55 protein-coding genes (1 of these 55 only partly in view) are annotated in these 57045 nt (G+C 66.0%); 29 read left to right on the top strand and 26 right to left on the bottom strand.

Annotated elements, in window-relative coordinates:
- From VF631_RS01300 to fabD, 5 genes are all read right to left on the bottom strand, one after another.
- The coding region annotated (locus tag VF631_RS01300; RefSeq protein ID WP_431848454.1) for an endolytic transglycosylase MltG crosses the window boundary (this coding region is incomplete at its 3' end): on the bottom strand, window positions 1–527 show 527 of its 751 nt. The annotated region extends 224 nt beyond the left edge of the window.
- Window positions 528–532: 5 nt separating this feature from the next.
- Complete coding sequence (gene fabF, locus VF631_RS01295) at window positions 533–1789, bottom strand: beta-ketoacyl-ACP synthase II (RefSeq protein ID WP_431848456.1); 1257 nt, start codon at window positions 1787–1789, stop codon at window positions 533–535.
- A gap of 100 nt (window positions 1790–1889) precedes the next feature.
- A complete protein-coding gene (locus VF631_RS01290) occupies window positions 1890–2126 on the bottom strand; it encodes an acyl carrier protein (RefSeq protein WP_431848453.1) in 237 nt (78 codons plus the stop codon).
- A 93-nt stretch (window positions 2127–2219) separates the two neighbouring features.
- On the bottom strand, window positions 2220–2957 hold the full coding sequence (gene fabG / locus VF631_RS01285) for a 3-oxoacyl-[acyl-carrier-protein] reductase (protein ID WP_431848452.1): 738 nt from the start codon (window positions 2955–2957) through the stop codon (window positions 2220–2222).
- 2 nt (window positions 2958–2959) lie between these two features.
- The gene (gene fabD, locus VF631_RS01280) at window positions 2960–3895 is read right to left on the bottom strand and encodes an ACP S-malonyltransferase (RefSeq protein WP_431848451.1); all 936 of its coding nucleotides are present in this window, start codon (window positions 3893–3895) and stop codon (window positions 2960–2962) included.
- 213 nt (window positions 3896–4108) lie between these two features.
- Between fabD and rpsF the strand changes: the two genes are divergently transcribed.
- Genes rpsF through rplI form a run of 3 tightly spaced genes read left to right on the top strand, consistent with a single transcriptional unit; the run spans window position 4109 to window position 5399 of the window.
- Window positions 4109–4546, top strand: a complete 438-nt coding sequence (gene rpsF / locus VF631_RS01275) for a 30S ribosomal protein S6 (RefSeq protein WP_431848450.1) — start codon at window positions 4109–4111, stop codon at window positions 4544–4546.
- Between the two features lie 12 nt (window positions 4547–4558).
- Window positions 4559–4783: a 30S ribosomal protein S18 gene (rpsR, locus tag VF631_RS01270; protein WP_295371920.1), complete on the top strand. Its 225-nt coding sequence runs from the start codon at window positions 4559–4561 to the stop codon at window positions 4781–4783.
- A 10-nt stretch (window positions 4784–4793) separates the two neighbouring features.
- The gene (rplI, locus tag VF631_RS01265) at window positions 4794–5399 is read left to right on the top strand and encodes a 50S ribosomal protein L9 (protein WP_431848449.1); all 606 of its coding nucleotides are present in this window, start codon (window positions 4794–4796) and stop codon (window positions 5397–5399) included.
- Between the two features lie 38 nt (window positions 5400–5437).
- Here rplI and VF631_RS01260 read toward each other — a convergent pair whose 3' ends face one another.
- Window positions 5438–7762 (bottom strand): EAL domain-containing protein, encoded by a 2325-nt coding sequence (locus tag VF631_RS01260; protein WP_431848448.1) that lies wholly within the window; start codon window positions 7760–7762, stop codon window positions 5438–5440.
- Between the two features lie 53 nt (window positions 7763–7815).
- Entirely contained in the window at window positions 7816–9102 is a 1287-nt protein-coding gene (locus VF631_RS01255; RefSeq protein ID WP_431848447.1) for a FecR domain-containing protein, read from the bottom strand.
- Between the two features lie 209 nt (window positions 9103–9311).
- On the opposite strand from VF631_RS01255, the gene VF631_RS01250 reads away from it, so the two are divergent.
- Window positions 9312–10946: a ShlB/FhaC/HecB family hemolysin secretion/activation protein gene (locus tag VF631_RS01250; protein WP_431848446.1), complete on the top strand. Its 1635-nt coding sequence runs from the start codon at window positions 9312–9314 to the stop codon at window positions 10944–10946.
- Between the two features lie 46 nt (window positions 10947–10992).
- The gene (locus tag VF631_RS01245) at window positions 10993–11961 is read left to right on the top strand and encodes an NAD(P)H-dependent flavin oxidoreductase (RefSeq protein ID WP_431848445.1); all 969 of its coding nucleotides are present in this window, start codon (window positions 10993–10995) and stop codon (window positions 11959–11961) included.
- Here VF631_RS01245 and VF631_RS01240 read toward each other — a convergent pair.
- From VF631_RS01240 to VF631_RS01220, 5 genes are all read right to left on the bottom strand, one after another.
- Window positions 11939–12385: an acyl-CoA thioesterase gene (locus VF631_RS01240; RefSeq protein ID WP_431848444.1), complete on the bottom strand. Its 447-nt coding sequence runs from the start codon at window positions 12383–12385 to the stop codon at window positions 11939–11941. The genes VF631_RS01245 and VF631_RS01240 overlap by 23 nt on opposite strands.
- Entirely contained in the window at window positions 12382–13527 is a 1146-nt protein-coding gene (locus tag VF631_RS01235) for an iron-containing alcohol dehydrogenase (RefSeq protein WP_431848443.1), read from the bottom strand. The genes VF631_RS01240 and VF631_RS01235 overlap by 4 nt, the downstream gene beginning before the upstream one ends.
- A gap of 128 nt (window positions 13528–13655) precedes the next feature.
- A complete protein-coding gene (locus VF631_RS01230) occupies window positions 13656–14912 on the bottom strand; it encodes a hypothetical protein (RefSeq protein ID WP_431848442.1) in 1257 nt (418 codons plus the stop codon).
- 60 nt (window positions 14913–14972) lie between these two features.
- Window positions 14973–15428, bottom strand: a complete 456-nt coding sequence (locus tag VF631_RS01225) for a DUF1465 family protein (RefSeq protein ID WP_431848441.1) — start codon at window positions 15426–15428, stop codon at window positions 14973–14975.
- Window positions 15429–15513: 85 nt separating this feature from the next.
- Window positions 15514–15717 (bottom strand): YdcH family protein, encoded by a 204-nt coding sequence (locus VF631_RS01220; RefSeq protein WP_431848440.1) that lies wholly within the window; start codon window positions 15715–15717, stop codon window positions 15514–15516.
- Window positions 15718–15849: 132 nt separating this feature from the next.
- Here VF631_RS01220 and VF631_RS01215 point away from each other — a divergent pair, with 132 nt between their 5' ends.
- Window positions 15850–16011 (top strand): DUF465 domain-containing protein, encoded by a 162-nt coding sequence (locus VF631_RS01215; protein WP_431848439.1) that lies wholly within the window; start codon window positions 15850–15852, stop codon window positions 16009–16011.
- Between the two features lie 136 nt (window positions 16012–16147).
- Here VF631_RS01215 and VF631_RS01210 read toward each other — a convergent pair whose 3' ends face one another.
- Window positions 16148–18838, bottom strand: a complete 2691-nt coding sequence (locus tag VF631_RS01210; protein ID WP_431848438.1) for a ribonuclease E/G — start codon at window positions 18836–18838, stop codon at window positions 16148–16150.
- 469 nt (window positions 18839–19307) lie between these two features.
- Here VF631_RS01210 and VF631_RS01205 point away from each other — a divergent pair, with 469 nt between their 5' ends.
- From VF631_RS01205 to VF631_RS01185, 5 genes are all read left to right on the top strand, one after another.
- Window positions 19308–20180 carry an N-acetylmuramoyl-L-alanine amidase family protein gene (locus VF631_RS01205; RefSeq protein WP_431848437.1) on the top strand — a complete coding sequence of 291 codons (873 nt, stop codon included), beginning with the start codon at window positions 19308–19310 and terminating at the stop codon, window positions 20178–20180.
- 60 nt (window positions 20181–20240) lie between these two features.
- Window positions 20241–20600, top strand: a complete 360-nt coding sequence (locus VF631_RS01200) for a hypothetical protein (protein ID WP_431848436.1) — start codon at window positions 20241–20243, stop codon at window positions 20598–20600.
- A gap of 120 nt (window positions 20601–20720) precedes the next feature.
- Entirely contained in the window at window positions 20721–23306 is a 2586-nt protein-coding gene (locus VF631_RS01195; RefSeq protein ID WP_431848435.1) for a penicillin-binding protein 1A, read from the top strand.
- A gap of 127 nt (window positions 23307–23433) precedes the next feature.
- Window positions 23434–24561, top strand: a complete 1128-nt coding sequence (prfB, locus tag VF631_RS01190) for a peptide chain release factor 2 (RefSeq protein ID WP_431848434.1) — start codon at window positions 23434–23436, stop codon at window positions 24559–24561.
- Window positions 24562–24664: 103 nt separating this feature from the next.
- On the top strand, window positions 24665–25246 hold the full coding sequence (locus tag VF631_RS01185; protein ID WP_431848433.1) for a class I SAM-dependent methyltransferase: 582 nt from the start codon (window positions 24665–24667) through the stop codon (window positions 25244–25246).
- 4 nt (window positions 25247–25250) lie between these two features.
- On the opposite strand, the gene VF631_RS01180 is transcribed toward VF631_RS01185, so the two are convergent.
- Window positions 25251–25649 carry a JAB domain-containing protein gene (locus VF631_RS01180; RefSeq protein ID WP_431848432.1) on the bottom strand — a complete coding sequence of 133 codons (399 nt, stop codon included), beginning with the start codon at window positions 25647–25649 and terminating at the stop codon, window positions 25251–25253.
- 130 nt (window positions 25650–25779) lie between these two features.
- Between VF631_RS01180 and VF631_RS01175 the strand changes: the two genes are divergently transcribed.
- From VF631_RS01175 to VF631_RS01145, 7 genes are all read left to right on the top strand, one after another.
- Entirely contained in the window at window positions 25780–26574 is a 795-nt protein-coding gene (locus VF631_RS01175; protein WP_431848431.1) for a thymidylate synthase, read from the top strand.
- 14 nt (window positions 26575–26588) lie between these two features.
- The gene (locus VF631_RS01170; protein ID WP_431848430.1) at window positions 26589–27056 is read left to right on the top strand and encodes a dihydrofolate reductase; all 468 of its coding nucleotides are present in this window, start codon (window positions 26589–26591) and stop codon (window positions 27054–27056) included.
- Window positions 27057–27218: 162 nt separating this feature from the next.
- Window positions 27219–28142 (top strand): bifunctional riboflavin kinase/FAD synthetase, encoded by a 924-nt coding sequence (locus VF631_RS01165; RefSeq protein ID WP_431848429.1) that lies wholly within the window; start codon window positions 27219–27221, stop codon window positions 28140–28142.
- The gene (locus VF631_RS01160) at window positions 28139–29110 is read left to right on the top strand and encodes a glycerophosphodiester phosphodiesterase family protein (RefSeq protein ID WP_431848428.1); all 972 of its coding nucleotides are present in this window, start codon (window positions 28139–28141) and stop codon (window positions 29108–29110) included. Before VF631_RS01165 ends, VF631_RS01160 begins: the two co-directional genes overlap by 4 nt.
- A 35-nt stretch (window positions 29111–29145) precedes the next feature.
- Window positions 29146–32079, top strand: coding sequence for an isoleucine--tRNA ligase (ileS, locus tag VF631_RS01155; protein WP_431848427.1), 2934 nt, complete (start codon window positions 29146–29148; stop codon window positions 32077–32079).
- A complete protein-coding gene (lspA, locus tag VF631_RS01150; protein ID WP_431848426.1) occupies window positions 32072–32674 on the top strand; it encodes a signal peptidase II in 603 nt (200 codons plus the stop codon). Before ileS ends, lspA begins: the two co-directional genes overlap by 8 nt.
- Window position 32675: 1 nt before the next feature.
- Entirely contained in the window at window positions 32676–33083 is a 408-nt protein-coding gene (locus VF631_RS01145; RefSeq protein ID WP_431848425.1) for a DUF3035 domain-containing protein, read from the top strand.
- Between the two features lie 29 nt (window positions 33084–33112).
- On the opposite strand, the gene VF631_RS01140 is transcribed toward VF631_RS01145, so the two are convergent.
- Together VF631_RS01140 and VF631_RS01135 are read right to left on the bottom strand one after the other, a co-directional pair.
- Window positions 33113–33553, bottom strand: a complete 441-nt coding sequence (locus VF631_RS01140; protein WP_431848424.1) for a cupin domain-containing protein — start codon at window positions 33551–33553, stop codon at window positions 33113–33115.
- Window positions 33554–33608: 55 nt separating this feature from the next.
- Window positions 33609–34928: a NupC/NupG family nucleoside CNT transporter gene (locus VF631_RS01135; protein WP_431848423.1), complete on the bottom strand. Its 1320-nt coding sequence runs from the start codon at window positions 34926–34928 to the stop codon at window positions 33609–33611.
- A 99-nt stretch (window positions 34929–35027) separates the two neighbouring features.
- Between VF631_RS01135 and VF631_RS01130 the strand changes: the two genes are divergently transcribed.
- On the top strand, window positions 35028–35675 hold the full coding sequence (locus VF631_RS01130; protein WP_431848422.1) for a queuosine precursor transporter: 648 nt from the start codon (window positions 35028–35030) through the stop codon (window positions 35673–35675).
- 9 nt (window positions 35676–35684) lie between these two features.
- Here the strand turns inward: VF631_RS01130 and ubiG are convergent, their stop codons facing one another.
- The gene (gene ubiG, locus VF631_RS01125) at window positions 35685–36425 is read right to left on the bottom strand and encodes a bifunctional 2-polyprenyl-6-hydroxyphenol methylase/3-demethylubiquinol 3-O-methyltransferase UbiG (RefSeq protein WP_431848421.1); all 741 of its coding nucleotides are present in this window, start codon (window positions 36423–36425) and stop codon (window positions 35685–35687) included.
- 46 nt (window positions 36426–36471) lie between these two features.
- Here ubiG and lysA point away from each other — a divergent pair, with 46 nt between their 5' ends.
- From lysA to VF631_RS01095, 6 genes are all read left to right on the top strand, one after another.
- Window positions 36472–37737 (top strand): diaminopimelate decarboxylase, encoded by a 1266-nt coding sequence (gene lysA / locus VF631_RS01120; protein WP_431848420.1) that lies wholly within the window; start codon window positions 36472–36474, stop codon window positions 37735–37737.
- A gap of 40 nt (window positions 37738–37777) precedes the next feature.
- Window positions 37778–39019, top strand: coding sequence for an aspartate kinase (locus VF631_RS01115; protein WP_431848419.1), 1242 nt, complete (start codon window positions 37778–37780; stop codon window positions 39017–39019).
- Entirely contained in the window at window positions 39016–40047 is a 1032-nt protein-coding gene (locus VF631_RS01110) for an NAD(P)H-dependent flavin oxidoreductase (protein WP_431848418.1), read from the top strand. Before VF631_RS01115 ends, VF631_RS01110 begins: the two co-directional genes overlap by 4 nt.
- Before the next feature lie 62 nt (window positions 40048–40109).
- Window positions 40110–42380, top strand: a complete 2271-nt coding sequence (gene ptsP / locus VF631_RS01105) for a phosphoenolpyruvate--protein phosphotransferase (RefSeq protein WP_431848417.1) — start codon at window positions 40110–40112, stop codon at window positions 42378–42380.
- A 124-nt stretch (window positions 42381–42504) separates the two neighbouring features.
- The gene (locus VF631_RS01100; protein WP_431848416.1) at window positions 42505–43344 is read left to right on the top strand and encodes a helix-turn-helix domain-containing protein; all 840 of its coding nucleotides are present in this window, start codon (window positions 42505–42507) and stop codon (window positions 43342–43344) included.
- A gap of 69 nt (window positions 43345–43413) precedes the next feature.
- Entirely contained in the window at window positions 43414–44274 is an 861-nt protein-coding gene (locus VF631_RS01095) for a tetratricopeptide repeat protein (RefSeq protein ID WP_431848415.1), read from the top strand.
- A 24-nt stretch (window positions 44275–44298) separates the two neighbouring features.
- Here VF631_RS01095 and VF631_RS01090 read toward each other — a convergent pair whose 3' ends face one another.
- On the bottom strand, window positions 44299–45387 hold the full coding sequence (locus tag VF631_RS01090) for a radical SAM protein (RefSeq protein ID WP_431848414.1): 1089 nt from the start codon (window positions 45385–45387) through the stop codon (window positions 44299–44301).
- A gap of 134 nt (window positions 45388–45521) precedes the next feature.
- Between VF631_RS01090 and tilS the strand changes: the two genes are divergently transcribed.
- Complete coding sequence (gene tilS, locus VF631_RS01085; protein WP_431848413.1) at window positions 45522–46502, top strand: tRNA lysidine(34) synthetase TilS; 981 nt, start codon at window positions 45522–45524, stop codon at window positions 46500–46502.
- Between the two features lie 5 nt (window positions 46503–46507).
- Here tilS and VF631_RS01080 read toward each other — a convergent pair whose 3' ends face one another.
- From VF631_RS01080 to VF631_RS01060, 5 genes are all read right to left on the bottom strand, one after another.
- The gene (locus tag VF631_RS01080; RefSeq protein ID WP_431848412.1) at window positions 46508–47101 is read right to left on the bottom strand and encodes a hypothetical protein; all 594 of its coding nucleotides are present in this window, start codon (window positions 47099–47101) and stop codon (window positions 46508–46510) included.
- Between the two features lie 69 nt (window positions 47102–47170).
- Window positions 47171–48346, bottom strand: coding sequence for a murein hydrolase activator EnvC family protein (locus VF631_RS01075; RefSeq protein WP_431848411.1), 1176 nt, complete (start codon window positions 48344–48346; stop codon window positions 47171–47173).
- A 3-nt stretch (window positions 48347–48349) separates the two neighbouring features.
- A complete protein-coding gene (locus VF631_RS01070; RefSeq protein WP_431848410.1) occupies window positions 48350–48772 on the bottom strand; it encodes a 23S rRNA (pseudouridine(1915)-N(3))-methyltransferase RlmH in 423 nt (140 codons plus the stop codon).
- Window positions 48773–48776: 4 nt separating this feature from the next.
- Window positions 48777–49112, bottom strand: coding sequence for a ribosome silencing factor (gene rsfS, locus VF631_RS01065; RefSeq protein WP_431848455.1), 336 nt, complete (start codon window positions 49110–49112; stop codon window positions 48777–48779).
- A 40-nt stretch (window positions 49113–49152) separates the two neighbouring features.
- Complete coding sequence (locus VF631_RS01060; protein ID WP_431848409.1) at window positions 49153–49833, bottom strand: nicotinate-nucleotide adenylyltransferase; 681 nt, start codon at window positions 49831–49833, stop codon at window positions 49153–49155.
- A 101-nt stretch (window positions 49834–49934) separates the two neighbouring features.
- Here VF631_RS01060 and VF631_RS01055 point away from each other — a divergent pair, with 101 nt between their 5' ends.
- Window positions 49935–50996 carry a DUF3667 domain-containing protein gene (locus tag VF631_RS01055; protein ID WP_431848408.1) on the top strand — a complete coding sequence of 354 codons (1062 nt, stop codon included), beginning with the start codon at window positions 49935–49937 and terminating at the stop codon, window positions 50994–50996.
- A 49-nt stretch (window positions 50997–51045) separates the two neighbouring features.
- Here the strand turns inward: VF631_RS01055 and VF631_RS01050 are convergent, their stop codons facing one another.
- Both VF631_RS01050 and ftsH read right to left on the bottom strand, forming a co-directional pair.
- Window positions 51046–51429, bottom strand: coding sequence for a hypothetical protein (locus VF631_RS01050; RefSeq protein ID WP_431848407.1), 384 nt, complete (start codon window positions 51427–51429; stop codon window positions 51046–51048).
- Window positions 51430–52011: 582 nt separating this feature from the next.
- Window positions 52012–53985, bottom strand: a complete 1974-nt coding sequence (gene ftsH, locus VF631_RS01045; protein ID WP_431848406.1) for an ATP-dependent zinc metalloprotease FtsH — start codon at window positions 53983–53985, stop codon at window positions 52012–52014.
- Between the two features lie 353 nt (window positions 53986–54338).
- Here ftsH and VF631_RS01040 point away from each other — a divergent pair, with 353 nt between their 5' ends.
- Window positions 54339–55739, top strand: coding sequence for a serine hydrolase domain-containing protein (locus VF631_RS01040; RefSeq protein WP_431848405.1), 1401 nt, complete (start codon window positions 54339–54341; stop codon window positions 55737–55739).
- A 207-nt stretch (window positions 55740–55946) separates the two neighbouring features.
- On the opposite strand, the gene VF631_RS01035 is transcribed toward VF631_RS01040, so the two are convergent.
- The gene (locus VF631_RS01035; RefSeq protein ID WP_431848404.1) at window positions 55947–56423 is read right to left on the bottom strand and encodes a hypothetical protein; all 477 of its coding nucleotides are present in this window, start codon (window positions 56421–56423) and stop codon (window positions 55947–55949) included.
- A 135-nt stretch (window positions 56424–56558) separates the two neighbouring features.
- Here VF631_RS01035 and VF631_RS01030 point away from each other — a divergent pair.
- Window positions 56559–57045, top strand: a 487-nt coding sequence (locus VF631_RS01030; protein ID WP_431848403.1) for a CHRD domain-containing protein, incomplete at its 3' end; no start/stop codon positions are given.

Raw genomic sequence — 57045 nt, 5'->3', positions numbered from 1 at the left:
TCCAGCTCCTTGGTCATCGCATCCTGCATTCGCTTCAGCACCGCCGCCCGGCTCTCGCCGCGCTGGTAGCTGTAGCTGTCCGGGAGCACCGAGCCTTCCTCCGGAACCGGCGCGGAGCCGGTGAGGAACGGCGCCCGCATCAGCCGATCGTGCACCATCACCGACGGCAGGCCTTCCGGCACGATCACGAAGCGCTGCAGCACTCTGCCGCTTTGCAGCAGTTGAAGGAGTTCGGACGGGCTCGCTCCGGCGGGAACTTCATACTCTCCGGCCCGGATCGGCTTGTCGCCGCCGAACAGCCGAGCCTGCAGCAGGAAGCGGTCCGCCGAAGCAAGCACGCCCGCTTCCTCCATGCTCCGTGCCGCAGCGGCCATGCTGGATCCTTGCGCAATCACCACCGGCGTTGCCGCCTTGGCTGGCCCCGCTCCGGTCCAGCCGAGGATCACCCAAGCGCCAAGCGCAATCCCGATCAGCAGGCCGACCAGCAGGCCCGCCCCGAGCAGGCGCTTGGATCCAGTCAGCGCCACGCGGATCAGACCGCCCGCATCACCAGGCTGGCGTTGGTGCCGCCGAAGCCGAAGCTGTTGTTGAGCACCGCTCTGACCTTCCGCTCCTTGGCGACATGCGGAACCAGGTCCACACCGGCGCAGCCGTCGCTCGGATTGTCGAGGTTGAGCGTAGGCGGCACGATCCCGTCGCGCATCGCGAGCAGGCAGAAGATCGCCTCCACCGCCCCGGCCCCGCCGAGCAGGTGGCCGATCGCCGATTTGGTCGAGCTCATCGACAAAGTCCCGACCGCATTCCCGAACAGCTTGCGGACCGCGCCGAGCTCCAGCTCATCGCCGAGCGGCGTCGAGGTGCCGTGGGCGTTGATGTAGTCGATGTCGGTCAGATCGAGCCCGGATCGCTTCATGGCAACTTCCATCGCCCGGTAACCGCCCGCGCCCTCCGGATGCGGCGCGGTGACGTGATAGGCATCGCCCGACATGCCGTAGCCGATCAGCTCGCCATAGATCTTGGCGCCGCGCTTCTTGGCCCGCTCATATTCCTCCAGCACCACGACCCCAGCCCCCTCACCCATGACGAAGCCGTCGCGATCCTTGTCATAGGGGCGGCTTGCCTTTTCCGGCTCGTCGTTGCGGGTCGAGAGCGCCCGCGCCTGCGCAAAGCCGGCGATGCCGAGCGGGCACAAAGCGCTTTCGGCGCCGCCGGCCAGCATGACGTCCGCATCCTCCCACTGGATCATCCGCGCGGCATCGCCGATCGAATGCGCCCCTGTCGAGCAGGCGGTCACCACTGCGTGATTCGGTCCCATCAGCCCATATTTGATCGAGACCTGTCCGGAGACGAGGTTGATCAATCGCCCGTGCACGAAATGAGGGCTTACGCGACGCGGCCCCTTCTCGTGCAGGACCAGCGACTCCTTCTCGATTCCAGGCAGGCCGCCAATGCCCGACCCGATCGACACTCCGGCCCGGTACCGATCCTCCTCGCTCATGTCGGCGAGGCCGGCGTCCTCGATCGCCTGCCCGGCCGCATCGATCCCGTAGACGATGAACGGGTCGACCTGCCGCTGCACCTTGTGATCGACGCGCTTGCCCGGATCGAAGCCCATTTCATGCTCGGGCGGCTTGACCTCGCAGGCGATCTGGCAAACCTGCTCGGACGGGTCGAAGCGCGTGATCCGCCCCGCCCCGCTTCGGCCTGCGAGGATGTTGCGCCAGCTGGTATCCACGTCCCCGCCGAGCGGCGTCACCAGCCCAATCCCTGTCACCACAACCCGGCGCATGCTCATTCCTCGCAATCCCTAACGGCAAACGGCTCCACGCCCTAGGACGCGGAGCCGCTGATGGTCAAATCAGACCCACCAGATGGCGGGGCCGCAAGCCTTAGGCTTTGTTCTGCTCGATATAGTCGATCGCGTCCTTGACGGTGCCGATTTTCTCGGCCGCATCGTCGGGGATTTCGACGCCGAATTCTTCCTCGAACGCCATTACGAGTTCGACAATGTCGAGGCTGTCCGCGCCGAGATCGTCGATGAAGCTCGCCTCTTCTGTCACCTTTTCGTTCTCGACGCCCAGGTGCTCCACGACAATCTTCTTCACGCGTTCAGCGGTCTCGCTCATCAAGGTGCCTTTCACTCGGGTTTTGACCATCGCCCTAAACCCACGCGCGCCTTGCTGGCAAGGGGCCGTTCATATGCGCGACAGGTGAGGCGTTCAAATCATCGCCATCCCGCCATTCACGTGCAGCGTCTGGCCAGTGACGTAAGCGGCTTCGCGGCTCGCCAAGTAGAGCGCTGCCGCCGCGACATCCTCGCCCGTGCCGAGCTTGCCCGCCGGGATGCGCCCGGTCAGCGCCTGCTTCTGCGCATCGGGCAGCGCATCGGTCATCGCCGACTGGATAAAGCCCGGCGCGATGCAATTCACCGTGATCCCGCGCGAGGCGACTTCCTGCGCCAGCGCCTTGGACATGCCGACCAGGCCTGCCTTGGAAGCCGCATAGTTTGCCTGCCCGGGATTGCCCGTGGCGCCCACGACCGAGGTAATGGAGATGATCCGCCCGAACCGCGCCCGCATCATCGGCTTGCACGCCGCTCGGCACAGGCGAAACGCGGCTTCGAGGTTGACGCGGATCACGTCGGACCATTCCTCGTCCTTCATTCGCATCGCCAGATTGTCCCGCGTCACGCCGGCATTGTTGACGAGGATGTCGAGCTTTCCGAGCCGCTCGATGGCTTGGGGCACAAGCCCGTCAACGGCGGCTGCATCGGCAAGGTTAGCCACGAGGGCAACATGATCCGCGCCCAACTCACTTCGAAAAGTCTGCAGCTTGTCGGCATTGGAGCCTGAAAGCGCGACCCGCGCCCCCTGCCCCGCCAAAGTCCGGGCAATAGCCGACCCGATCCCGCCCGAAGCGCCGGTCACCAGCGCGGTCATGCCAGTCAGATCGAACATGCTCAGATCTCCTTCGCGAGTGCTTCAACGTCGTTCATCGTGACGACGCTCGTTGTAGTCGCGTCCGGCGCGATGCGCTTGATCATCGGGGTCAGCACCTTGCCGCCGAACTCGACGAAGTGGGTCACCCCCGCCTCGAACATTGCCGTGACGCTCTCGCGCCACCGCACCATGCCGGTGACCTGTTGGACGAGAAGCGCGCGAATTTCGGCCGGATCACCCGCAGGCGCGGCGGTCACGTTGGCGTAGATGGGGACGATCGGCGGCCGCAGGTCGGCTCCCGCCAAAGCTTCGGCCATCGCGCGTGCTGCCGGTTCCATCAACGGCGAGTGGAACGGCGCGGAGACCGGCAGCAGCAGCGCGCGCTTGAACCCGCGCTCCTTCGCAATCGCGATCGCACGCTCGACAGCGCCCTTGTGTCCCGACACGACCACCTGGCCCGGCGCATTGTCGTTGGCCGCCACACAGACTTCGCCTTGAGCAGCCTCGACCGCAACCGCCTGGGCATCGCTCAATTCGGTCCCGATCAAGGCCGCCATTGTGCCTTCACCCACTGGCACCGCGGCCTGCATCGCCTGGCCGCGCAGCCGCAGGAGCCGGGCCGTTGTCGCGACATCGAGCGCCTCAGCCGCCGCCAGGGCGGTATATTCGCCGAGGCTATGCCCCGCCACGAAATCGGCCTTGTCCGCCAGCTTCAGCCCCGCCTCGCGTTCGGCCACCCGTAAAGTTGCGAGCGCATTGGCCATGATCGCCGGCTGCGCATTCTCCGTCAGCGTGAGCTGGTCCGCCGGTCCCTCAGCCATCAACCGCGACAGATGCTGCCCAAGCGCCTCGTCCACCTCCTGGAACAGCTCACGCGCCGCGCTGCTCGCTTCGGCAAGCGCAACGCCCATCCCAACCGCCTGACTTCCCTGCCCCGGAAAGATGAATGCACGCACGTCTGAACTCCCTGGTTCGTCCCGCGTCGCCGCCTACACCAACGACGAGCCGGAGCAACAACGGCTTGCTTTCCGGCGCCCTTTCGGCCACATGGCCGGCATCCGGGGCGGAGACTGTGCGTCTTCAGCCCCGGTTTGCATACCGACGACAGCCGGAGGGGCGTTCGCGATTGTCGCGGCGTCAGCGATCGGCCAATATGAAGGATATCGAGCATGCCGCTTTACGAGCATGTGTTTCTCGCGCGTCAGGATCTCGCCCAGGGCCAGGTCGACGCGCTGGCGCAGACCGCCACCGACATCATCGAGCAGGGCGGCGGCAAGGTCGTCCGCACCGAGACCTGGGGTCTTCGTTCGCTCGCTTATCGCATCCAGAAGAACCGCAAGGCGCATTACGTCGCGCTGGACTTCGAGGCTCCGGCCCCGGTGGTGGCCGAGCTCGAGCGTCAGACCCAGATCAACGAGGACGTGGTCCGCTACATGACGATCCGCGTCGACGAGCACGAGCAGGGCCCGTCCGCGATGATGCGCAAGAGTGACCGTGACCGTGAACGTGGTGATCGCGGCGACCGTGGTGATCGCGGGGATCGCGGCCCGCGCCGGGATCGCGACGAGCGCGCTCCGCGCCGCGACCGCGAAGAAATCGAAGCGTAAGGATCAGACCACATGGCACGCCCATTTTTCCGCCGCCGCAAGAGCTGCCCCTTCTCGGGCAACGATGCGCCCAAGATCGATTACAAGGACGTCCGTCTGCTCCAAGGCTTCGTGTCCGAGCGCGGCAAGATCGTTCCCAGCCGCATCACCGCGGTCTCGGCCAAGAAGCAGCGCGAACTCGCCCAGGCGATCAAGCGCGCACGTCATCTCGGCCTCCTCCCCTACGTCGTGAAGTAAGGACCCGCACATGGACGTTATCCTGCTTGAACGCGTCGAGAAGCTCGGCGCTATCGGCGACGTGGTGAAGGTGAAGAACGGCTATGCCCGCAACTTCCTTCTTCCCAACGGCAAGGCGCTTCGCGCCAACGAGGCCAACCGCAAGGTCTTCGAGAGCAACCGCGAGCGCATCGAGTCGCAGAACGCGGAGCGTCGCTCCGTCGCCGAGCGCGACTCGAAGGGCGTGGAAGGTGCAACGGTCCTGCTGATCCGTCAGGCCTCGAATGTGGGCGCGCTGTACGGCTCCGTCTCCGCTCGAGACCTCGCCGAGGCGCTGGAAGCGCAGGGTCACAAGATCGCCAAGAACCAGATCGTGCTTGATCGCCCGATCAAGGCGATCGGCATCCAGGACGTGCGGATCGCGCTTCACCCGGAGGTGTCCGTCACCATCCGCGTCAACGTTGCCCGCTCGCCCGAAGAGGCCGAGCTCCAGGCGCAGGGCGTGGATGTCATGGCCGACATGTTCGAGAAGGACAGCGCCGGCTTCACCGAAGACTATGATCCCAATGCCGAGCCGGGCGAGATCGCGGCCACCCGCGAGAATGCCGGCGGCGAAGGCGAGTCGGCGAGCAGCTAAGGCCCGGGGGGGCGGCAGGCTAGAGAGCCTTGCCGCCCTTACGCCGCCAGGCGCGAGCCTTGCGAGAGGTGCTCGGTCAGCGCCTCCGCCGGCATTGGGCGAGCGATATGATATCCTTGGGCCGTGTCGCAGCCCATCTCGAGCAGCAGCTCCAGGCAGGCTGCGTCTTCGATCCCTTCCGCGACCACCCTCATCCCAAGTTCGTGCGCGAGCGCGACGGTTGAGCGAACCATGATGGCGTTGCGCCGATCGGTGCCGATGCTCTGGACGAAGCTCTTGTCGATCTTGAGCTCGGTGGCCGGCAGCATCTGGAGATAGCCGAGCGAAGACTGGCCCGTGCCGTAATCGTCGATCGAGATGTTGACGCCGAGGGATCGCCAGCTCTCCAGCGCCGCAATGGCACGGTCGGGGCTGTGCATCGCGGCCGACTCGGTGACTTCGATCGTAACCTGCTCGGTCGGGAGGCGACTGGTCTGGAGAATGCACGCAATCCGTTCGATGAAGGCATGATCCGCGAGCAAGCTCGCAGACACGTTGACCGCGACTCCGATAGGGTAGCCCGACTCAGCCCAGCCCAGCGCATCTTCAATCGCGTGTTCGAGCACGAAAACGGTGAGATCGCCGACGCGCTTATGCTCCTCGATGATCGGGATGAACTGGTCGGGCGTGATCGGCCCGAACAGTGGATGCTGCCAGCGCACCAAGGCCTCGGCACCGACAATGCGGCCCGTCGCGAGATCGAGTTTCGGCTGATACGCGTTCCAGAGCTGGCCGCTTGCCATCGCCCTGTCCAGCTCGCCCAGCAACGACAGCTCTCGGTTTGTCGCGGCGCTGTCCGCCTCCGTGAAGCGCTGCCAGCGCACACCCGCTTGAGCCGCTTGCGAAGCCGAGAATGTCGCTTGCGCGACGAGTTGCTGCGCCGACTTGTCACCGCTTGAAAGGCCGAAAGTCAGGGCGACGTCGATCAGGCGACCACAATCAACGGGCGAGCGCATCAACGCGGTGATCGCTTCGATCCGCTCGCCCAGGTCTTCCTCGTCGCCGCCTCCCTCGAGCCAGGCAAGGGTGGCGTCGTCCGCGCGATAGATTGTCGCCTGCCGGTTCGCAAATCGCAGCCTGTCCGAGACCCGCAGCAGCAGGTTCGCCGTAGCGGTCGGGCCGAGCCCCGAGGCGATGGCCTCAAAGCGATCGATTCGGCCGACAATCACGTTCCCGCCGGGCCGTCCATCGGCTGCCGCGCACAACGCCGCGAGGTTGGGCAGCCCGGTTCCGGGGTCGGTCATCGCCCGCTGCTGCAGCCGCTCGGTCACGATCAAGCCGCCGCCGATCGCAATCGCCGCGGAGAGAGCGGCCAAGGCCGGGGCAATCGGAAAACTCGTTGCCCAGAGCGCTTCGCCGACAAGAGGCCAAGCGATGACTCCAAGGCCAAGCGTGGCGAACGCGCCGATACGGACCTTGCGGTTTCCGGGCTGCGCAACGAGAATTGCGGCCAATAAAGCCAGCAGCAACGGCCACAGGCCGCTCCTCTGCTGCGGAACGGGACCTTGCATCAAGGTCTCGGCCCCGAGCGCCTGAATGACTACGCCGTAAATGACGCCGTGACGGGGTACCGGGTACCGATCGCCGAGTTCCACGGCAGTCGCGCCTATGATCACGCGCTTGCCGGCCAGCTTCTCCTTGGGAACTCGGCCCCGAACGAGGTCGACCATGCTGTGGCGCGGGATGCTGGCTGGGTCGATCGAATAGTCGACCTGGAAATGCCGGCCGATCTCGGCAGCCTTCTCGGCGACCATGCTGGCGAGCGAAGGGCGCGGCGTGCCTTGTGTCTCGATTCCAAACGGCATGCTGCGGATGTAGCCGTCGCGGTCCGGCCTGACGTTAACGGCCGCTAGAAAAGCGTTGTCCGCCAGCGGCTTGATCGGGACGGTCTCGATCTCTTCTAAGCTGCCTGCTCCCGCCGGCTGACGCAAGGTTGGCAGGATGACGCTTCGCCCGGCGCGGGCAAGCGCTGCCGCCATCGCGGCGTCTTCCGCAGGCTCGGATCTAGCCGAAAAGTCCACGTCGAACGCGATCGATCGGACGCCTGCTTGGTGCAGGCTGTCCACGGCAGCGGCGTGGATGCTGCGCGGCCACGGCCAGCGATCGAGTTCGGCCAAGCTGCGGCCGTCGATCTCGACGATATGGACTTCACCGCTGGCCGGGTGGGCCCGAACCGAGTCGCGCAGGTCGCGGAGGAAACGGTCCAGCCCGGCGCCCGCCCCGGTCAGCAGGGTCATCACGCCCATAAATAGCGCCGCCCCAACCAGCAGGCTGCGCCGCCTCGAGAGCAAATAGCCACGGATGGCGAGCGCAACGCTTTCCACAGCGCCCGCTGGCCTGATCGGCGACACCTGGATCAACTCCGGACCGACGAGGTTCAGTCGTCCTTCTCGGCCTTGCCGTCGTCTTCCTCGTCGTCACCCTCGTCTTCGTCGCCGTCGTCGCCGTCCCGGCCGTCGTCATCGTCCTTGTCGAAGTCGTCTAAATCGTCCCCGTCCTTGACGTCCTTGCCGCTATCGTCCTTGCCGCTGTCGCCCTTGCCGCCTTTGTCGTTTCCGGGTTCATCCTTGCCCGAGTCGTCCTTGCCGCCCGCGCCTCCGTCCAAGTCGCCGCCAGGTTTAGAGTCATCCCCCTTGCCAGGTTCTGTCGGCTTGCCCTCGCCTTTATCTGGAGTGCCGGCGCCCTCGCCCGGCTTGGCGCCCTCATCGGGCTTACCATCCTTGCCGGCATTGCCGTCCTCACCGGGCTTGCCGTCCCCAGCGGGCTTGCCGTCCCCAGCGGGCTTGTCGTCCTTGCCGGGCTTGTCTTCGTTGCCCGGCTTGTCCTCGCCCTTACCCGGGCTGCCCTTGTCCGGCTTGGGCCCGCGGGCATTTCGGCTATGCTCGTTGAACTGGCCTTGGGCGTGCTCGGCCGCAGACGAGCCCTCGACGAGACCGCCCGTGAGCTTTGCCAGCGATGTCGGCTTTTCGCCGATCGTCTTGGCTATGCGGACTGCTTCGGCGCGAGCGCTGCGATTGTCGCCCTTCGCGGCCGAAGCTTGGTTCGGCACCGCCTTGGCGGTGACGATCCCCGCTGCCGCGGCGCCGCCGGAGCGCAGCTCCTTGGCGCCAATCCCCTCAACCGTGAGGCGATACAGGTCACTCTTGCCCACCATCGCGAGTGAACCCGGCAGCACCAGGTCTGACGCGCCGCCGTCCAGGGTCGAAACCTCGACCGCGCCTTCCGTCACCTTGACCTTTGCGTCCTCCGGCCCGACTGTGACGGTGAAAGTCGTGCCCTTCACCACGGCCGCGAGGTACGGCGTCTGGACGCCGAAATGGGGGGTGCTCTTCTTCTCAATCTTGAAAAGCGCGGACCCCCAATCTTCGATCAGCTGCATGATCTTGTTCGGGCTGCTCGCCTCGGGCACTCGGATGCGCGTTCCCGGCGAGATCACCACGAACTCCCCACCGCGCACGATGACCGCGCGAGCGCCTGGCGCCGTCGTGATCATGGCGCCCGATCCGAGCAGTGCACCCTTTGCGGCCGCACGGGTGCGGCCCGCTTCGCTCAGGCGCACATCGCCGCTGACTTCGCTCACCTTCCACACGGGCGCCGCAGCGCTTGCTTGCGTTCCGAACAGCAGCATCGCCGGTGCGATGCCAAGTGCCAGCCTATGAATCATGGAGCCTGCCCCCGATGCGGGCCACCGCGGGTGCGGCAGCGAGATTTGTCGTGAAGCTTCGGTATCCCTTCTTCCTTTCCGGCGACCTAAGAGGCGGGGTTAACGACACGCAAATGATGAACTGGCTAACCGGATGTTAGCACTCCGCCCGCTAGACCCTGGCTGTTTCATGGAGCGGGTGGGCAGTGCGCATATTCTTGTCATCGCTGATGCTGGGGTCCGTCGCCACGATGTCCGGCCTGGCTCAAGCCAATACGCAGACGCCGCAGGACCGGTCCGACCCTTCCGTGGTGGAGCAGGAACTGCGCAAGCGCGGCGATGCTCGAGGCAAGCAAGCCGTGGACCCGCTGCGGGTCGATATGGAAAGCTTGGACTCGGCCCTGACCAGACCGGTCCTGATCCGAAGCATTCGTCTGGAAGGCGCGAGCGCCCTTCCCGCTTCTGCCTACGCGCCTGCTATCCTGCCTTACAAGAACCGCACAGTTTCCGGCGCCGAGTTGCAGGATCTGGCGACTGCGATCGCACAGGTCGCGCGCAACGCCGGCTATGGCCTCGCGAGCGCATGGGTCCCCGAGCAGACCGTGGAGAATGGGCTCCTTCGAGTTGAGATCGACGAAGGCCGGATCGACGATATCCGCATTGAGGGTGACGCAATGGCCGCGGTTCGGCCGATCTTCGACGGTCTGCCGCTCGGCGCGCCGATCCCCACCGCCGATCTCGAGCGCAGGCTGTTGCTCGCCGGCGATCTTCCCGGCGTCGACATCGACAAGCCGCGGATCGAGCGGATCGACGGTCGCACCCTGCTTATCCTGCGCACCAGCCGCGATCCGGTTCGCGGCCGCGCCTCTGTCGACAATTGGGGATCCAGCACAGTGGGTCCCGTTCGCGCCCAGCTCAGAGTCGACGTGAACGGCCTCTTCGCAGAGGACGACCGGCTCACGATCGGTGGCGTCGTGACCCCGCTCGACCCCAAGGAGTTCGCGCTCGCCCGTATCGCCTATGCCAAAGCGGTCGGCGGCAACGGAACGGAAATCACCGCCTCGGCCTATGCGGCGCGCTCGCGACCGGGCGGCATCCTGTCCGATCGGGAGTTCGAGGGGCAGAGCCTGGAAGGCTCGATCGCACTCAGCCACCCGTTCATTCGCAGCCGGGCCGGCAGCCTGTGGGGCGAAACCGAGTTCACGGTCCGCGACTCGGAACAGTCGCTCGCCGACGTGGTCGTTCGCAAGGACCGTCTATCGATCCTCAAGGCGGGTCTCTTCTCCAGCGCCGAGCTTGGCGGCGGTACCGCCCGCGCCCGCCTGACCGCTTCTCGCGGGCTCGGAATTTTCGACGCCACGCGCGAGGGCGATCTGTTGACGTCGCGCGCGGATGGCAGCGCGATCTTCTCGAAATTCGAATTTTGGGGCCATTACGACCGCTCGCTGATTGGGCCGGTCAGTTTCCAGTTGCAGGGAGAGGGCCAGATCGCCTCGCGCCCGCTTCTTTCCAGCGAGGAGATGGGCCTTGGCGGACGCTATTTCCTGCGCGGCTACGATTATCGAGAGTTTTCCGGCGACAAGGGAGTCGCGGGCTCGATCGAGCTGAGGTTCGATCTTCCCCGACTGGGACGTCTGGTGCGCGACGCCCAGCTCTACGGCTATGCCGATGCAGGCACGGTCGGAAACTACGGCGATGGATCCGGCGGCGGGTCGCTCGCGTCCGCTGGCGGCGGGATCAGGACCGGGCTCGGCCGCAACATCGACGCCAGCCTGGAGGTCGGCGTTCCGCTCAAGGAAGGCGCAGACCGCGACGAGGAGCTGAACCCGCGCATCTCCTTCGTGATCGGCAGCCGGTTTGAGTAACCTTTCGGCAGTTTGACCTGCCTTTCGCTTCCGTTCAGGAGGCGGCATGGCCCTGCTCCCACCTTTAGATCGCCTGCGCCTGCCGGTTATCGGCTCGCCGCTGTTCATCGTCTCCAGCCCCGATCTGGTGATCGCTCAGTGCAAGGCGGGGATCGTCGGCTCCTTCCCGGCCCTCAACGCCCGTCCGCAGTCGGTGCTCGACGAATGGCTGCACCGGATCACGGAGGAACTTGCGGCCTGGGACCGCAGCAATCCAGATCGCCCGGCAGCTCCGTTCGCAGTCAACCAGATCGTGCACCGTTCGAACGACCGCTTGCAGCAGGATATGGCCACCTGTGCCAAGTGGAAGGTGCCGATCGTCATCACCTCGCTCGGCGCGCTGGTCGAGGTCAATCAGGCCGTGCATGGCTGGGGCGGAATTGTGCTTCACGACATCATCGACGATCGCTTCGCGCGCAAGGCGGTCGACAAAGGCGCGGACGGATTGATCGCTGTCGCAGCCGGCGCCGGGGGCCATGCCGGGCGGCTGTCGCCCTTCGCGCTGGTGCAGGAGATCCGGACCTGGTTTGAAGGACCGCTGATCCTGTCAGGCGCGATCGCGACGGGTCACGCCATCCTCGCCGCTCAGGCGATGGGCGCGGACCTTGCCTATATCGGCTCGCCTTTCATCGCGACGCAAGAAGCCAACGCGACCGCCGATTACAAAAGCGGGATCGTAGAAGGGCGAGCCGGCGACATCGTCTATTCCAGCCTCTTCACCGGAGTGCATGGCAATTATCTGCGCCAGTCGATCGTCCGCGCCGGGCTCGATCCGGACAAGCTGCCCGAAGGCGACCTCAAGACGATGAACTTCGGCTCCGGCGGCGGCGATGCAAAGGCTTGGCGGGACATTTGGGGCTCTGGCCAGGGCATCGGCGCGGTGACGGAGGTTCTGCCCGCTGCCGACTATGTAGCGAAACTCGCCGCCGAGTACGCACAGGCTAAGGCCGAACTCAGGGCGAAAGCGTCGACCTGATCGTCTCCAGCTTAGCTCTCCACGCAGCCGGCAAGGGCGCGGGCCTGCGGCTCTCCCGATCAACATAGACGTGGACAAAGTGACCCTCGGCCGCTGCCCCGTTCTCCCCATGTCCGAAGACGCCGAGCCGATATCGCACGCTGGAACTCCCCATTTCATCGAGCGCCAACCCGACTTCCACCTGTTGCGGGAAGGCGAGCGGGCGCGCGTATCGGCAGCCTGTATCGACCACGAGCCCGATCGGGTCGCCACCGCCGACGTCGAGCAGCCCGGCGTCGATCAGCCACGCATTCACCGCCGTATCGAACCAGCCATAGTAGACGACATTGTTGACATGCCCGTAGGCGTCGTTGTCGGCCCAGCGCGTGCCGATGGTGCGCCAGACGCGGTAGAAGTCGCGGCCCATGAGCGCAGCCCTGCTCACAAGGCAGCCTCGTAAAGCCGCCGCGCGTCCGCCTCGGTGATCGGGCAGGGATTGTTCACCAGCAGCCGCTCCTGCTTCATCGCCTCACGCGCAAGCATGTCGAGGTCGGCGGCGGTCACGCCAACTTCGCTAAGCCGCTGCGGCACGCCCGCGGCGCGGCCGAGGGCCGACAAGCGCTCGATCAGCCCGCGCGCCTGGGCCTGCCGCCCCTGCCCCGCCAGCGACGGATCGAGCACCAGACCAAGCTCGGCAAAAGGAGCCATGGCGGCGTGAAGGTTGTGGCCGAGCACTGGGGTGAGCATCAGCGCGTTTGACAGGCCGTGGGGGACGTGAAAGTGCCCGCCGAGCGGATAGGCCAAGGCATGCACGCCCGCGACCGGAGCGTTCGCGAAGGCGACCCCCGCGAGGTGCGCCCCGAGCAGCATCGCCTCCCGCGCTTGCAGGTTAGCGGGATCATCGCAGGCCCGCAGGAGATTGGCAGAGAGCAGCCGAAGCGCCTCACGCGCCAGAAGGTCCGACATGGGGTTCTTGAGGCGAACGGACGTGTAGGCCTCGATCGCGTGCACCATCGCATCGATGCCGGTCGCAGCGGTGACGTCCCGGGGCAAGCCAAGGGTAAGCGTCGCATCCAGGACCGCCCAGTCAGGCACCAGAGCCGGGCTGCTGACCCCCCTCTTCTCCGCACCCTGCACCGTGATCACCGTGACCGGGGTCGCCTCCGACCCGGTACCCGCGGTGGTGGGCACCAGCACGAGCGGCAGGCGAGGGCCCGCCGCCTTGCCGACGCCCCAGAGCGTGTCGAGATCGTCCCCGCTTGCGATGAGATAGGCCGCAAGCTTGGCCACGTCCATCGGACTCCCGCCGCCGAAACCCACCACTGACGTGCAACCATCGCCGGCCGCGGCTGCGGCGATCACCGTCGCCCGCGAGGGGTCCGCCTCCACCGCGTCATAAAAGACCGGATCGATCCCGGCCTCAGGGAGTGAGGCGAGCGCCCGATCGGGCAGCCCGAGCGCCCGCACCCGGGCGTCCGTGACGAACAGCGAACGGCCCGGCGGCAACAGCTCACCGATGCGCGCTGATGCATTCGGGCCGGACCGGAGCTTTGGCCCGTAGGTGAACTGATAGGAATTCATCGGCATGTCATTGCGAGTAGCGCCGGACGACGCAATCCCGGGCGCGGACGGTATTCCCGCTTGATTCGAACAACGCTGCTGGAGGTCCAAACCCGACCCGTTCCGGACGCTCTTTCCCAGCCCAGTTCGTAGCCTCAGTGCCAGTTCGCATCGGGAGCAATGTCAAGTTGGCGGGCGGCCCTTATGACTTCACCCAGATCGACCGATTTGTCGAAGGGATCGGAATCGAGCGTGGTTGGGCGATGAAGCCGCTCCTGCCAGTGCTGCAGCATCTGAACGTAGGGAAGAAATGGCTTTCGCATGAGCGTACCGTTCGGCAACGCCTCCACGTCGGCAATGCCCATGTGAAGCCATTTACCGGTGTGCCAGTCGGTCATGTCGACCGCCGGGAACAGGCAAACGCCGTGAAGGTCGACGCCGCGATTGACGGCCGCGAGACTCTCGCAGACGATGTCGTTTAGCCAGTCCGGGCGGCCGCCGTGCAGGCCTGAGGTTTCGGCTACGATGCAGGGCCGCTTGTACTTGGCCCATCCCTCCTGGAGGAGATCGCAGAGCGGGCGGATACGGGCATCGCCGGGCTGGAGCGGTTGATTTGGCTTGCCGCCGCCCTGATACTCCATTTGGCCGAAGCTGTAATTGTTGAAGCCGAGGATATCGATCGTCTCGGGGCTGCCGCCATATTCCGGGCGTTTCAGCCCTGAGATCACGTCCCACGCGATATAGGCGTCGTCATAGCTTTCGCGGCGGGCTTCTTCGGCCAGATCCGGGCGGTCGCGTGGGTGCACGACCCAGATAAGCGGGTCGATGTGGACCATGCGGGCGTCGGGGAAGTCGGCGCGGATAGCCTTGACAGCGGCGATGTCGGCACGGGCGAGCGCGAGCGTGAAGCGGCGGCGCTCTTCCGCGGACTTGCCGAACGGGGCGCACCAGGCCCATTCGGCGCCCATATAGCCCCAGAAGGTCGGCTCGTTGACGGGCGTGAAGCATAAGGGGCCATGGTGGGCGCGCTCGGCGACGTAGCGCGCAGCTGCCTGGGCGTAGGCTGCGAAGCGGTTGGCGAAGGCATCGGAATAAGGATCGAGCCCGTCCGGGTAGCCATAGTGGCAGAGGTCCCAGATCGGCAGCACGTTGTGCCGTCGCTGCGCGGTAAGGAAATCGTCGATCAGGGAGAAATCATACTGGCCGGGCGATCGCTCGACCAGCGGCCAGGGAATGCCCTCACGCGCGACGGCGATGCCGAGGCGGGGAAGCATGGCATAGTCTTCGTCGGCATGGCCGTAATGCTGAAGCTCGGCCGCGAGATCGCGGCGGCCCCGGTCCTTCCAGGCGAAGCTGGAGCATTCGAAACCTGACAGGAAGAAGGTCGGGAAAATGCCCGCTTGTGATTTCATTCAGTGGATACGCGGCACGTGCAGGAAGGGTTCAATTGGCTGAGGGTTTAGGCTGGTGGCCTAGAAGGCCCGCTCCAAACGACTGAGCAGGCTGCGCGCCGGGCTCGGCCGCGGCTCGGTCGCGTCATTCTTTTGATCCAGCCGCCCTACTCTTGCAAACAGGTCCTGACTGGCCCGAACGAGTTGCCCCGCGCCATCCGGCAATCGCCCGATCAGCCCGGGATCGCTGGTCGGAGCCTCACCCAGCCGACGGCTTTCCGCTCTCGCTTCGTCGAGGCTGAGCTCACCCGATTCGAGCGCGCGCTGGGTCAGTAGCCAGGCAATCACATGCATGAGCCGTGTCGTGACCTTTAGCGACTCGACCGAAAAGCCGACGCGAAGCAGGGGATCCAAGGCCTGTCGATCATCGCGGCCGTTGCGATCGAAATAGGAGCGCGCCTCGTCGGCCAGCAACATCGCTTCCGTGTAGAGCGAATCGATCAGCTTGGCCGTCATTCGGGCGCGGGCTTGGTTCATGGCGCTCAGCCTTTGCACAAGCCGCCATCCGCTCATACGCCCAAAGAGGGTAAACCCACCGACCATCCCGAATCGGGATAGCGGGTCAGGCGATGATGTCGGGAATGAGTTGGTCTTCCAGCGCATTGATCTCGTCGCGCAGGCGAAGCTTTCGCTTCTTCAGGCGCGCGATCTGCAACTGGTCCGGCCCCGCTGCCGTGCGCAGCGCCTCGATAGCATCATCAAGGTCGCGATGCTCGGTGCGCAGCACGGCCAAGCGCGCTTCGACCGCCCTCCCGTCGCTGATCATGCCCATCATCAAGATGAGACATAGCAGAGCCAACGGATCGTCGTATATATTCCCGCAGCCGTCGAGCGGCAGGAGACAGACACGACTCGGCCATGATCTAAGGATTGGACCACCCGCAAGCACCAGAAGGAGATGGGAATGCAGGACGCGCATATCTCGGCTTTGGAAACCAAGCACGCTGACCTCGATGCCCGCATTATGCAGGAAGAACAGCGGCGCCACCCGGATATGACAACCTTGTCCCGCCTCAAGAAAGAGAAGCTGAAGCTCAAGGAAGCGATTGCGGGTATTTAGCGGCAGGTCTTGGGATCGGGCGCAAGCCGCCGCCCCTGACCAGCAAGCTGGCCCGCTTCACTGGAAAGAGAAGCGGGCCCTGCATCCAAGACTTCGATCAGTTTGGCGGAGGCGCCGCGGGCGTTAGCCCGGGCGCTCAGGCCCCAAAGGTTCGCTGCCACCAGCCGCGCCGAGGCGGGCCATCGGTCGCGCTCTCATCTTCAGCCCCGGGAGTAAGCGCCGGCTCCTTGGCAGCGTCGGACGTACGCTCCGGTACCGCGTCGGTATTCGGCTCCACCTCCGCACCAGCCGCGAGTTCCGGCGCAGCCTCGACGCCGTTATCCACGGCCGGCGTCTCCGGGGCGACCTCCTCGACCGCAGCGGCAGCCGCTACCGCTTCCGAAGCAGCTTTCCGGCTGCGTCGACGCTTGGGCTTCTCGCCGTCCTGGTCGTTGGCCGCCTGGAGCGGCGCCACGTCGTCGCCGGCTGCGGGCTCATCAGCCTTCTTGCGGCGGCTCCGACGCTTCGGCTCCGGCTTCTCCGGTGTCACCACATCGATCGCCGGCTCGGCAGGACTCGCCACCTCCCCAACGGCTTCGACTGCTTCCACAGCGCTCAGCTCGACCGGGACTGGTTCGGCCGGGGCTGCCTCGACGGCCGGACCGCTCTCGGCCTGACCCTTGCGGGCCCGCGGCCGACGGCGCGCCCTGCGCGGCTTATCCTCGTCGCTTTCAGCCTCAGCAGCTTCGGCTGTGACCGGCTCCGGCTCCGAGGGCTCGACGGACTCATCCTGCGGGACCTCACCCTCGAGCGGTTGCGCCTCCTCGGCCCCACCCTCTTCGCGTCCTTCGCCTTCCCGACGCCGACCACCGCGGCGCCCGCGACGCCGCCGGCGCTTGCGGCCGCGTTCGCCTTCACCATCGTCGGCGCGAGGCCGATCAGGCTCCCGACGCTGCTCGCGTGGCTCGTCTTCCTCCTGCTCCTCGGCCTCGGCGTCGTCTTCCTCCTCCTCGTCCCCCTCGACGAGCAGATCGTCCTCCTCGTCGCCCGCCGGAGCGATCGGCTCGAAGCGTGGACGGTGCATCGGCGGCGGCCCGAAAGACTCGGCCGCCATCTTTGCGCCTTCCAGGCCCTCGTCGATCAGCACCTCAATGATGACGCCGTAGCGCTCCTCCACCTCGGCGATCTCGTGCCGCTTCCTGTTGAGCACATACACCGCCGCCTCGCGGCCGGCGCGAAGCACGATGCGGCTTCCGCGGCCGCGGGCCGCCTCATCCTCCAGCATGCGAAGCGCCGACAGGCCAGCCGAAGCCGCGGTGCGCATCAGGCCGGTGCCCTCGCAATGCGCGCAAGGCCGGGTCGAAGCCTCGAGCACCCCGGTGCGCAGGCGCTGGCGGCTCATCTCCAGCAGCCCGAACGAGGAGATGCGGCCGACCTGAATGCGGGCGCGATCGTTCTTCAGCGCCTCCTTCATCGCCTTTTCGACTTTGCGGATGTGGCCGCTCGACTCCATGTCGATGAAGTCGATCACGACCAAGCCCGCCATGTCGCGGAGGCGAAGCTGGCGCGCGATCTCGTTCGCCGCCTCGATGTTCGTCGCGTAGGCGGTCTGCTCGATATTGTGCTCGCGCGTCGAGCGGCCCGAGATGATGTCGATCGAGACCAGCGCCTCGGTCGGATTGATGACGAGGTAGCCGCCTGATTTGAGCTGCACGAGCGGCTGGTACATGCCCGCCAGCTGGTCCTCGACGCCGAAGCGCTGGAACAGCGGCACCGGGTCCGAATAGCCCTTCACACGCCGGACATGGCTCGGCATCAGCAGCTTCATGAGCGAGCGCGCGGCGCGGTAGCCCTCCTCGCCCTCGACGATCACCTCTTCTATGTCGCGATTATAAAGATCGCGGATGGCGCGCTTGATCAGGTCGCTGTCGCCGTAGATCAGGGCGGGCGCCGAGGAATGCAGCGTTCGCTCGCGGATCTCGTCCCAGAGGCGTGCCAGATAATCGAAGTCGCGCTTGATCTCGGTCTTTGTGCGCGACAAGCCGGCGGTGCGGACGATGCAGCCCATGGTCGACGGCAAAGCCAGCTCCGCCATGATCTGCTTCAGGCGCTTGCGATCGGCGCCGTTGGAGATCTTCCGGCTGATGCCGCCGCCATGCGACGTGTTCGGCATCAGCACGCAATAACGGCCGGCCAAGCTCAGATAAGTGGTGAGTGCCGCGCCCTTGTTGCCGCGCTCCTCCTTGACGACCTGGACCAGCAGCACCTGCCTGCGCCTGATGACGTCCTGGATTTTGTAGCGGCGGCGCAGGTTCTGGCGCTTGCGGCGCAATTCGTCAGCGGCATTCTCGTCCGACCCGTTGGCGCTCTCAGGCTTGGGCGGCCCGGCATCGTCCTCGCCCTCGGAGACTTCGCCCTCCCCTTCGTCCTGAGGCCCGCCGGCATCGTCGCCGACTTCCTCGATCTCGTCGGCATCGCCGCCGGACGTATCGAGCTCTTCGATCGATTGCTCGTCGTAGCGCGCGTCCTCGGCCGCGCGGAGCCGCTCTTCCTCGGCCGCATGCTCCGCTTCCTCGCGGAGCAGGGCCTCGCGATCCTCCTTGGGAATCTGATAGTAGTCCGGGTGAATCTCCGAAAAGGCCAGGAAACCGTGGCGGTTGCCGCCGTAATCGACGAACGCCGCCTGCAGCGACGGCTCGACCCGAGTGACCTTGGCTAGATAAATATTGCCCTTGAGCTGCTTGTGCTCGGCGGATTCGAAATCAAACTCCTCGATCCGGTTTCCCTGGACGACCGCCACCCTGGTCTCTTCCTGGTGGCGCGCGTCGATCAGCATGCGCATTGTCATCTGTAAGTCTCCACGCGCGCGCCGCCCTGGTCCGCGGGATCCGGGTCAGGCCTGCGCCTGGAGGGAATCCCGGCGGCGCCTCGCGGCGCGCGCGTCGTATGGACAAGGGCGCGGCCGTATCGGCGTGCGCCCTTTCTGTCCGGGTTGTTGGATAAAGTGCCTCTGCTGCTTGCGGCAGGCCGGCATTCAAAGCCGGCCGAAGCGCCCCCGCCATAAAGCCGACGCCAACAAGGGGGCGTAGGGCCAGCGGGGAGAAATGCCTCATGCAGCGTCAACCTGATGTACCGGCAAGAAGAGCCGGCGAAAACAAAACGGTGCGACAGCTTGGACGGAACACGCCGGCAATCTCGAACCGTTGACGGGTTAGGTAACATCGCATCTGTCAAGCGGCAACTGTTAAGGCGCTCCTCGCGTACGCCTCTCTTTTCCGCTGGACCGCCTTGCCGTGGGCGCGGCATCAACGGCAGCGATGCCGTTGTTCGCCGCTTTGCTCTGGGCCTTGCTCGGCCTCGTCCCCGGCTTCGGCGCGGCCCCCTCCCAACAAGCTGCAGGGCCCGCGGAAGTGACTGTTGCGTTTGGCAATCGCGGCTCGGGTCCCCGGCCGGATGACCCGCCAATCCTCGGCTCCAGAAACCCGGAGCGGCCGTTGCTCGTGATCGACGCAGGGCACGGCGGCCGCGACGGCGGCGCTACCTCTGTCCATGACGGGCAGCCGGAAAAGGACATCGTCCTGGAGATCGCCCGCGCCGTGCGCGACGAGCTCGTCCGTTCCAATCGGGTACGCGTCGCCCTCACCCGCGACGAAGACCGCTTCATCGAGCTTCGCGAGCGTTACGAGATCGCCCGCCGACTGGGCGCGGACCTGTTCATCTCGATTCACGCCGACGCCGCGCCGCTCAACGACGCCGCGCGCGGTGCCACCATCTACACGCTTTCCGAAGTCGCTTCCGACCGGGAGGCGGCCCTCCTCGCCCAGCGCCAGAACCAGTCGGACATCATCGGCGGCCTCGACCTGAAAGGCCGCGATGCCACCGTAAACCTCATCCTGATCGATCTCGCGCAGCGCGAGAGCATGGGCATCTCCGCGGATTTCGCCCGGCTCCTCCAGCGCGAAGCCGGCCCTCTCTTTCCGTTCCGCCCCGAACCCCACCGCTTCGCATCGCTGCTGGTGCTGAAGGCGCCGGACGTCCCCTCCGTGCTGTTCGAATCCGGCTATCTCACGAACCTGGACGACAGTCGTTATCTCGCCTCGCCCGAAGGCCGCGCGCAGATCGCCACCGGCATGCGCCGCGCCATCGAAGCGCATTTCGCTCGACGGTTGCTGCAGGTGGCGGCGCGATGATATGCTCTTTGAGGGAGCCAGCGCCTGCAATCCAGGCAAGTCTCACGGGAGAGAAGCGGGATGGGCGAGCTACGGGGCCGGCTGGAAATGCTGAAGCAGATGCGGTGGCGTGAAGCCCATTCCGCGGACGGCTCGGAGAACAATCCCGCTACCGACCGCCTGATCCGGCTTCACGGCGCGATTGTCGCCATCGAGGCAGCGATTGCGGAAGGTACGCCCGAGGGCGTCTCCGACCTCGATGTCGACGGGCAGGGGCTGACTGCCGTCGGCATGTCCGTGGCCCAGGCGAACGCCGACGCTTACGCGCGCTACGAGACATCGAGTGAAAACGGGAAAAATAATGCGCGACCAGAGGCGGCCACTCAGGGCAATACCGAAGCTTCGTTCTGGGGCGATCTTCCGGAAAGTACGCGCGAGTAGGGCACGCAATCTCCTGGCGTGGGGACAGGCCGTGGTACCCTGATCCGCCACTCGGCTTGCAAGCATTCTCCATCGAGCCCGCTTCACCCACGCGGTCGCATCGGTTAAAGCGCAGGCCAAATGACTGCTCAAGCAAATCAATCCACCCGTTTCGTCGCGTATCGCCAAGGTGCTGGGCGCTTTACATCTCGCCTGCGCGTGTTCTGGCGCAAGCGCTGGGTAAAGGTGCTGGTCATCCTCGCCGCGCTGCCGCTCCTCGCCATCCTGCTCGCCTGGATCCTGTTCGCGCGCAATCTGCCGTCGGCGGAGACCCTGCTCACTTATCAGCCGCCGCTGCCGAGCAACGTCCGCTCGATCGACGGCGAGCCGATCCAGAGCTTCGCGCGCGAGCGGCGGGTGGAACTGGCGTTCGAGGAATATCCCCGCCAACTGGTCCAGGCCTATCTGTCGGCCGAAGACAAAACCTTCTTCAGCCATGGCGGGCTCGATTATCAGGCGCTCGGCGCTGCGGTCGTCAATTACGGACTTAGCCTGGGCACCGGTGATCGGGTCGCCGGCGGCTCGACGATCACACAGCAGGTCGCCAAAAATTTGCTGCTCGGCAATGATTATTCGGTTACGCGCAAGATCAAGGAAGCTTTCCTCGCTCGCCGCATCGAAGACGTGCTGACGAAGCCGCAGATCCTGGAACTCTATCTCAATCAGATCTTCCTCGGCCGCAACGCCTACGGCGTGCAATCCGCCGCCCGGGCCTATTTCGACAAGGATGTCGATCAGCTCGCGCTGCACGAGTCCGCGTATCTTGCGATTCTTCCCAAGGCGCCGAGCAACTATACCCCGGAGCGGCACGAGCGCCGTGCGCTCGCCCGCCGCAACTACGTGCTGGCCGAGATGGAGGCGAACGGGTTCATCACGCCCGCGGAGCGCGCCGCTGCCGCAGCGCAGCCGCTCGGCACTGTGCGCAGCCAGCAGAACACCGTGAAGAACGTCGGCGGTTATTATATGGAAGAAGTCCGCCGTCTGCTGGTCGAGCGCTATGGCGAGAAGACGGAGAAGGGTCCGCACGGCGTCTACACGGGCGGGCTGTGGGTCCGCACTGCCTACAATCCGGTGATGCAAAAGGCGGCGGAAGCGGCGCTTCGCGACGGCCTGCTACGTTTCGATGGAGGTCGTAGCTGGCGCGATCCTGGTCTCAAGATCGATATGGACCGCGATTGGCGCAGCCAGCTCTCGATCCTGGATTATGGGGTTGGATACGACGATTGGCGCGCGGCCGTGGTGATCGAGAAGGCAGGCGGGTCCGCTACGATCGGCTTCACCGATGGGAGCACGGGAACCCTATCCGCCTCGGCTGCTTCGATGCCGAAGCGGGGCACCGCAAGCGCGGCTTATGGCTTCCTGCAGCCCGGCACGGTGATCGCGGTCAAGAAGGTCGCCGGCGACAGCTATGCGCTGCGCTCCGTTCCCGAGATTGGAGGGGCGCTCATCGCGCAGGAAGTGGCGACCGGCCGCGTACTCGCGATGCAGGGCGGATGGGACGTGCGCGGCTCCTCGTTCAATCGCGCAACACAGGCGCTGCGCCAGCCGGGCTCCACCTTTAAGCCGATCGTCTACTCAGCTGCGCTCGACAACGGCATGACGCCGGCTTCGATCATTGTCGACGGCCCGTTCTGCGTCAGCCAGGGACCGGCGCTTCCGCAGAAATGCTTCCGCAATTTCGCCGGCGGAAATGCCGGCCCGCAGACGATGCGCTGGGGCCTTGAGCAATCGCGCAACCTGATGACCGTGCGTGCGGCCAATCAGGTCGGCATGACGCAGGTTACCCGGCTGGCGCGCCGGCTCGGCGTCGGTGACTTCCCCAACTATCTGTCGATCGCGCTCGGCGCCGGCGACACCACCGCGATGCAGATGACCAACGCCTTCGCGATCCTTGCCAACAATGGCAAGGAGGTGAAGCCGAGCCTCGTCGACTACATCCAGGACCGCAACGGCAAGCTCATCTACCGCGCCGATACTCGCCCCTGCGAGGGCTGCGACGCGCCCGACTGGAACGGCCGGCCGATGCCGCGTCCGCCACTTCGAACCAAGCAGCTGATGGATGCGATCACCGCCTACCAGATGGTCCATATTCTGGAGGGCGTAGTCGAGCGCGGGACCGCCACGCGGCTTCGCGCCCTCAATCGTCCGCTATTTGGCAAGACCGGCACCACCTCGGGCCCGCGCGACGTCTGGTTCGTCGGCGGTACGCCCGAAGTCGTGGCGGGCATTTATGTCGGTTATGACAAGCCGCGCAGCCTTGGCGGCGCCGCGCAGGGCGGACGCATCGCCGCGCCGATCTTCCAGCAATGGGCGGCGGCTGCGCTGAAGGACATGCCCAAGGTCCCGTTCCGCGCGCCCGCCGGGACCCGCATGGTCCGCGTCGACCGGCGCTCGGGCCGCAAGGTGTTCGGTGTCTTCCCGACTAGCGCCGATCCCAAGGCGGCGGTGATCTGGGAAGCCTTCAAGCCGGAAAGCGAACCCAAGCGCACGGCCCGCCGCTACGAAGTGGCAAGTTTCGAGGAACGGCGCGCGGCGTTGCTGGAGCGGCTGCGCAGCGGCAACGCGCGGCTGGCTCCCCGGCCCGCGCCACGACCGCGCCGGTCTGAGGCGCGAGTCGAACCAGAGCCGGTGCCAGACGCCTTGCCAAGCGAGACCGGGATTTACTAACTGCCTCTCACTTCTCGTCACCCCAGCGAAGGCTGGGGTCCATCCAGGCTCGGTGCCAAGTTCCGCTTCTGTATGGATGCCAGCCTTCGGGGTTCCTGGCATGACGTGACCATGTAAGGACACGTCCATGCGCGCCGAAGCGCAAACCTATGCCGACCAGATCCGGTCCGCCCTCGATCTTCTTCGCCGCTTCCTCGACTGGGATCGGGCGCTCCGGCGGCTCGACGAACTCAACAATCGCGTCGAGGATCCGGCGTTGTGGAGCGACGCCAAAGCCGCGCAGGAGGTGATGCGCGAACGGCGGCGGCTGGATGAAGCGATTACGGCCACTCGCAAGATCGAGCAGGAGCTGAGCGACACGCTCGAGATGATAGAGCTGGCCGAAGCGGAAGGCGATCAGGCGTTGGCCGACGACGCTGTCGCCTCGCTCGCCGAGCTGGCCGATCGGGCCGAGAAGGACAAGGTCACCGCCCTGCTCGCCGGCGAGGCCGATGCCAACGACACCTATATCGAGGTCAATGCGGGCGCGGGCGGCACGGAAAGCCAGGATTGGGCCGAGATGCTGCAGCGCATGTACACGCGCTGGGCCGAACGCCGCGGCATGAAGGTCGAGCTGGTCGATTACCACGCCGGCGAGCAGGCCGGCATCAAGTCCGCGACCCTGCTGATCAAGGGCGAAAATGCCTACGGCTATGCCAAGACCGAAAGCGGCGTGCATAGGCTGGTGCGGATCAGCCCCTACGATTCCAACGCCCGCCGCCACACCAGTTTCTCGAGCGTCTGGGTCTATCCGGTCATCGACGACAACATCGATATCGAGGTCAACGACAGCGAATTGAGGATTGATACTTATCGCGCATCGGGCGCGGGCGGGCAGCACATCAATACGACCGACTCCGCAGTCCGCATCACCCATTTGCCCACCGGCATCGTCGTCCAGTGCCAGAACCAGCGTTCGCAGCACAAGAACAAGGCTGAGGCGTACAACCAGCTGCGCGCGCGATTGTACGAGCGCGAACTGCAGATCCGCGAAGCCGAAGCCAATGTGACCGAGTCTAACAAGACCGACATCGGCTGGGGCCACCAGATCCGCTCCTACGTTCTCCAGCCCTATCAGCTGGTCAAGGATCTGCGCACCGGCGTCACCTCCACCGCTCCGTCGGACGTGCTGGATGGGGATCTCGACCGCTTCATGGCCGCGGCGCTGTCGCAGCGCGTGTCCGGCGAAAAGGTCGAGGTGGAAGATGTGGACTAGACGCTCGAGTGCGATCGCCCTCGCTCTCCTTGCCCCCGCCTGCGATGCCCAACAGCCCGTCAAATCCTCTTTCCCGGAACCGCAGCGGCCCGTCGCTCCAATCGTGTCCTCGCGCTATTCCAATGAGGATGCGCGGGACAGCGTCGGCGAGTTTGAGACGGTGATGCAGCTGGCCGGCGTAGCCTCCGGGATGTCCGTGGCCGATATCGGCGCGGGCGAAGGCTATTACACGGTTCGCCTGTCCCCGCTGGTCGGGCGCCAAGGCCGTGTTCTGGCCCAGGATATCGTGCCCGCGACCCGCGACGAGCTCGCCAGGCGCGTCAGCCGCGAGCGGCTCGACAATGTTGCGGTCAAACTTGGCGAGCCGAACGATCCGAAGCTGCCGGACGTGTCTTTCGACCGTATTTTCCTCATTCACATGTATCATGAGATCGCCCGGCCGAGCGAATTCCTCTGGCACATCCGCACCGCGCTCAAGAAGGATGGGAGCCTGATCGTCGTCGACGCGGATCGTACCACCGATCGCCACGGCACGCCGCCCCGCCTGCTGCTCTGCGAGTTCAGCGCGGTGGGATATGAACTGGCCCGCTTCGAGCGGCTGCCGGACAGCGACTCCTACTTCGCCCAGTTCATCGCAAAGGGGGCTCGCCCCGAGCCAAGTGCGATCCCGATTTGCCCGGCCTGACGCTTCAAAGAAGGCCCAGCGCGCGGAAGCTGCGGCATTCGCCGCCGGCGAAGATCAGGTGATCGTGGATCTGGATCCCGAGTTCTCCCGCAACCCTGATCAAAGTGCCGGTGGCAGCCTGGTCGGCTGCGCTCGGCATCGGGTCCCCACTGGGATGATTATGTGCAAGAATCAATCCGGTGGCATTCAGCCGAAGAGCCTCTGCAATGATCGCCCGTAGCGGCAGATCGATCGAAACTTCCCCGCCGAGCCGGGTCTCGCTCACGCAAAGCACCGTGCCGTCTGAGCCGAGGTAGAGGACCGCGAGGCGCTCGCGAGCGGCGCCCGCGAACGTCGGTGCCAGCAGATTGGCGGCGTCGCGAGCGGTCCCGATCCGGATCGGCGCTGAATCGGCAGTGGGCATCGGCGGATTGCATGCCAGTCCCAATGCCGGCCTGCCCCTGCCAGATGATCCGAACCGGAGGTAAGTTACTCTATTCCGGAGAGAAACCGCCACGCTTGGAAAGCCACCGATCCGCCGCCATAAGCGGCCCATGCAGGCCTACCACCAGCTTCTCCAGCGCATCCTCGACGAAGGCGTGGCCCAGCAGGACCGCACGGGCGTCGGCACGCTCAGCGTGTTCGGCCACCAGATGCGCTTCGACCTTGCCGACGGGTTCCCGCTCGTCACCACCAAGAAACTGCATTTGCGCTCGATCGTCATCGAACTGCTCTGGTTCCTGAACGGCGACACCAACGTGCGCTACCTGCAGGACAACAAGGTCAGCATCTGGAACGAATGGGCCGACGAAAGCGGGGATCTCGGGCCCGTCTACGGCAAGCAGTGGCGGTCCTGGGAAGGTCCGGACGGCGCCCGCATCGACCAGATCGCGCAGCTCATCGAACTTATCAACCGCGATCCCGCCTCGCGCCGCCAGATCGTCTCCGCGTGGAACCCTGCCGAGCTTCCCCGTATGGCGCTCGCCCCCTGCCACTGCCTGTTCCAGACCCAGGTGGTGAACGGGCGGCTCAACCTCCAGCTCTACCAGCGAAGTGCCGACGTGTTCCTGGGCGTGCCGTTCAACATCGCGAGCTACGCCTTGCTTACCCACATGCTCGCGCAGCAGTGCGGGCTGGAACCGGGCGTGTTCGTCTGGACGGGCGGCGACTGCCATCTTTATTCCAACCACCTGGAGCAGGCCCGGCTGCAACTCACGCGGGAGCAGCGGGCCCTCCCCCGCCTGACGATCAAGCGCCGCCCCGACGCGATCGACGGCTACGCCTACGAGGACTTTGAGATCAGCGGCTACGATCCCCACCCGCACATCGCCGCGCCGGTGGCGATCTGAGGCAAGAGGTCGTCTTGGTCGTCGCCCGCGCGGACGATGGCGTGATCGGCCGCAATGGCAAGCTGCCCTGGCATATCCCGGCGGATCTGAAGCGCTTCAAGGCGCTGACGCTCGGCACGCCGATGATCATGGGCCGCAGGACGTTCGAGAGCCTGCCGGGCCTGCTGCCGGGGCGGCGGCACATCGTCCTCACCCGCGGCAGCGCCTGGGAAGCGGACGGGGCGGAGGTCGCGCGCACGCCTGAGGAGGCGCTGGAGCTTGCCGGGCCGGGCCGGGTGTCGGTGATCGGCGGCGCGGAGCTGTTCGCTTTGTTCGAGCCGCTGGCGGACAGGATCGAGCTGACGGAGGTGCATGAAGATATCGAGGGCGACGTGACCATTCCACCGTTTGGTCCGACGCGATGGCGTGAGGAGGCCCGTGAGGCCCTGCCAGCCACGGACGGCAAGCCCGGCTTCAGCTTCGTCACCCTGGTCCGCGCATAGCCACCTCGCGTCGGCCCGGACTTGATCCGGGCCCAGGCTTCTTTGTGGCCGGGGAGCAGAAGATCGCCCGGCCTCGGATCAAGTCCGGGGCGACGTCACGTGAGGATTACGCGCGCCTTCGCCGGGATGACGAGCAGGTGAAAGCGCCCTATACCCCGCCGCATGGAGCGGCTGGAGGGCGGCTCGGCGGTTCCGGCTTCGCTTCGTGGGGGCATCGTCGCGCTCGGCAATTTCGATGGCTTTCACCTCGGCCACCAGGCGGTGGTGGGCCGGGCGGTCGAGCGCGCGCATGCCGAAGGGCGGCCGGCGCTGGTCGCCACGTTCGACCCGCACCCGGTGCGTTTCTTCGAGCAGGACCTGCCGCCCTTTCGCCTCACCAGCCTCGACCAACGCCAGCGCCTGTTCGCCACGGCCGGCGCCGATGCGATGCTCGTGTTCCGCTTCGACGGCGCGCTGGCTTCACTCGCGGCTGAAGAGTTCGTCAGCGAGCATCTGGTCCGCCTGATTGGAGCGGCGGGCGTGGTGACCGGCGAGGATTTCACGTTTGGGAAAAACCGCGGCGGCAATGTCGAGGTGCTGCGGAGGCTGGGCACGAGCCACGGGCTCAGCGTCGACGCGGTCGCGCCGGTGCTGGGGGATGGCGAACCCGTCTCCTCCAGCCGCATCCGCGAGGCCTTGCAGGCCGGCGATTGCGACACTGCCGCGCGGCTGCTCACCCGCCCGTTCGCGATCGAAGGCGTCGTCGAACATGGCGACAAGCGCGGCCGCACGATCGGCTACCCGACCGCGAACCTCGGGCTCGGCAAATATCTCCGCCCTCGATACGGCATCTACGCGGCACGTGGGCGGCTCCCTGACGGGCGCGTGCTGGACGGCGCTGCCAATCTCGGGATCCGGCCGACCTTCGAGCCGCCCAAAGAGCTGCTCGAAGCGCACTTTTTTGAATTCGCGGGCGACCTTTACGGGCAAACGATCGAAGTGAAGTTGATCTCCTTCATTCGCCCCGAAGCGAAGTTCGATGGCCTGGGGGCGTTGACGGAGCAGATGGGACTGGATTGCGCAGAGGCGCGGCGGCGGCTCCTGTGACCAAAGGGAAGGTAGCCCTGATCTTCATCGCGCTGGTGGCGGTCACCTTGTCGCTGATCAACGCCTCTTGGCTGGCGCCGACCCCGCCCGGCCGGCTGAAGCTGGTCGCGCATCGCGGCGTCGGCCAGCAATATGACCACGAGGGCGTTCGCCGGGACACGTGCACCGCGACGCGCATACACCCGCCCGAGCACAACTACCTGGAGAACACAGTCCGGTCGATGCAGCGCGCCTCGACGCTGGGCGCGCACTCGATCGAACTCGACATGCACCCGACGACCGACGGACATGCCGTCGTCTTCCACGACTGGACCGTCGATTGCCGCACCAACGGCAAAGGCGTGACGCGCGAGCACAGCCTTGCCGAGCTCAAGAAGCTCGACATCGGATACGGCTACACCGCCGACGGTGGCAGGACCTTCCCGCTGCGCGGCGCCGGCATCGGCGCGATGCCGACCGTTGAAGAGGTGCTACAGAAGTTCCCGAACCAGAACTTCGTGTTCAATTTCAAGAGCAAGGACCCGCGCGACGCCGACATCCTTGCCGCGGCCTTCGGGCGCGCAGGCGTGACGCTCGACGACCGCTACTCCTTTTATGGCCACGAACGCGTGCTCGAGCGCATGCGCAAAATCGCTCCGGGCGTTTGGATCTGGAGCAAGGACAGCGTGAAAGCCTGCGCTCTCGACTATCTCTACTGGGGCTGGACCGGCTGGATTCCGGAGAGCTGTCGAAACGGCACGGTCGTGGTGCCGCTCAATTATCAATGGGCGGTCTGGGGCTGGCCCAACCGCTTCCAGCAGCGGATGGCGTCGGTGAACGCCCGCGTGATCGTGATCGGCGAGATGGAGGATCAAGGCTCGGCGCGAGGCATCGAACGACCCGAACAGCTCGGCGAGGTGCCGCGCGCCTTCAAAGGTTATCTCTGGGTCGACGACATGTATGGCATCGGCCGCGCCCTCGGGCGCTAGACGCTCCCCCTCCCCGCCGCTAAGCCCACGTCCAAATGTCCGAAAAACCCGATTACAAAGACACGGTCTTCCTGCCCAAGACCGACTTCCCGATGAAAGCCGGTCTCGCGAGCAAGGAGCCCGCCATCCTCGCGCGCTGGGCGGACGAGGACCTGTACGGGCAACTCAGACGAGAGCGCTCCGGGCGCCCCCGCTTCATCCTCCACGATGGCCCGCCCTACGCCAATGGCGACATCCACATGGGCCATGCGATGAACAAGATCCTAAAGGACATGGTCCTCCGCGCGGCGAGTCTCAGGGGTTTCGACGCGCCCTACATTCCCGGCTGGGACTGCCACGGCCTGCCGATCGAATGGAAGGTCGAGGAAGGCTATCGCAAGAAGAAGCTCGACAAGGACCAGGTCCCCCGCGCCGAGTTCCGCGCCGAATGCCGCGCCTTCGCCGAGAAGTGGGTGGCGGTGCAGTCCGAGCAGTTCCAGCGTCTGGGCGTGATGGGCGAGTGGGACGATCCCTACCTCACCATGCGCTACGAGAGCGAAGCCGCGATCGTCGCCGAGCTCCACAAGTTCGCGATGACGGGCCAGATCTACCGCGGCGCCAAGCCGGTGATGTGGAGCCCGGTCGAGAAAACCGCGCTGGCCGAGGCGGAAGTCGAATATGAGGACATCACGTCCACCCAGATCGACGTGGCGTTCGAGATTGTCGAGAGCCCGATCCCCGAGCTGGTCGGCGCCCATGCGGTGATCTGGACGACGACGCCCTGGACGATCCCGGTCAACCAAGCGATCGCCTACGGGCCGGAGGTGGAATACTACCTCATTGGCGAGTGGGGTGGGCCGAAGCTACTCGTCGCCAAAGCACTGGTTCTTTCAGGCGAGTTGTACGGCCGGGTCCTGTCACAGGACGCGCGTGAGATATACTGGGAGGGCAAAGGCTCCGATCTCGCCGGCGCCGTCGCCCGTCACCCAATGCATCATCTCGGGGGCTTCTTCGCCAAGCCCCGCCCGTTCCTTCCCGGCGAGTTCGTCACCACTGATCAGGGCACCGGCCTCGTCCACATGGCGCCGGATCATGGCGAGGACGATTTCCTGCTGTGCAAGGTGCACGGGATCGACACCGTGTTCGCGGTCGAGGATGACGGGCGCTACCGCGGGGACTGGGCCTGGCTCGGCGGCCAGGGATCGGTGATCAACGCCAAGTTCAACGCCCCCGACGGCCCGATCTGCTCGGACCTGCGCGAGGCCGGCGCGCTGCTCGCGGCGAGCGCGGATTTCAAGCACAGCTACCCGCATTCGTGGCGGTCCAAAGCCAAGGTGATCTTCCGCGCGACGCCGCAATGGTTCATCCCGATGGATCAGCCTAGCGACGCCGGCTCGCAAAGCGAGCCGTCCTCCTCTCCCTCCCCCCTTGCGGGGGAGGGCGGGGTGGGGGGTGCGAGTGCGCAGCACTCGCGCGCTCCTGCGGAGCGCACCCCCTCCCCAACCCCTCCCCGCAAGGGGGAGGGGCTAAGAGCCACCGCCCTCACTGCCATCGACTACACCCGCTGGGTCCCCGAGAAATCCCGCAACCGCATCCGCGCGATGGTGGAAGGCCGCCCGGACTGGGTGATCTCCCGTCAGCGCGCCTGGGGGGTGCCGATCGCGCTCTACGTCCATCGCAAGACCGGCGAATATCTCCGCGACGAGGCGGTCAATTCCCGCATCGTGCAGGCGTTCAGCACCGACGGCGCAGACGGCTGGTTTACCGGCGATCACCAGCGGCTGCTCGGCAACGACTACAACCTCGCCGATTACGAGCCGGTCAACGACATCCTCGACGTGTGGTTCGATAGCGGCTCCACCCACGCCTATGTGATCGAGGAGCGCTACGGCGAGGGCGTCCGCGCCGACATTTATGTCGAAGGGTCCGACCAGCATCGCGGCTGGTTTCAGTCCTCCCTGCTCGAAAGCGCCGGCACCCGCGGCCGCGCGCCCTACGAGCAGGTGCTGACCCACGGCTTCGCCCTCGACGCGCAAGGCCGCAAGATGTCCAAGTCGATCGGCAACGTCGTCGATCCGCTCGCCGTCATCCGCGACAATGGCGCCGATATCCTGCGCCTGTGGGTCGCCTCGACCGATTATTTCGAGGATGTCCGGATCGGCAAGGAAGTGCTGGCCGGCACCTCGGACGCCTATCGCAAGCTGCGCAACACCTTCCGCTACCTGCTCGGCGCCCTCAGCGACTTCGACGAGGCCGAGCGCGTCACGCTTGCCGAAATGCCCGACCTGGAGCGCTACATGCTCGCCCGCCTGATCGAGCTGGACGCGACGCTGAAAGCCGTCGTCGGCACCGACGCCCAGCCCGCCAGCTACGAATTCGGCCGCTACGCGCGCGCTCTGACGGACTTTGCGAACAACGAACTGTCCGCCTTCTTCTTCGATATCCGCAAGGACTGCCTTTATTGCGACGCGCCGGACAGCATCAAGCGCCGTGCCTATCGCACCGTGCTCGACACCCTGTTCCACGCCCTCGTGCGCTACGCCACGCCGATCCTCGTCTTCACCGCCGAGGAAGTCTGGGTCAGTCGCTTTCCCGACGCCGGTTCAGTTCACCTCCTCACCTGGCCGGAGCTAGATCCAGCCTGGGCGGAGGATGTGGACCGCGCAGAATGGGACAAGTTGCTGGCCCTGCGCTTGCTCGTCTCCGGGGAGATCGAACCCAAGCGGCGTGCCAAGGAACTCGGCTCCAGCCTGGAAGCCAAGGTCACGATCGGCTATCCCGACGATCTTGACCGCCCGCGCGCGACCACGCCCGAACTCGCCGAACTCTTCATCGTCTCGGATGTGGGTTTCGAGAAAGCTGCATCCGGGCCGACGATCATCGTCCACCGCTCCGACTATGAAAAATGCGGCCGCTGCTGGCGGCTGTTGCCCGAAGTTTCCGAGGACGGCGCGCTGTGCGCCCGCTGCGATGAGGTTGTGAATGGCTGATCCGACATCCTCCGGTGCGGCCGAGGCCAACCAGCAGTCCGGTGCATATCCGCCGGTCGGCCAGCGCGGCGCCCCCGCCGCCCGCGCTCGCGCGGGGGCTGGCGACCATCGCACGTTGGCCTTCAGCATCGCCGGTATCGTGTTCGCGCTCGATCAGCTGACCAAGTTCATCGTCACGGACACGCTTCGTTTGCAGCAGCGTCGCCACATGGACCTGCTCAGCTTCTTCGATCTGACCTGGATCGAGAATCGGGGCGTCTCGATGGGCTTCCTCACGGCCAGCAGCGATTTTGCGCGGTGGCTGCTGGTCCTGTTCACCGCCGCAATCGCTGCTGGGGTCGTGTACTGGATCTGGCGTGAGAAGCGCCGCGACGACGCGATGGCGCTTTCGCTCGTGCTGGGCGGCGCGCTCGGCAATATCGTCGATCGCATGCGGTTCGGCTATGTGGTTGATTTCGCCGACTTGCATTTCGGAGAGTGGCGTCCCTTTTTGATCTTCAATGTTGCCGATGCAGCGATTACAATCGGCGTTCTGCTTCTGTTGGTTCGCGCCCTTCTGACGCGCGAAACGAAGCCTTCCCGGAAGGAAGTTTGACATGCGTTTCGTGATCCTCGCCTCGGCTGCCATGCTGACCCTTGCCGGTTGCGGCTCCAGCGGCGGGCTTTATCGCGACCGGCCGGACGAGTTCGCCGTCGCCCGTAACGCGCCGCTGGTGGTGCCGCCTGATTTCGCGCTGCGGCCGCCCCAGCCGGGCGCCGTGTCGCCGACCGCGACCGACAGCCGCACCCAGGCGATCCAGACGCTGTTCGGCGGTCCCGCTCCACGCAGTGCTGGCGAAACGCAGGTGCTGAGCGAAGCCGAAGCCGATCGCGCCGCTCCCGGTGCGCGCTCGGTCGCGGGTGATCCCAACACCAACGTCGTCGACAAGGGCAACGTCACCCAGACGATCCTCGCCGTCCCTGAGGGCAACGGCAAAGAGGCGAGCGTCGCCACGCCGCAGTGAGCCGCGTCTAAGCGGCGGCCAACGGAGCCTTACTCCGTCGGCTTGCCGTCGTACTCGTCGTTTTCCTCGTCCTTTTCGGCCTGATCCTTGCTCTTGTGGACCGTCTTGTCCTTGTGATCGGGCGGACCGTAGAGCGTATACATGGTGAGCAGGTCATCGCCGGTGTTGCGCACGTTGTGCTTGGCGCCCGCCGGCACGATCACCGCGATCCCGTCCTCGACCGGATTGCTCTTGTCGTTGATCAGCACCTCGCCAGTGCCGCTCTCGAAGCGAAAGAACTGGTCCTTGTCGTCATGTACTTCGGCGCCGATCTCCTCGCCCGGTTTGAGCGACATCAGCACCAACTGGATATGCTCGCCCGTGTAGAGCACGCGGCGGAAATCGGTGTTGTTGAGGGTCAGCTCCTCGATATTGTCGCGATAGCCCTTCTTGCTGTTGCCCTTGGCGTCGTCGCCCTTTTGGTCACCCATGCCCGTACCTCCGATTTGGTTCGGCAGATGAACAGCGGCGGCACGCTCCTGTTCCCTAGCTGAGCAGGAGACCGGCGAGCGCGGCGCTCATCAGGTTTGCAAGCGAACCCGCAACCAGCGCCTTCAAACCGAGCCGGGCGATGACCGGCCGCTGATTGGGGGCGAGCCCGCCCGTCACCGCCATCTGGATCGCGATCGAACTGAAATTGGCGAAGCCGCACAAGGCGAAGGTGACGATCGCGCGGCTGCGCTCGCTCAACGCGCCCGACCCCAGCTTGCCGAGATCGATGAACGCGACGAATTCATTGAGCACGATCTTGGTGCCGAACAGGCCGCCGGCGGTGCCCGCCTCGGCCCAGGGGACGCCGATCAGGAACATGATCGGCTGGAATACCCAGCCGACAATCTGCTGGAAGCTGAGATCCGGCCGGCCAAACCAGCCGCCGACCCCGCCGAGCAGGCCGTTGGCAAGCGCCACAAGCGCGACGAAAGCGAGCACCATCGCGCCGACCGCGACGGCGAGCTTGACGCCGGTCTGCGCACCCTGCGCCGCCGCCATGATGATGTTGGCCGGCCGCTCGCCGTCCTCGAACGTCTCGGCGACCTCGATATCGTCCGTTCGCCCCGGATGCGCTTCTGGCAGCAGAGCCGCGGGTCCGGCGCCGCTGATCCGCCCGGCGGGGAGCTCGAGTTGCTCCGGCTCAGGCGACGCCTTCTCGTCCGGCATCATGATCTTCGCCATCAGGATGCCGCCCGGCGCGGACATAAAGGCGGCGGCGAGCAGGAACGGCAGATATTGCGGCCCGAGCAGGCTTGCATAAGCGGCGAGGATGGTGCCCGCGACGCCGGCCATGCCGACCGTCATGAGGGTGAACAGCTGCGGCGGGGTCAGCGCCGCCAGGTAGGGCCGCACCACCAGTGGCGATTCCGACTGGCCGACGAAGATGTTGGCGGCCGAGCCGAGCGACTCCACCCGTCCGATCCCCGTCACCCAGCCGATCGCGCCGCCAACCCAGCGCACGATCCGCTGCATTACGCCGAGATAATAGAGGATCGACACCAGCGCCGCGAAGAAGATGATCACCGGCAGCGCGCCAAGCGCGAAGGTGTTGGCAAGCGGGTTGGTCGCGGTCGGCCCGAACAGGAATTCCGTCCCCTTGGTCGCATAGCCGAGCAGGTTGGAGACGCCGTGCGCCAGGCCCTGGATGCCGGCCCGCCCCCAGGGCGTGTAGAGCACCAGCACCGCGATCCCCGCCTGCAGCGCGAAAGCGGCGGCGACGACGCGCAGCCTGATCGCGCGGCGGTTGGACGAAAGCAGGACGGCGATGCCCAGGATAAGCGCCATTCCCGGCAGCGCAATCAGCCCGCTTTGCATCGCCGCTCCACTCCCACCCTCGTTCGGCGGCGACTTTGCTGGAATGAGGTGGCGCGGCAAGCCCTTTTTCCGCGCCGGGAAAGCAGATAGGGCGCGGCGATGTCGACCAGCCCCCCTCCCGCCCTGCCCCGCTCGCTGTTCCTGTTCGCAATTCTATACGGCGGCATGGTCTGCATCGCGGGCGTGCTCGGCGCCAAGCAGGTTGCCTTGGGGCCGCTCGCGGTCGAGGCGGGCATTTTCCCGTTCCTGTTGCTGGTCGCCTTGTCGAGCGCGGTCGCGGAACTGCACGGCCGGTCGGTCGCGGACAGCCTGGTCCGGTTCGGCTTCGTGCCGCTTCTCGCCGCGATCCTGCTCACCTGGATCGTCATCCAGCTGCCGACCGACGAGGGTATGTATGAACCCGCCAAGCCGGCCTTCCCGATCGTTCTCGGCCAGACCTGGCGGCTGATGGCGGCCGGCATCGTCGCTTACGGCGTGTCGCAGTCGCTGAACGTGCTCCTCTTCTCCAAGGTGGCGGGAGGCCGCGGCCGGCTTGTCGCCGTGCGGGCGATGGTGGCGGGCGCTCTCAGCCAGATCGTCGATACCCTGATCTTCATCACCATCGCCTTCTACGGCGTGCGCCCGATCGCCGATCTAATGCTCGGGCAGATGCTCGCTAAGGTGGTGTTGTCGATCGTGCTGATCCCGGTCGTGATTACCGGCCTGGTGGCGCTGGGGCGGAACCTCGACGGCGCTCGAAAGAGCTGAACAAAGGCCTCAGCGCGCGAGCCGGGCCGTGACGAAGTAGTCCAGGGACAAGTCCCTGCCCAGAGTGAAGCCGCGCGATGCGGAGAAGCTGAGACCGGCGATGTCCAGCACCTCCAGCCCCGCTCCTGCGAGTAACGAGCGAAGCTCCTCCGGGCTCAGGAACTGTTTCCAATCGTGCGTGCCGCGCGGAATCTGTCCTGTGCCCTCGCCGATCACGATCAACGCGAGCCGCGACACGGCGGTCCTGTTGGGAGTCGACATGATCAGCAGGCCGTCCGGCGCGAGCGCATCCGCCAACCCGCTCACGAAGGTTGCCGGCTCACTCACATGCTCGATCACCTCCAGGCAGGTGACGAGATCGTAGGGCCCGGCAAGCGCCTCCACGCTGCCTACGCGGTAGTCGATGTCGAGGCCCTGCCCCTGGGCATGCACCCGCGCCGCCGCCACATTCTCGGGCGCGGGATCCACCCCCGTCACCTTGGCTCCGAGCCTGGCCAGGGGCTCGGCCAGAAGCCCCGCCCCGCAACCGACGTCCGCGGCGCGCTTGCCCGCCAATGGTCGCCGATCCGTCTGGTCGGCCTCCCAATGACCATTCACCTGGTCGCGTATATAGCCGAGCCGAACCGGGTTCAGCCGGTGCAGCATCGCCGAGGAGCCCCGCGGATTCCACCAGTCCTCCGCCAGCCGGCCGAAGTGCGCCGCTTCCTGCGGATTGACCGTGGAGCCGGAACTCTCGCTTGCGCTTGCCATGCCCGGCCTCATATCGGCTGACCCCTCCTCTCCCAAGTGCTTATCCATGGATCATTTCAACCTCAGGAACGGCCAGCTTCACTGCGAGGACGTGCCGCTCGCCGACATCGCGCAAGCGGTCGGAACCCCGGTCTACGTCTATTCGACGGCAACGATGATCCGGCACGTACGCGTGTTCCGCGCCGCCTTGAGGAGACTTCACGACCCCCTCATCGCCTATGCGGTGAAGGCCAATTCCAACACCGCCGTTCTCGCCACCTTTGCCGCCGAAGAGCTCGGAGCGGACATTGTCTCCGGTGGGGAATATCGCCGTGCCCGCGCGGCGGGAGTCGACCCGTCGAAGATCGTGTTCGCGGGCGTCGGCAAGACAGCCGAAGAGATGCGGCTCGCGCTTGGCGAGGGTCTCTTCCAGTTCAACCTCGAATCCGTCGCCGAGGCGGAGATGCTGTCGCAGATTGCAACCGCCATGGGCCGCCGCGCCCCTGTCGGTTTTCGCGTCAACCCGGACGTGGTCGCCGGTACGCATGCGAAAATCTCGACCGGCTCTGCCGAGAACAAGTTCGGCGTGCCGCTGGGCGATGCGGTCGCCGCCTATGCTCACGCCGCGTCCCTGCCCGGCCTCGACCTCCAGGGCGTCGCCGTTCACATTGGGAGCCAGCTGACGAGCCTCGCACCACTGAAAAGTGCATTCACCAAGGTTGGCAGCCTGGTCCGCGAGCTTCGCCAGGCCGGCCACGACATAAAGGTCGCCGATCTCGGCGGCGGCCTCGGCGTTCCTTACGATCCGGGCAAGCCGCCCCCGCCGAGCCCGGAAGAGTTCGGCGCGATGGTCCACCGGGTGACCGCCGACTGGGATACGCGTTTGGTGTTCGAGCCTGGCAGACTCCTGATGGCCAATGCCGGCGTGCTCCTCACGCGGGTGATCCGGGTCAAGCCCGGCGCCGTTTACCCTTTCCTCGTGATCGACGCCGCGATGAACGACTTGATGCGGCCCGCTCTGTATGACGCATGGCACGCCATCGACGCCGTAGCTCCCTCCGGCGAGCGGGCGACATTGAATGTAGTCGGCCCGGTCTGCGAGACCGGCGACACCTTCGCCATGGCCCGCGAGATGGACGCGGTCGCGGCCGACGATCTCGTCGTTTTCCGCTCGGCCGGAGCCTATGCGGCGGCGATGTCGAGCACCTACAATTCGCGCCCGCTCACCCCCGAGGTTCTCGTCGACGGCGGCCGCTGGGCCGTGGTCCGCGCCCGCATCGACATAGAGCATCTCATCGCCGCGGACCCCCTGCCCGATTGGCTCGCCCGCTAGCCTTGCCCTTCGGTTCCCAGCCGCTACATCCCTCGCCCACATGGCTCGCATCGTGATGAAGTTCGGCGGCACCTCGATGGCGGGCATCGAGCGGATTCGCCACGTCGCGAACCTGGTCAAGCGTGAGGCGGAGGCCGGAAACCAGGTCGCGGTCGTCGTGTCCGCCATGGCGGGCGAGACCGACCGTCTCATCCAGTTCTGCCGCGAGGCCGCGTCGCTTTACGATGCGCGTGAATATGACGTGGTGGTGGCGAGCGGCGAGCAGGTCACCAGCGGCCTGCTCGCGATCACCCTCCAGGGGATGGGGGTGAACGCCCGCTCCTACATGGGCTGGCAACTGCCGATCCGAACCTCGGGACACGCCGCGGCGCTGATCGAAGGCATTGATGCCGCCGTGCTCGAACGCGTCTTCGCTGAGGGTGGCATCGCCGTCATCCCGGGTTTTCAGGGCGTGACGGATGCTGGCGACGTTGCGACGCTCGGCCGCGGGGGCTCCGACACGTCTGCAGTCGCCGTCGCCGCCGCTATGAAGGCGGACCGGTGCGACATCTACACCGACGTGGACGGCGTCTACACCACCGACCCGCGGATCGTGCCGCGCGCTCGCAAGCTGCCGATCATCACTTTCGAGGAAATGCTCGAACTCGCCTCCGTTGGCGCCAAGGTCTTGCAGACCCGCTCGGTCGGCCTTGCCATGCGCGAGCGGATACCGATCAAGGTGCTGTCCTCGTTCGATGACCGCCCTGGAACCATGGTCGTCGACGACGAAGAGTTGGAGAAATCTGGAATGGAACGTCAACTCGTCACCGGGATCGCTTACGACAAGAACGAGGCGCGCGTGACGCTGACCGGACTCCCCGATCGCCCGAGCACGGTTGCCGCGATCTTCGCGCCACTGGCCGACGCCAACATCAACGTCGACATGATCGTCCAAAGCGTCCCCCGCCGTGGCGAGGTGAGCGACCTGACCTTTACCGTTCCAACGGCATCGCTCGTCCAGAGCGTGGAAGCTCTGAAATCCGCTCAGGAAGCGATCGGCTTTAGCGAGATCCTGACCGATACCGATGTGGTCAAGGTCAGCGCGGTCGGCGTTGGCATGCGATCCAACGCCGGCATCGCCGCCCAGATGTTCCGCACGCTCGCGGAACGGGGGATCAACATCCTCGCCATCAGCACATCGGAAATCAAAGTGTCCGTTCTGATCCCCGAAGATTACACCGAACTTGCCGTGCGCGTGCTCCACACCGCTTACGGCCTCGACGATACGGGAGCGGCGGCATGAGCGGTCAGATCGGCCACGATCGCCTGCGCAGCCTGATGCGCCGCGGCACCGACTTCCTCGGTTGCGAGGTCGCTGTGATGGGTGGAGCGATGAGCTGGATTTCGGAGCGGAACCTGGTTTCCGCTCTGTCCAACGCCGGCGCGTTCGGGGTGATCGCCTGCGGGGCGATGACGCCCGCCTTGCTCGACACGGAGATCGCCGAGACCAAAGCCCGCACCGAGCGCCCGTTCGGCGTCAACCTCATCACCATGCACCCGCAGCTTTCCGAGCTGATCGAAGTCTGCGGGCGCCACGGCGTCGGCCACATCGTGCTGGCCGGCGGCCTCCCCCCGTCCGGATCGCTCGACCGCATCAAGGCGACCGGTGCAAAACTGATCTGCTTCGCCCCTGCCCTCTCACTCGCTCGCAAGCTGATCCGCTCCGGTGTCGACGCCCTGGTGATCGAAGGCATGGAAGCGGGCGGTCATATCGGCCCGGTCTCCACCAACGTTCTTGCCCAGGAGATCCTCCCTGAGGTGGCAGGCGATATTCCGGTCTTCGTCGCTGGCGGCATCGGGCGGGGTGAGGCGATTGCCGGTTACCTCGAAATGGGCGCGGCCGGAGTGCAGCTCGGCACCCGCTTCGTCTGCGCGAACGAGTGCATCGCCCACCCCAACTTCAAGCGCGCCTTCATCCGCGCATCGGCCCGCGACGCGGTTCCGTCCGTCCAGTTCGATCCGCGGTTGCCGGTGATCCCGGTGCGTGCGCTCCGCAACAAGGAGACGGAGGCCTTCACGGCGAAGCAGCGCGAGGTCGCCGCCCTGCTCGACGCCAAGTCGGTCGAAATGGCCGAAGCCCAGCTCCAGATCGAGCATTATTGGGCCGGCGCTCTCCGCCGCGCCGTGATCGACGGCGATGTCGAGACCGGCTCGGTGATGGCCGGCCAGTCGGTCGGCATGGTCAAAAAGGAAGAGCCGGCAGCTGACATCATCCGCCACCTGGTGGACGAAGCCGCGGCAGCGCTGGACCGACGAGCCGTTCTCGCCTGAATTGCCGTAGAACCAAACATTTCTGGTGACTTCTGGAGCCTCCGTTCTGATAGGCTCCTCCCATGCCGACCGCTTCCGCCACGTCCGCCCGCGAAATCCTGACCGGGCTGCACGACGTGATGGCCTCGCGGGCCGGCGCGCAGGCCAAGCTCAACAAGGTCGTGAAGATCATCGCCGAGGCGATGCGGAGCGAGGTCTGCTCCATCTATCTGCTCCGGGACGGCGTGCTGGAACTGTTCGCTACCCTCGGTCTCAACCAAAGCGCGGTCCACGTCACCAAGCTCGCCATGGGCGAAGGCCTGGTCGGCACCATCGCCGAGCAGGTCGGGATCCTCAACCTGGACGAGGCGACCCGCCATCCCGAATTCGCCTACCGGCCTGAGACCGGCGAGGACATGTTCCACAGCTTCGCGGGCGTCCCGATCGTCCGGCGCGAGCGGGCGATCGGCGTGCTGTGCGTCCAGCATGCCGATCCGCGTGCCTATGACGATGTCGAGATCGAAGCGCTGCAGACGGTTGCGATGGTGCTGTCCGAGCTGATCGCCGGCGCCGGCCTCGTCGACAAGAACGTCTCCGCGACGGCGGTGCGCGACGGCGGAACGGCGCGCCTGTCCGGCCTCAAGCTCGTCGTGGGCATGGCCCGGGGCTGCGCAGTCTACCACCAGCCCCGGGTTCTCATCGAGCATACCGTCGCCGAGGACACCGAGGCGGAGCGGCACCGCGTTTATTCCGCGTTCCGCAAGATGCGTGAGCAGATCGACACGATGACCAGCCTGGCCGAATTCGGCACCGCGGGCGAGCATCACGAGATCCTCGAGACCTACAAGATGTTCGCCTATGACGAGGGCTGGTCGCGCCGCATCAACGACGCGATCGACAGCGGCCTTACCGCCGAGGCGGCGATCGAGCGCGTCCAGCAGCGCACCCGCATGCGCATGCGCGAGATCCAGGATCCGCTGCTCGCCGAGCGGATGCACGATCTCGACGATCTCGCCAATCGCCTGCTCCGCATCGTCTCCGGCCAGCTTGGCACCGCGGCGCAGATGGGCTTGCCGCACGAGGCAATCCTGATCGCGCGCAACCTCGGTCCCGCAGAACTGCTCGAATATGATCGCCGCAAGCTCAAGGGCGTGATCCTGGAGGAGGGCTCGCTCACAGCTCACGTGACGATCGTGGCGCGCGCCATGGGTGTGCCGATGCTGGGCCGTGTCGCCGACGTTCGGCGGGTCATCGGGGAGGGCGATCCACTGCTCCTGGACGTCAGCGATGGCGTGGCGTGGGTCCGTCCTAGCGGCCCGATCGAGGATGCGTTCGAGGCCAAGCTCATGGTCTCGCAAAAGCGCCGGGCGGAGTTCGCGGCGCTTCGAGACCAGCCTCCGATCACCAAGGACGGGGTTCGCATCTCGGTCATGGTGAACGCGGGACTTCGCGACGATGTCGCGGCCTTGAACGTCACCGGCGCCGACGGAATCGGCCTTTTCCGCACCGAGTTCCAGTTCCTGGTCTCGGCAACGCTGCCGGGGCGGGAAAGCCAGCAGCGGCTCTACCGTTCCGTGCTGGAAGCCGCGGGCGACAAGCCGGTCATCTTCCGCACTGTGGATATCGGCGGAGACAAGGCGCTGCCCTATCTGAACGTCGCGGAGGCGACCGAGGAAAACCCCGCCATGGGCTGGCGCGCCCTGCGGCTCTCGCTCGACCGCGACGTGCTGATGAAGGCGCAGGCGCGCGCCCTTCTCGAAGCGGCGGCGGGCCGCGAACTGAATGTCATGTTTCCGATGATCTCCGAACCGTGGGAGTTCGACGAAGCCAAGGCGCTAGTGGAAAGCCAACTCAAATGGATGTCCAGGCACCGCAAGCTGCTGCCGAGCCACATTCGCTATGGCGCGATGCTGGAGGTCCCCTCGCTCGCTGAGACGCTTGATATCCTGCTTCCCCGCATCGACTTCCTGTCGATCGGCACGAACGACCTCACCCAGTTCCTGTTCGCCGCCGATCGCTCCAATCCGCGCCTCGCCGAGCGCTATGACTGGCTTTCCCCCGCCATCCTGCGCTTCCTGCGACGCATCGTGCGAGCCGCCGCCGAGCATGAAGTGCCGGTTGCGGTGTGCGGCGAAATGGGTGGGCGAACGCTGGAAGCGATGGCGCTGATCGGGATCGGCATCAACCGACTGTCGATCACTCCAGTCGCGGTTGGGCCGATCAAGGCCATGATCCGATCGCTGGACCGCGCGCGCCTGAGTCCCGCCGTGCACCATTTTCTCGACCACCCGCCCGGCGACATGCGAGCGGCGCTTACCGAATGGGCTGAAACGCACGAAGTTTCGATAGGCTGAGCTTGCGCTGCGGCGGAAGGCCGCGTCGGCGCTCCGCTTGGTTGACAATCGAGCCCCCGTCCGTTTCACAGTTGATCTGGTTAACCATGCGGCGCGGGGGCGCTCGGGCGGGGTATTGTACGGTATGAGTGACCTTGACGCCAATCCGGGCGCGCTATCGATCGGCGAACGGCTGCAAGCCGCCCGGGAGGCGAAAGGCTACAGCCTCGAGGACATCGCGACGCGCACCCGCGTGCCGGTCCGCCACCTCCAGCATATCGATGCCGGCGAGTGGAAGGCGCTGCCTGCAATCACTTACTGTATCGGGTTCGTGCGCTCCTACGGCAACGCCGTCGGCCTCGATGGGACGGCTCTAGGGGCTGAACTTCGCGAATTGGTTGGCGGCGGTGGATCCAAGAGCTCCGGCGCACCGCAATACGAACCAGCCGATCCCGCGCGGGTGCCGCCGCGCTCGCTGGCTATCGCCGCCGGTTTGCTCGCGCTCATTCTGGCGATCGGCTATCTGGTCTGGCGCACGAACGCCACGGACGAGCCGGACCCGCTCGAGCTCGCAACCGCTGCGCCGCCCGCCGTAGCCGCCGCGCCGCAGCCTGAACCGGTCGTCCCGCAGCCGCAGCCGCAGCCAGCCTCGGCCGGTCCGGTCGCCATCACGGCAGCCGATGATGTCTGGCTGCGCATCTACGAAGCGGGCGGAACGAAGCTGTTCGAGGGCTTGATCAAGGCCAACCAACGCTACGAAGTGCCGCCCACCGCTCGCGCACCGCAGATCCTCACCGGACGCCCTGATGCCCTGCGGATCACGGTTGGCCAAACCAAGATTCCTCCGCTCGCCCCGCCGCGGCAAACCGTTGCCGATGTGAGCCTGCTACCTCAGGATCTGCTTGCCCGTGTGCAGTCATCGACCGGGGTACCTGGGCCAGCTGCCCCGCCGGCCGGGATCGCGCCCGGCCCGGTCGCGCAATGATGCTTCAGTGTGAAGACACAATGGCTGGTCCATGCTATTTTGATGTTCCGGGTAATCGGGGGAATGTTCATGCGTAATCAAGCTCTTCTACTGATCCTGCTGGCGAGCGTTGCGGCTCCGGCGGTGGCACAGACGGATCGTGCCGCCGAGCGCCGGCTCGAAAAGATCGAGGCCGAATTGCGGGCCGTCCAGCGGAAGGTATTTCCCGGAGGACGCCAGGCGACGGTCGAGCCGGAGATCGGCCCCCCGGCTGCGTCCGCTGGTCCCGCTCCGGGTGTCCCAGCCGGCAGCGCCGTCGCCGACATGACCGCCCGGATCGATGCGCTCGAGGCGCAGCTTGCCCGCCTTACCGGACAAGCCGAAGAAAATGGCAACCAGCTGCGCCAGCTGTCTGACTCGATGAACCGCTTCAAGCTGGATACCGAAGCCCGGCTGACGGCCGCCGAGCGCCCAGCGGCTACCCCGGAGCAGCGCCCGCAATTGGCGTCGGAGCAGTTGCCGGTGCCCGACGCGGCGGTGCTGACCTCCAATGGCGATGCCGATCCCGAGCAAGCCTATCTCGCCGGCTTCAAGCTGTGGGAGCAGAAACGCTATTCCGACGCGCAAGCAACTCTTGACGCGATGGCGAAGCGCCACCCCACTCATCCAAAGGCGAGTTGGGCACGCAACCTGGCGGGACGGGCGCTGCTGGACGACGGCAAGCCGGCCGCGGCCGCCAAGATCCTGTTCGCCAATTACGAAGCGGACCCCAAGGGTGAGCGCGCCGCTGACAGCCTGTTCTACCTCGGCCAGGCGTTGACCCGCCTCAAGAAGAACACGGAAGCCTGCCAAGTCTACACAGAGCTTCAGGACGTTTTCGGGGCCGGGCTGCGCGAAACTATCCGCAAGGATCTACCCGCCGCTCGCAAGGCGGCCGGCTGCCGTGCTTGAGGGCCATCCCTGAAGGGGAGAACGCTACGTCCAGTACAGGATTCGCGCGCTAGGCAGCGTGGCCGGGATCGTGGCTTCGAACCAGCTGCGCAACGCCTTCATTGTCGCGGCATCGTAGACATGCTTGATCGAGCCGAATTTTGTGCGCTTCTCCGCACGCCCGTCGGGGTGCATGTCGAGCGCGGAGCCCGGATACCAGCTTTGCAGGACCGCTTTCGATCCCGCAGTGAAGCGATGGGTGATGAGTTCAACCGTGAGGTCCGGGTCCGGCGCCCCGTCCAGCGCTTCCGCGACTTCCGCCAGGAGGCCGCCATAAGCCTCCTGCCAGCCTTCCGCAGCGATGATCGGCGCGACCGTCACGCCCACCCGGTAGCCTGCGTCCGCCATGCGACGCATCGCCCGCAGGCGCGCCGCGACCGGACTGGTTCCGCCCTCGAACCGCGCGAAAAGCGGCGGGTTCAGCGAGAAGCGCATGCGCGTTCGACCGCGGTGCTGGATCCCGAGCAGCGGTTCCACCGCGTCGAACTTGCTCGTGAATCGCAGCTGCACCTCCGCATCCCAGCTGCCGAAATGGTCGATCAGACTGGAAAGCGATCCGGTCAGATGCTCGATTCCGAGCGGATCGGTGTAGCAGGACGCCTCGAACGTCGTCCCCTCATGAGCGCGGTGACTTGACCGGGAAGTCACTGTGCCCCGCCCGACATAGTTTGGCAGCTCCGCGAATATTTCCGGCAGGTTGGCATAGACTCGGGTGATCGGCGGCCCTTTGAGCGAGCCGGCGAGGTAGCAATAGTTGCAGTGCGCCGGGCAGCCCTCGGCCAGATCGACGCGCCAGTCGGCGCTCGGCGCGATCGGCTGAAGCTTGCGTTTTGACGCGGAGGCGACGGTCACCGCGAGCGTGGCTTTCGCCTCCGCATAGGCCCGGCGGGGATCATCGGGCAGGTCGAGCCCGAGGCGGTCCGAGGCCAGCTCGATCACAGGGATGTCCAGCGCGGCGGCCCGCTCGGCGATCTGGCGTGCATGACGCCATTCCCGGGCCGCCCGCGTGACCAGCACACGATTGGGCCGCCACAGGCGCGACGGGCGCGCCTTCTCCTTCAACTGGGTCGCCATGTAGACGCAAACATCAAAGTACTGATTCCGCTCCGCTCGTCTGTGGGACGATCCTGTCAGCCCAATCGACCGGCACGGACCGGCTGCTCCCCAGCCGGCTGGCCTCACGCCGTCGGTGTACCTAGACTGGCGCGATGCCGGCCCTCACGCCTCCCCCCGAGTTGGTCGTCCGGTTCAGGGCCGATCTCGAAGCGCTGGTGGGTAAGCCATCCCGGCTCGGCATCGCGGTTTCGGGAGGCCCGGACAGCCTTGCCCTGCTCCTGCTCGCCGTCGCCGCATATCCGGGGCGGATCGCAGCCGCGACGATCGACCACGGATTGCGGGTAGAAAGCGGTTGGGAAGCACTCCATGTCGAAGACATTTGCGGGCGCCTGGGCTGCCCGCATTCGATCCTGTCCGTGCAGGTAGAGGAAGGCCGCGCAGGGCTGCAGGCGGAGGCACGGAGCGTACGCTACCGCGCACTCCTCGCCTGGGCGAGGGCCGGCCACATCCCCCTGCTCGCCACCGGTCACCACCAGGACGATCAGGCGGAAACTCTGTTGATGCGGTTGGTGCGAGGCGCTGGCGTTGCCGGTCTCGCCGGCATTCGACCGGTTCGCCGGGAGGCGGCGGTATCCATAGTGCGCCCGCTGCTGGGCTGGAGCAAGGCCGAGCTCGTCCATCTGGTGGCTTTGTGCGGCATCGAGCCGATGGACGATCCTACCAACCGGGACACGAGGTTCGATCGCACGGCCGCACGAAGCATGCTGCTGGCCAATCCGTTGCTCGATCCCGCGCGCCTCGCCAGGACGGCAGTTGCCGCGCGGGAAGCCGATGACGCGCTCCAATGGGCGGCCGAGCAATTGCTGGAGGACCGCCTCACCACGCAGGGAGGCGAGTGGCGCTTGGACCCGTCCGGCTTGCCCGCGGCGATCAAACGGCGGCTGCTTGTGCGTGTTCTCGCCCAGATACGTGAAGCGCATGGCTTGCCCGAGTCCACGAGCAGCGGGCCTGAGCAGGACCGGCTGCTCGACAACCTCGAAAGCGGCGCTACGGCCACGCTGGCCGAGGTGCTGGCCCGCGGAGGTCCCATCTGGCGGTTCCGGCTCGCTCCTCCCCGCCGGGGAGCGGCCTGACCCGGTCAGCCCCGCCAGCGGCGGAAGTAGAGGTGCCCCCGCTTGTTCGTGGCCTGATAACTGCCACCGCCTTCGCACTGCACGCGGTAATATTGGAGACCCGTGCCTGCGGCTCGCTCCACCCGATCCGTGCTCGTGACGCGGCGGCAAGGAAATCCGGCCTTGCGGATGTAAGTGGCCCAGCCCGCCCCGCCTGACGGTCGGCTTTCCGGGGGCTTTGCCGCGGTCGCCGCCGGCGCCTCGGGCGCACTTGTCTCCGCGGCCGCGGCGGCAGCTTCGCCCCCTGCGGCTGGTTCCGCTGCCGGGGCAACGGCAACTTCGACTTGCGGTGGCGCTTCCTTCGGCCGTGGCTCCGGCTGCTTCGGCGCAGGCTTGATCTTCGGAGGCTCAGGCCGAACGGCCGCCGGTCCGACCGCCGCGATCGTCTCGAACCCTGCTTCCGGCTCGGCCTCCTGCGCCGCCGGTTCGGTGGGCAGAGTCGGAGGGAGCGTCACGGTCAGCTCACCGCCGCCACGTGGCGTTCGCTCGGTTTGATCTCCGCCGCCGCCGCATCCGGCGGCAGCCAGGAACGCAATCGCCGTCACACTCCAGAGCCGCATGAAGCCGTTTCTCCCCAGTCCCCAGCCCAGCCTAGAGCCGCCGCGCCCGGAGTCCACACGAACTTACCGTCAGCGCAGTTGGTCCGCCACGGCAACGGGCTTGCCCTGGAAGCGGAGCTCGACGGAGACTTGGCTCCGGCCCGAACCGGTCCTGCCGAGCGGAACCCCGGCAACGACTTCGCTCCCCGCCTCGACGGCTCGCTCGGCAAGGTTGGTGAGGAGACTGGTCCAGCCGCCGCCATGATCGATGATTACAATCTGGCCGTAGCTGCGAAATGGACCGGCATGAACGACACGGCCGGGCGCAGGGCTGAGGACAAGTGATCGCGGAGCCGCTTCCAGCACCAGCCCACGAGCATGGACGCCCGCGTCGGATAGCTCGCCCGTGCCGGTGACGACGCGCCCTTCTACGGGCAGCCGATATCCGGCAATGTTCGGCCCTGCGCCCGCGGATTGTGTCGGGGTCGCGAGCCCCGGGCGGAGAAGAGGTCCGGGCAATGACTCGAGCGCGCGTCGGACCCGCGCCTCATATTGTCGGCTGCCGAGCCGCGCGCCGATGTCGCGCGCTTCCTCACCAAAGGCGAGCGCACGATCGGATTCGGTAAGGGCGGTTTCTGCCAGGCTTGCCGACCGTTCCCGCTGCCTCGCTTCGAGCTGCGCGAGTTGGACTCGCCGACGCCGCAACTCCTCCTGTCCGCGGACAAGCGACGCAACCGCTGCCTCGGCCTGCCGGCGAAGCGCCTCGCCACGCGCAATCTCATCCCGGATCGCCGCCGTGCGGGCTTGAATGACCGGCAGGGTGGTGGCGAGCAAGGAGCGGACGTGAACCACATCGTCCATCGATCCCGGCTGGACCAGCGCGAGCGCCGGCGGGCGCCGGGCCATCGACTGGAGGGCCGCGGTCAGTCGGACAACAGGCGCCTGCCGCTCGGCAAGACGCGCGCGCTGCTCGGCGCGGCGCTCCTCGATGATGCGGATGCGGGTCTCGGCCGCGGTGATATCTGCCTCTGCCGCCTGGATGCGGGCCGCCACAGCCGCCGCCTCCGCCCGGGCGCGCGCCGCCTCGCTGGTTGCACGCGCGGCGTCGCGCTCGAGCTGGGCCGAGCGGCGCGTCGCTTCGTCCGCTTCCTGCTTAGCGAGGATCAAGGCCGCCGCCTCCTGAGCAGCGCGGGGCTGCCCGACCGCAAGGCCAGCGCCAGCCAGCGGCAAGAACATCAGCAGACCGAGATGAACAGGACGAAGCACGCCCTATCCTTCCCGATGATAGGGGTGGTTCGCAAGGATGCTGGTAGCCCGCCAGAGCTGCTCCGCAAGCATGGCGCGGGCAAGCAGGTGCGGCCAGGTCGCGCGGCCGAAAGCAAGAAGGAGGTCGGCGCCGGCCCGCGCCTCCTCATCGAAGCCGTCCGCTCCGCCAAGCAGAAACCGCGCCTCGCGTTTGCCGGCATCGCGCCAGCCTTCCAGCTTTCGGGCGAAGGCAACCGATCCCAATTGTTCGCCCTTCTCGTCGAGCAGCACGGTGACGCTGTTCTCAGCATCCGCCGGCGGCTTCCCGCCGCTCTCCGGGAGCTCGCTGATCCTGGTCGGCCAGGAGACGCGTTTCAGGTAACGCTCCACCAGCTCCGCCTCCGGACCCCGCCCGATCCGGCCGCGAGCGATGATGTGGAGGAGCAAGGCGTCAAGCGCCCGGCGCGGCTGCGACCTTTTCTTCGAAAGCCCACATGCGCTCCAGATTGTAGAAGCTGCGCACTTCGGGGCGGAACAGGTGAACAATGACGTCGTCCGCGTCGATCAGCACCCAATCGGCGATCGGCAGCCCCTCGATCCGGACGTTGCGGCCAAGTTCCTGCTTGATACGCTCGGTCAGCTTTTGCGCCATCGAGGCCACCTGGCGGGTGGAGCGGCCCGACGCGATCACCATGTGATCGGCGATGCTGGATTTGCCGGTCAGCGGGATCGTGACGACGTCGACCGCCTGGTCATCGTCGAGGGAGCGGAGCACGAGTTCGTGCAAGGCTGCGGACGGAGCGTCGGACTGGTCGAGGGCTGCCCCGTCAAGCGGGGCCGGTGCGGGTGCTGGCAATGTGCCTCCTGGCTGTAAGTGGGCGCCGCGTCACGCCATCGCGCAGCGCCGAGGGGTTCAACGATCGGGAAAGGTGCAAGTGCCAGTCGGGCTCGGCTGCCCGCAGGAGCGTGGCGGACGTCGGATCGGGCGGCATATGAAGCAGCACGAGTGCCGGCAATCTCCACTCTGTCCAGCGCGATGCCTGACCTGCGGGCCGGACGAAGCGCCGCAACCAGCCCATGGCGCGTGCCGCCCGGGCCGCGCCATCATATCCGGGACGCCCGACCACCGCAATCGGCACGCTATGCGCAATCCCCCGCCAGTCGCGCCAGAGGTGGAACTGTGACAAATTGTCCGCACCCATCAGCCACACGAACTGACGTTCGGGGAAGCGGCGGCGCAAGAGGCGCAGCGTCTCGGCCGTGTAGGCGGTGCCGAGTTGGCACTCGATCGCGGTGACCCGGATGGGTAGCCCCCGCGCAGCCCGCTGGGCGGAGCGATAGCGCACCGGGAGCGGAGCCATTCCGCGCACTTCCTTGAGCGGATTGCCAGGCGAGACGAGCCACCAGAGCTCGTCCAGCCCGAGCACGCCTAAGGCATGTCGGCTGAGCCGGCGGTGCCCGCGATGGGCGGGGTTGAAGGAGCCGCCGAGGAGCCCAGTTCGGATCATCCGGCGGCGCTAGCATGGCTGCCGGAAGGCGCGAAGCTTCTCGACGGGCTGAGGCGGCTGGGGCATGATCCCCCGGAACCGCCAGGGGGACCAGAGCTGTGGTGGAAGGGGTCGAAGGCATTGGCGAGGCGATAACGGGCGGCATGGTCGCGCGCGCGATTGAGCCTGAAGCCGGCGAGGCGCACGGCCATGGCGCCGCCTGCCTCAACTGCGGGACGCGCCTGATCGGAGAACATTGCCACCGCTGCGGACAAGGGGCGCATGTCCATCGCAGCCTCGGCGCCTTCTGGCACGACATCGCGCACAGCGTGCTGCATTTCGAAGGCAAGATCTGGCGCACCCTGCCCCTGCTGGCCTTCCGGCCGGGCGAGCTCACCCGCCGCTACATATCCGGCGAACGCGCGCGCTTCGTCTCGCCGATGGCCTTGTTCCTGTTTTCCGTGTTCCTGATGTTCGCCGTGTTCAGCTTCATCGGCGGCCCGGCGGCGATCGGCGGTCCATCCAAGGCGAACTTCCAGAACGGAATGCAGGAGGCGATCGCCGAAGCTGAAGTGGACTTGCGCGAGACGGAGACGCTTCGCGGAAAGGCCGTCGAGCAAGGCCGCGACCCTGCCAAGCTGGATGCGGACCTAAAGGAAAAGCGGGATGAGATTTCCCTCCTTCGCCAGATGCAGGCGCAGGGCGTGACCGAAGCGACGATCAGCCGCGCCTCGGACGATATCGGCGAAGCTCCAGGCTGGTTCCAGCAAGCCTATTCTAAAGCCAAGGCCAATCCCTCGCTGCTCCTCTACAAGCTGCAGAACAACGCGTATAAGTTCTCCTGGGCGTTGATCCCGCTGTCGGTGCCGTTCCTGTGGCTGCTCTTTCCGTTCAGTCGTCGGTTTCACCTTTACGACCACACGGTGTTCGTCACTTATTCGCTCTGCTTCGTGACACTGCTGACGATCGCGCTGACCCTGCTCGGCTTAGCCGGCATCGCGCCCGCCTGGCTGGTGCTGGCGGCGTTCATCCTGCCGCCCATCCACATGTACAAGCAGCTCAAGGGAGCTTACGTTCTGACCCGCTTCGGCGCGTCGTGGCGCGCCATCCTGCTCATTCAATTCGCGACGGTCGCGGCGACTTTCTTCGGCCTCCTCCTGCTCGCGCTTGGCGTGCTCGGCTGAGGCGAAGCCTGAAACGTTCCTCACGATGGGCAAGTCACCTGGCCTCGCCTCAAGTAGGGCAGGGAAACTTGCGCGCCATAAAGTGACGCATTCCGTCGCGGACCTGCATTCGCTCCCGCTGCGCCGGGGGGATTGTGCGGAAATGCGTGAGTATCTCCTTTGCCCCGATCTGGACGCCCTTGGCAGGCGGGCAATAGCCCGCCTTGCGCCCGGCCTTCGCCGCCGCCAACCGCTCCGTTTTGAGTGCCCCGGCCGAAGCGGCGATCTCCTTCTGCAACAGCTTCAGGTCGCCCGAAAAGATCGCCATCGCCCCCTTCTTTTCAAGCGCAGTGGCCCTCTCCAAAAACTGCGGCAACGGCATCGCCTGCGCGTGCAGGGCCGTCGTAGGCACAATCATCATCGACAGCATGATGGGCGCAAATCTGTACATCATTCCTCCCTGGCTGACCCGTTCAGCTCCCGTCCAGATGGTCACCGGGTAAGTTAATCACCGGTGAACCGGGCGGAGAACGGCTGAGTGCGCGCACTGCTGAGCTGGCCACGGGGGGAAGCATCCGCTTGGTTCCGCCTATCCGGATTACTCGTCGTCGCGGGCGCGTCACCAGCTTCTGCGCAACCCGATGACCCCTTAAGAGACCGGCCCGACATCGCCGCCAAGGCGGAATTGCGCATCACGCCGCGTTGCCTTCCGAACTCGGTCGCTTCGGAGGAGATCCTCGTGTGCGGACGGAGGTCGGAGACCGAACGGCAGCGTCTGCCTCGAATCATCAGCGACCGCTTCGACCCGAACGGCACCGTTGAGAGCGTCTCGCGCGAGCGGCACCGCATGTATGAGGTAGGCGACAGCGGGATCGGGTCTTGTTCCGCCTCGGGCCCCGGCGGGACGGAAGGTTGTTCCTGGAAACGCTTCAAGCAGGGGCTCGAGCAACACGGCAAGTAGGGGGCCGCTTTCCGACGCAGGAGACGCGGGAAAGCGGAGCCGCAGCACCGCTTCCCATCGAGCCGGACTGCGTAGCTAGGCGCCCTGCGGAGCCGCCGGACCGATCCCGCCGCCGCGCGGCCGGCGCGTGCTCGGGATCGAGGAGCCCGCGACGGGCATCAGCGGACGCCTGGCATTGGGATCTTCGCGGCCGATATCCTCGCCCTTGATGACCCGCTTGGATTCCTCGCCGGTCAGGGTTTCGAATTCGAGCAGGGCGTTGGCGAGGCGGTGCAACTCGTCAAGATGCTCGGTCAGCACCGCGCGCGCAGCCGTTTCCGCTTCCTCGATGAGGCGGCGAACCTCTTGGTCGATGAGCTGCGCGGTCTCGGCCGAGATCGACTGCGTGCGCGCGACCGAATGGCCCAGGAACACCTCGTCCTGATTGTCGCGGTAGCGCAGCCAGCCGAGCTTCTCGCTCATGCCATATTCCATCACCATGGAGCGGGCCATGTCGGTGGCCTGCTGGATGTCGTTGGACGCACCGGTGTTGAGCTCGTCCATGCCGTAGATGATCTGCTCGGCGATGCGGCCACCGAAGCAGAGCGCGAGCCGCGCCTTCATCTGCTTCATGCTCATCGAATAACGGTCGCGCTCCGGCAGGTTCCAGGTCACGCCCAGCGCACGACCGCGCGGAATGATCGTCACCTTGTGCAGCGGATCGCAGCCGGGGACATAGAGCGACACCAGCGCATGTCCGGCCTCGTGATACGCCGTCGATCGCTTCTCGTCCTCGGTCATCACCATCGACTTGCGTTCGGCGCCCATCATGACTTTGTCTTTGGCTTCTTCGAATTCTTTCATGGCGACGAGGCGCTTGCCTTTGCGGGCGGCGAGCAGGGCGGCTTCGTTGGCGAGGTTCGCCAGGTCCGCGCCCGAGAAGCCCGGCGTGCCGCGCGCGATGGTGCGGGTGTCGACGTCGGGCGCGAGCGGCAGCTTCTTCATGTGCACGAGCAGGATCTTCTCGCGCCCCTCGATGTCCGGCCGCGGCACCACGACCTGGCGGTCGAAGCGGCCCGGGCGAAGCAAGGCGGGATCGAGCACGTCCGGGCGATTGGTCGCCGCGATGATGATGATGCCTTCATTGGCCTCGAAGCCGTCCATCTCGACCAGCAGCTGATTGAGCGTCTGCTCGCGCTCGTCATTGCCGTTGCCCAGGCCCGCGCCGCGATGGCGGCCGACCGCGTCGATCTCGTCGATGAAGACGATGCACGGCGCGTTCTTCTTGGCCTGCTCGAACATGTCGCGGACGCGGCTGGCGCCGACGCCGACGAACATCTCGACGAAGTCCGAGCCCGAGATTGTGAAGAAGGGCACGTTCGCCTCACCCGCGACGGCGCGGGCGAGCAAGGTCTTGCCGGTGCCGGGTGACCCGACCAGCAGCGCGCCCTTGGGAATTTTGCCGCCCAGCCGCGCGAACTTGCTCGGGTCCTTGAGGAAATCGACGATCTCCTGCAGCTCCTCGCGGGATTCGTCGATGCCGGCGACATCGTCGAAGGTGACGCGGCCATGCTTTTCGGTCAGCATCTTGGCCTTGGACTTGCCGAAGCCCATCGCGCCCGAGCCCGCATTCTTCTGCATCTGGCGCATCACGAAGAAAGCGATGCCGAGGATGAGGAGGAAGGGCAGCGACTGATAGAGCAGGATCAGCCAGATGGAGGTGGTCTGCTCGGGCTCGGCGGAAAAAGCGACGCCCTTGTTCTTGAGCCGATCGACGAGCGCCAGATCCTGCGGCGCATTGGCGGTGAAACGCTCGCCGCTGGAGAGCACGCCCGTGACCCGCTCCTTGCCGATCACGACTTCCTTGACCGAGCCTTCATCGACCCGGTTCAGGAACTCGGAATAGGCCATGCCCTCGCCCTTGGGCGCGCGGCTGCCGCCGTCGATGATCTGCACGAACAGCACCAAAGCGAGCAGAATGCCCGCCCAGATGAAGAGGCTCTTCATCCAGGGATTGCCGCCCGGGCCTCCGCCAGTGCCGTTGCCGCCGCCCTGATCCTTGTCCGCCATGAACAATCCCATCGAAGTGATACTTCGATGGGAACCCTTGGGGATCGCCCTGTCGAAGCCGTTAACTCTTCACCCAAGATAGGCATTCCCGGGCGCTTGGCAATGTGGCGCCGGGCGGGTGGACGGGCGGGTGATGCGGCTGGTCCGGAGGCTGAGTTCGCGCGCCTAATTCAGACGACCTTCCAGATGACGAACGCGGGGAAGTCTCCTGCGCTGCTTCAAGGTCAGATCGGCATTTCGATGGAAGCCGCGGCCGGATTGCACCAGCTGCCCTAGATGGATAACACACCCTCGATAAATGAGAGGGTGCGATGGGACTTTCAACAATTTGGGCGGCAGCCTTGACGGCTGCCGTGGTTCAGCAGCCGGCCGGACCTGACGGCGAAGCAATCCAGCAGCGTCTTGAGCAAGCGCTGCAGACGATGGTGCCGCTGGTGAAGGTGGCGGGCCGCACCTATCGCTCGAGGACAGTCGCGGAGCTGATGCAAAGCGAGAATGTCCCTGGCATCAGCGTCGCAGTGGTCGATGACGGCCGCATCGTCTGGGCGCGCGCTTATGGACTGGCTGATCGTGCGACGGGTCGGATGGCGACACCGGAAACCTTGTTCCAGGCGGCATCAATCAGCAAGCCGGTGGCGGCAACTGGGGCGCTGGCTCTGGTGGACCAAGGCGTTCTGAGCCTCGATCGCCCCGTCAACGAGCAGCTTACCTCGTGGCAGGTACCCGCTCACGACTTCTCCGAGACCGTGACGCTGCGACGCCTGCTCTCCCACACCGCGGGGCTGACCGTGCACGGCTTCCCCGGATATTCGAGCGAGGCGCTGCTTCCCACTGTGGTTCAGGTGCTCAACGGCGCACCGCCTGCCAACACGGAGACGGTTCGGGTGGATGTCCAGCCCGGATCGCGCTGGCGCTACTCCGGCGGCGGCATCACCGTCGCGCAAGTCTTGATGAGCGATGCGACAGCCGAGCCGTTCCCGGCGCTGATGGACCGCCTGGTGCTACGGCCGCTCGGGATGGCGCACTCAACCTACAAGCAGCCGTTGAACGAGGCCGATGCTGCTGCGGCAGCGACCGCGCATAACGCAAAGGGAGAGCCGATCGCAGGGCGCTTCCATGTCTATCCGGAGATGGCCGCCGCAGGCTTGTGGACGACCCCGAGCGACCTGGCGCGTTGGGCCGTCGCGCTATCCTCCGCCTTCAAGGGAGAAGCCGGTGGTCCGCTCCGCCCCGAGACAGCCCGCGCGATGCTGACGCCCGGAATGGGCGATTGGGGCCTTGGCGTTGGCCTCCAGGGGGAAGGGAACGACATGCGCTTCTGGCACAACGGGGTGAACGAGGGCTTCCGATCGATCTTCTTCAGTTACCCGCACCGGCGACAGGCAGTCGTCATCATGGCCAATGGCGAGACCGGCAACGAAGTGCTGGGCCCAGTGCGGGTGGCGATCGGCCGCGTCCTGGGCTGGCCGGGCTCCGAGCAACGGACGATTACCCCCGTGCCAGTCAGCAGAAAGTCCCGCTTCGAGCAGGTCGGCTACTACACGCATCCTAGCTTCTCGGCTCATATCGGGCTTCGCGATGATGGCCTTGTCCTCGTTCCCAGCCAGGGCGACCCCGTAGAGGCATTACCACAGCAGGAAGATGTTTATGCGCTGACCGAGAGAGGGGACCGGATGGAATTCCAGCGGGACAAAAGATCGGGCCGGATCACCAGTCTTACCTTGGGCCGGCTCACCTTGCAGCGGGTGCGCTAACGTCTCCCGGCGGAGGTCTTGTGACTACCGTCACAGGCGTCCGCTGAGCGGCAATCGCAGCCGTCCAGCAGCCTGATCGAGCTCGCAAAAAGCTACGGTGCGCTGCCGCACATGAATGTCCGTTTTCGACCCATTGCGGACATTCCGGCTTGCTGACATCGTGTGCCGATGATTTGGCGCTTAGCTCCCGTGCTCACGATGATCCTGTTAAGCTGCTCCGCCGAAACCAGCGGCGGCGATTGTGGTGAGAGCTTCTGCCTGCCTCACGATGCTCAACTCCTCAGCAAGCGAACTCCGGTTGAGGACTTCAATCTTTACCAAGTCGATTGGAATGGGCGGAGGTTCGTGATCTACGAAGGCAATGCGCCTAATTAGGCCGATGTTGTCGAAAGCAAGCTGCGGCTGCCTCTCGATGCAGAAGCGACGCTTCGGCAGGAAAAGGGGCGCGGCAGCGTGACCCTCCACATGCATCCGCAATGGCCGAACTACCTTCAGATCAATGGACCATGCGTTCAGGGCGAGGAATGTGCCGCCGCAACGCTGGCGAGGTCCATCAGAAGGCGGTGAGCCATTGTCGGCTTTCGACCCATTGCGGACATTCAGCGTTAGCCCCACTACTTCGTCGTGAAACAGCCACGACAAGCTGACCCTTTTCGCCGCGAGATGTGGCAGGACCGACTGCACGCGGTCAGCAGTTCGTGGAAAGCCATCTTGCTACTGACCGGCTTAGGAGCGGTCCTGTTTGCGCTACGGGATGCGGCGCTTTACATCGCCCCCTGGCCCGCCCAGTCTCGCCCGATCACCCGGGGGTTAATCTGCATGTCCAGAGTCTTGTCATTAATCCTGCTCGCGATGGCGGGCGTCGTCAGTGCCGCACCGGCGCAGGCTGAGACACTTACCTTCAATGTCGCGCTGGACGGCAAATATGGGTCGGCGCCGACTGGCTCCGCCGCCACCGGGATGGCGCAGATCACGGTCGATACGGAGCGTCGCACGATCTCGCTCGACCTGACCGCGGATGGCATCACTCCCGACGCCTTGTGGGACAAGCTCGTGGCGGCGCCGATCGGTCCTGTTCACCTGCACAAATATGCCACCGCCGCCGGCGGGGATTCGGTGCTGGTTGTGCCCTTTCCCTTCGGCCCGGAATACAAAGCGACCGGAGACGGCATGCGTCTGACGGCAAAGGATCGTGATTATGCCGCCGGCGCGGCGCTCCTGCGATCTGGCCTGTCGTTTGAGGACTTCGTCGCGGCGATGCGCGGCGGTCTCATCGTGCTCAACATCCACACCGATGCCTTTAACC

The sequence above is a fragment of the Allosphingosinicella sp. genome (genome assembly GCF_036387615.1).
Classification (GTDB): Bacteria; Pseudomonadota; Alphaproteobacteria; order Sphingomonadales; family Sphingomonadaceae; genus Allosphingosinicella.
The sequence above is the reverse complement of the archived record's forward strand: the minus strand, read 5'-3'. Positions and strand labels throughout refer to the sequence as shown.

Coding starts and splice junctions, on each gene's coding strand:
- VF631_RS01230 (WP_431848442.1), bottom strand. CDS start 14,912: ATGAAATCACAAGCGGGCATTTTCCCGACCTTCTTCCTGTCAGGTTTC.
- VF631_RS01200 (WP_431848436.1), top strand. CDS start 20,241: ATGGGCGAGCTACGGGGCCGGCTGGAAATGCTGAAGCAGATGCGGTGG.
- VF631_RS01100 (WP_431848416.1), top strand. CDS start 42,505: ATGAGTGACCTTGACGCCAATCCGGGCGCGCTATCGATCGGCGAACGG.
- VF631_RS01210 (WP_431848438.1), bottom strand. CDS start 18,838: ATGACAATGCGCATGCTGATCGACGCGCGCCACCAGGAAGAGACCAGG.
- ptsP (WP_431848417.1), top strand. CDS start 40,110: ATGCCGACCGCTTCCGCCACGTCCGCCCGCGAAATCCTGACCGGGCTG.
- VF631_RS01175 (WP_431848431.1), top strand. CDS start 25,780: ATGCAGGCCTACCACCAGCTTCTCCAGCGCATCCTCGACGAAGGCGTG.
- VF631_RS01130 (WP_431848422.1), top strand. CDS start 35,028: ATGTCGACCAGCCCCCCTCCCGCCCTGCCCCGCTCGCTGTTCCTGTTC.
- tilS (WP_431848413.1), top strand. CDS start 45,522: ATGCCGGCCCTCACGCCTCCCCCCGAGTTGGTCGTCCGGTTCAGGGCC.
- VF631_RS01195 (WP_431848435.1), top strand. CDS start 20,721: ATGACTGCTCAAGCAAATCAATCCACCCGTTTCGTCGCGTATCGCCAA.
- VF631_RS01050 (WP_431848407.1), bottom strand. CDS start 51,429: ATGATGTACAGATTTGCGCCCATCATGCTGTCGATGATGATTGTGCCT.
- VF631_RS01255 (WP_431848447.1), bottom strand. CDS start 9,102: ATGATTCATAGGCTGGCACTTGGCATCGCACCGGCGATGCTGCTGTTC.
- VF631_RS01250 (WP_431848446.1), top strand. CDS start 9,312: ATGCTGGGGTCCGTCGCCACGATGTCCGGCCTGGCTCAAGCCAATACG.
- prfB (WP_431848434.1), top strand. CDS start 23,434: ATGCGCGCCGAAGCGCAAACCTATGCCGACCAGATCCGGTCCGCCCTC.
- VF631_RS01245 (WP_431848445.1), top strand. CDS start 10,993: ATGGCCCTGCTCCCACCTTTAGATCGCCTGCGCCTGCCGGTTATCGGC.
- VF631_RS01090 (WP_431848414.1), bottom strand. CDS start 45,387: ATGGCGACCCAGTTGAAGGAGAAGGCGCGCCCGTCGCGCCTGTGGCGG.
- VF631_RS01135 (WP_431848423.1), bottom strand. CDS start 34,928: ATGCAAAGCGGGCTGATTGCGCTGCCGGGAATGGCGCTTATCCTGGGC.
- VF631_RS01225 (WP_431848441.1), bottom strand. CDS start 15,428: ATGAACCAAGCCCGCGCCCGAATGACGGCCAAGCTGATCGATTCGCTC.
- rplI (WP_431848449.1), top strand. CDS start 4,794: ATGGACGTTATCCTGCTTGAACGCGTCGAGAAGCTCGGCGCTATCGGC.
- VF631_RS01080 (WP_431848412.1), bottom strand. CDS start 47,101: ATGCGGCTCTGGAGTGTGACGGCGATTGCGTTCCTGGCTGCCGCCGGA.
- ubiG (WP_431848421.1), bottom strand. CDS start 36,425: ATGGCAAGCGCAAGCGAGAGTTCCGGCTCCACGGTCAATCCGCAGGAA.
- lysA (WP_431848420.1), top strand. CDS start 36,472: ATGGATCATTTCAACCTCAGGAACGGCCAGCTTCACTGCGAGGACGTG.
- ftsH (WP_431848406.1), bottom strand. CDS start 53,985: ATGGCGGACAAGGATCAGGGCGGCGGCAACGGCACTGGCGGAGGCCCG.
- ileS (WP_431848427.1), top strand. CDS start 29,146: ATGTCCGAAAAACCCGATTACAAAGACACGGTCTTCCTGCCCAAGACC.
- VF631_RS01215 (WP_431848439.1), top strand. CDS start 15,850: ATGGGAATGCAGGACGCGCATATCTCGGCTTTGGAAACCAAGCACGCT.
- VF631_RS01290 (WP_431848453.1), bottom strand. CDS start 2,126: ATGAGCGAGACCGCTGAACGCGTGAAGAAGATTGTCGTGGAGCACCTG.
- VF631_RS01205 (WP_431848437.1), top strand. CDS start 19,308: ATGCCGTTGTTCGCCGCTTTGCTCTGGGCCTTGCTCGGCCTCGTCCCC.
- VF631_RS01140 (WP_431848424.1), bottom strand. CDS start 33,553: ATGGGTGACCAAAAGGGCGACGACGCCAAGGGCAACAGCAAGAAGGGC.
- VF631_RS01060 (WP_431848409.1), bottom strand. CDS start 49,833: ATGATCCGAACTGGGCTCCTCGGCGGCTCCTTCAACCCCGCCCATCGC.
- rpsF (WP_431848450.1), top strand. CDS start 4,109: ATGCCGCTTTACGAGCATGTGTTTCTCGCGCGTCAGGATCTCGCCCAG.
- fabF (WP_431848456.1), bottom strand. CDS start 1,789: ATGCGCCGGGTTGTGGTGACAGGGATTGGGCTGGTGACGCCGCTCGGC.
- lspA (WP_431848426.1), top strand. CDS start 32,072: ATGGCTGATCCGACATCCTCCGGTGCGGCCGAGGCCAACCAGCAGTCC.
- VF631_RS01115 (WP_431848419.1), top strand. CDS start 37,778: ATGGCTCGCATCGTGATGAAGTTCGGCGGCACCTCGATGGCGGGCATC.
- VF631_RS01165 (WP_431848429.1), top strand. CDS start 27,219: ATGGAGCGGCTGGAGGGCGGCTCGGCGGTTCCGGCTTCGCTTCGTGGG.
- rpsR (WP_295371920.1), top strand. CDS start 4,559: ATGGCACGCCCATTTTTCCGCCGCCGCAAGAGCTGCCCCTTCTCGGGC.
- VF631_RS01235 (WP_431848443.1), bottom strand. CDS start 13,527: ATGCCGATGAATTCCTATCAGTTCACCTACGGGCCAAAGCTCCGGTCC.
- VF631_RS01220 (WP_431848440.1), bottom strand. CDS start 15,717: ATGATCAGCGACGGGAGGGCGGTCGAAGCGCGCTTGGCCGTGCTGCGC.
- VF631_RS01145 (WP_431848425.1), top strand. CDS start 32,676: ATGCGTTTCGTGATCCTCGCCTCGGCTGCCATGCTGACCCTTGCCGGT.
- VF631_RS01180 (WP_431848432.1), bottom strand. CDS start 25,649: ATGCCCACTGCCGATTCAGCGCCGATCCGGATCGGGACCGCTCGCGAC.
- VF631_RS01110 (WP_431848418.1), top strand. CDS start 39,016: ATGAGCGGTCAGATCGGCCACGATCGCCTGCGCAGCCTGATGCGCCGC.
- VF631_RS01095 (WP_431848415.1), top strand. CDS start 43,414: ATGCGTAATCAAGCTCTTCTACTGATCCTGCTGGCGAGCGTTGCGGCT.
- fabG (WP_431848452.1), bottom strand. CDS start 2,957: ATGTTCGATCTGACTGGCATGACCGCGCTGGTGACCGGCGCTTCGGGC.